Annotated in this window: 51 protein-coding genes and 4 pseudogenes (1 of these 55 only partly in view); 29 read left to right on the top strand and 26 right to left on the bottom strand. The window is 72.2% G+C overall.

The window, feature by feature from the left end:
- A protein-coding gene (locus IT780_RS32500) for a phosphomannomutase/phosphoglucomutase (protein ID WP_199515660.1) crosses the window boundary here: on the bottom strand, positions 1 to 956 show its 5' portion. It extends 424 nt beyond the left edge of the window; the window shows 956 of its 1,380 coding nt (coding positions 1–956); its start codon is at positions 954 to 956; the stop codon falls past the left edge of the window.
- Between the two features lie 78 nt (positions 957 to 1,034).
- Positions 1,035 to 1,484 carry an endonuclease V gene (locus IT780_RS32495; RefSeq protein ID WP_199515659.1) on the bottom strand — a complete coding sequence of 150 codons (450 nt, stop codon included), beginning with the start codon at positions 1,482 to 1,484 and terminating at the stop codon, positions 1,035 to 1,037.
- A 62-nt stretch (positions 1,485 to 1,546) separates the two neighbouring features.
- Between IT780_RS32495 and IT780_RS32490 the strand changes: the two genes are divergently transcribed.
- Genes IT780_RS32490 through IT780_RS32480 form a run of 3 tightly spaced genes read left to right on the top strand, consistent with a single transcriptional unit; the run spans position 1,547 to position 4,764 of the window.
- Positions 1,547 to 2,830, top strand: a complete 1,284-nt coding sequence (locus tag IT780_RS32490) for a GAF domain-containing protein (RefSeq protein ID WP_199515658.1) — start codon at positions 1,547 to 1,549, stop codon at positions 2,828 to 2,830.
- Positions 2,831 to 2,866: 36 nt separating this feature from the next.
- A complete protein-coding gene (gene adh / locus IT780_RS32485; RefSeq protein ID WP_199515657.1) occupies positions 2,867 to 4,390 on the top strand; it encodes an aldehyde dehydrogenase in 1,524 nt (507 codons plus the stop codon).
- A complete protein-coding gene (locus IT780_RS32480; protein WP_199515656.1) occupies positions 4,390 to 4,764 on the top strand; it encodes a DUF779 domain-containing protein in 375 nt (124 codons plus the stop codon). The genes adh and IT780_RS32480 overlap by 1 nt, the downstream gene beginning before the upstream one ends.
- Positions 4,765 to 4,788: 24 nt before the next feature.
- Here the strand turns inward: IT780_RS32480 and IT780_RS32475 are convergent, their stop codons facing one another.
- Entirely contained in the window at positions 4,789 to 5,478 is a 690-nt protein-coding gene (locus IT780_RS32475; RefSeq protein ID WP_199515655.1) for a class I SAM-dependent methyltransferase, read from the bottom strand.
- Between the two features lie 15 nt (positions 5,479 to 5,493).
- Positions 5,494 to 5,997: a GNAT family N-acetyltransferase gene (locus IT780_RS32470; protein ID WP_267910206.1), complete on the bottom strand. Its 504-nt coding sequence runs from the start codon at positions 5,995 to 5,997 to the stop codon at positions 5,494 to 5,496.
- Between the two features lie 136 nt (positions 5,998 to 6,133).
- Between IT780_RS32470 and IT780_RS32465 the strand changes: the two genes are divergently transcribed.
- A complete protein-coding gene (locus IT780_RS32465; RefSeq protein ID WP_199515653.1) occupies positions 6,134 to 6,676 on the top strand; it encodes a DUF3455 domain-containing protein in 543 nt (180 codons plus the stop codon).
- 143 nt (positions 6,677 to 6,819) lie between these two features.
- Positions 6,820 to 7,710: a polysaccharide deacetylase family protein gene (locus tag IT780_RS32460; protein WP_233413879.1), complete on the top strand. Its 891-nt coding sequence runs from the start codon at positions 6,820 to 6,822 to the stop codon at positions 7,708 to 7,710.
- Between the two features lie 83 nt (positions 7,711 to 7,793).
- On the opposite strand, the gene IT780_RS32455 is transcribed toward IT780_RS32460, so the two are convergent.
- Entirely contained in the window at positions 7,794 to 8,159 is a 366-nt protein-coding gene (locus IT780_RS32455; protein WP_199515652.1) for a DUF3499 domain-containing protein, read from the bottom strand.
- 187 nt (positions 8,160 to 8,346) lie between these two features.
- Between IT780_RS32455 and IT780_RS32450 the strand changes: the two genes are divergently transcribed.
- Positions 8,347 to 8,832 carry a metallopeptidase family protein gene (locus tag IT780_RS32450; protein WP_372443852.1) on the top strand — a complete coding sequence of 162 codons (486 nt, stop codon included), beginning with the start codon at positions 8,347 to 8,349 and terminating at the stop codon, positions 8,830 to 8,832.
- Between the two features lie 115 nt (positions 8,833 to 8,947).
- Here the strand turns inward: IT780_RS32450 and IT780_RS32445 are convergent, their stop codons facing one another.
- The 3 genes from IT780_RS32445 to IT780_RS32435 form a co-directional block, all read right to left on the bottom strand.
- The gene (locus tag IT780_RS32445) at positions 8,948 to 9,205 is read right to left on the bottom strand and encodes a WhiB family transcriptional regulator (protein ID WP_014688021.1); all 258 of its coding nucleotides are present in this window, start codon (positions 9,203 to 9,205) and stop codon (positions 8,948 to 8,950) included.
- A 656-nt stretch (positions 9,206 to 9,861) separates the two neighbouring features.
- Positions 9,862 to 12,351 carry a bifunctional FO biosynthesis protein CofGH gene (locus IT780_RS32440; RefSeq protein ID WP_199515747.1) on the bottom strand — a complete coding sequence of 830 codons (2,490 nt, stop codon included), beginning with the start codon at positions 12,349 to 12,351 and terminating at the stop codon, positions 9,862 to 9,864.
- Positions 12,352 to 12,474: 123 nt separating this feature from the next.
- Positions 12,475 to 13,497: a hypothetical protein gene (locus IT780_RS32435; RefSeq protein ID WP_199515651.1), complete on the bottom strand. Its 1,023-nt coding sequence runs from the start codon at positions 13,495 to 13,497 to the stop codon at positions 12,475 to 12,477.
- Between the two features lie 123 nt (positions 13,498 to 13,620).
- Here IT780_RS32435 and cofD point away from each other — a divergent pair, with 123 nt between their 5' ends.
- The 3 genes from cofD to IT780_RS32420 are packed head-to-tail and all read left to right on the top strand — an operon-like array spanning position 13,621 to position 16,135.
- Positions 13,621 to 14,574, top strand: coding sequence for a 2-phospho-L-lactate transferase (gene cofD, locus IT780_RS32430; protein ID WP_199515650.1), 954 nt, complete (start codon positions 13,621 to 13,623; stop codon positions 14,572 to 14,574).
- Entirely contained in the window at positions 14,571 to 15,584 is a 1,014-nt protein-coding gene (locus tag IT780_RS32425) for a coenzyme F420-0:L-glutamate ligase (protein ID WP_199515649.1), read from the top strand. Before cofD ends, IT780_RS32425 begins: the two co-directional genes overlap by 4 nt.
- A complete protein-coding gene (locus IT780_RS32420) occupies positions 15,581 to 16,135 on the top strand; it encodes an NUDIX hydrolase (protein ID WP_199515648.1) in 555 nt (184 codons plus the stop codon). Before IT780_RS32425 ends, IT780_RS32420 begins: the two co-directional genes overlap by 4 nt.
- Positions 16,136 to 16,137: 2 nt before the next feature.
- On the opposite strand, the gene IT780_RS32415 is transcribed toward IT780_RS32420, so the two are convergent.
- Entirely contained in the window at positions 16,138 to 17,253 is a 1,116-nt protein-coding gene (locus tag IT780_RS32415; RefSeq protein WP_199515647.1) for a mannose-1-phosphate guanylyltransferase, read from the bottom strand.
- A 22-nt stretch (positions 17,254 to 17,275) separates the two neighbouring features.
- Entirely contained in the window at positions 17,276 to 18,421 is a 1,146-nt protein-coding gene (locus IT780_RS32410) for a glycosyltransferase family 4 protein (RefSeq protein WP_199515646.1), read from the bottom strand.
- 171 nt (positions 18,422 to 18,592) lie between these two features.
- On the opposite strand from IT780_RS32410, the gene IT780_RS32405 reads away from it, so the two are divergent.
- Positions 18,593 to 19,312: a TIGR03089 family protein gene (locus IT780_RS32405; protein WP_199515645.1), complete on the top strand. Its 720-nt coding sequence runs from the start codon at positions 18,593 to 18,595 to the stop codon at positions 19,310 to 19,312.
- Here the strand turns inward: IT780_RS32405 and IT780_RS32400 are convergent.
- Positions 19,309 to 21,228: an acetoacetate--CoA ligase gene (locus IT780_RS32400; RefSeq protein ID WP_199515644.1), complete on the bottom strand. Its 1,920-nt coding sequence runs from the start codon at positions 21,226 to 21,228 to the stop codon at positions 19,309 to 19,311. The genes IT780_RS32405 and IT780_RS32400 overlap by 4 nt on opposite strands.
- A 16-nt stretch (positions 21,229 to 21,244) precedes the next feature.
- On the bottom strand, positions 21,245 to 21,760 hold the full coding sequence (locus IT780_RS32395) for an acyl-CoA thioesterase (RefSeq protein ID WP_199515643.1): 516 nt from the start codon (positions 21,758 to 21,760) through the stop codon (positions 21,245 to 21,247).
- 50 nt (positions 21,761 to 21,810) lie between these two features.
- On the opposite strand from IT780_RS32395, the gene IT780_RS32390 reads away from it, so the two are divergent.
- A complete protein-coding gene (locus IT780_RS32390; RefSeq protein ID WP_199515642.1) occupies positions 21,811 to 22,863 on the top strand; it encodes a hypothetical protein in 1,053 nt (350 codons plus the stop codon).
- Between the two features lie 10 nt (positions 22,864 to 22,873).
- Positions 22,874 to 23,635: a sulfite exporter TauE/SafE family protein gene (locus tag IT780_RS32385; protein WP_307831503.1), complete on the top strand. Its 762-nt coding sequence runs from the start codon at positions 22,874 to 22,876 to the stop codon at positions 23,633 to 23,635.
- Between the two features lie 4 nt (positions 23,636 to 23,639).
- Here IT780_RS32385 and IT780_RS32380 read toward each other — a convergent pair whose 3' ends face one another.
- Entirely contained in the window at positions 23,640 to 24,200 is a 561-nt protein-coding gene (locus tag IT780_RS32380) for a Uma2 family endonuclease (protein WP_199515641.1), read from the bottom strand.
- 143 nt (positions 24,201 to 24,343) lie between these two features.
- Between IT780_RS32380 and IT780_RS32375 the strand changes: the two genes are divergently transcribed.
- From IT780_RS32375 to IT780_RS32350, 6 genes and pseudogenes are all read left to right on the top strand, one after another.
- Complete coding sequence (locus tag IT780_RS32375) at positions 24,344 to 24,742, top strand: YbaB/EbfC family nucleoid-associated protein (protein ID WP_199515640.1); 399 nt, start codon at positions 24,344 to 24,346, stop codon at positions 24,740 to 24,742.
- A gap of 3 nt (positions 24,743 to 24,745) precedes the next feature.
- Positions 24,746 to 25,060, top strand: a complete 315-nt coding sequence (locus IT780_RS32370) for a type VII secretion target (protein ID WP_199515639.1) — start codon at positions 24,746 to 24,748, stop codon at positions 25,058 to 25,060.
- Positions 25,057 to 25,758 carry a WXG100 family type VII secretion target gene (locus IT780_RS32365; protein WP_199515638.1) on the top strand — a complete coding sequence of 234 codons (702 nt, stop codon included), beginning with the start codon at positions 25,057 to 25,059 and terminating at the stop codon, positions 25,756 to 25,758. Before IT780_RS32370 ends, IT780_RS32365 begins: the two co-directional genes overlap by 4 nt.
- Before the next feature lie 173 nt (positions 25,759 to 25,931).
- Positions 25,932 to 26,406: pseudogene (locus IT780_RS42275) on the top strand (CdiA C-terminal domain-containing protein).
- 8 nt (positions 26,407 to 26,414) lie between these two features.
- On the top strand, positions 26,415 to 26,858 hold the full coding sequence (locus IT780_RS32355; protein WP_199515637.1) for a SitI3 family protein: 444 nt from the start codon (positions 26,415 to 26,417) through the stop codon (positions 26,856 to 26,858).
- An 11-nt stretch (positions 26,859 to 26,869) separates the two neighbouring features.
- A complete protein-coding gene (locus IT780_RS32350; protein ID WP_199515636.1) occupies positions 26,870 to 27,256 on the top strand; it encodes a hypothetical protein in 387 nt (128 codons plus the stop codon).
- 5 nt (positions 27,257 to 27,261) lie between these two features.
- Here IT780_RS32350 and IT780_RS32345 read toward each other — a convergent pair whose 3' ends face one another.
- A complete protein-coding gene (locus tag IT780_RS32345) occupies positions 27,262 to 28,416 on the bottom strand; it encodes an acyl-CoA dehydrogenase family protein (RefSeq protein WP_199515635.1) in 1,155 nt (384 codons plus the stop codon).
- A gap of 150 nt (positions 28,417 to 28,566) precedes the next feature.
- On the opposite strand from IT780_RS32345, the gene IT780_RS32340 reads away from it, so the two are divergent.
- On the top strand, positions 28,567 to 30,006 hold the full coding sequence (locus IT780_RS32340; RefSeq protein WP_199515634.1) for a UDP-glucose dehydrogenase family protein: 1,440 nt from the start codon (positions 28,567 to 28,569) through the stop codon (positions 30,004 to 30,006).
- 134 nt (positions 30,007 to 30,140) lie between these two features.
- Positions 30,141 to 35,432, top strand: a complete 5,292-nt coding sequence (locus IT780_RS32335) for an SCO7613 C-terminal domain-containing membrane protein (RefSeq protein WP_199515633.1) — start codon at positions 30,141 to 30,143, stop codon at positions 35,430 to 35,432.
- Between the two features lie 8 nt (positions 35,433 to 35,440).
- On the opposite strand, the gene purE is transcribed toward IT780_RS32335, so the two are convergent.
- From purE to mca, 7 genes and pseudogenes are all read right to left on the bottom strand, one after another.
- Positions 35,441 to 35,938: a 5-(carboxyamino)imidazole ribonucleotide mutase gene (purE, locus tag IT780_RS32330; RefSeq protein ID WP_199515632.1), complete on the bottom strand. Its 498-nt coding sequence runs from the start codon at positions 35,936 to 35,938 to the stop codon at positions 35,441 to 35,443.
- Positions 35,938 to 36,675: pseudogene (locus IT780_RS43535) on the bottom strand (5-(carboxyamino)imidazole ribonucleotide synthase); the annotation flags it as partial. The gene purE and the pseudogene IT780_RS43535, both read right to left, overlap by 1 nt.
- A 102-nt stretch (positions 36,676 to 36,777) precedes the next feature.
- Positions 36,778 to 37,185 (bottom strand): annotated as a pseudogene (locus IT780_RS43530) (5-(carboxyamino)imidazole ribonucleotide synthase); the annotation flags it as partial.
- Positions 37,186 to 37,339: 154 nt separating this feature from the next.
- A complete protein-coding gene (locus tag IT780_RS32320; RefSeq protein ID WP_199515630.1) occupies positions 37,340 to 39,352 on the bottom strand; it encodes a thioredoxin domain-containing protein in 2,013 nt (670 codons plus the stop codon).
- A gap of 41 nt (positions 39,353 to 39,393) precedes the next feature.
- Complete coding sequence (locus IT780_RS32315; RefSeq protein ID WP_233413877.1) at positions 39,394 to 42,024, bottom strand: putative bifunctional diguanylate cyclase/phosphodiesterase; 2,631 nt, start codon at positions 42,022 to 42,024, stop codon at positions 39,394 to 39,396.
- 697 nt (positions 42,025 to 42,721) lie between these two features.
- A pseudogene (locus IT780_RS43525) lies at positions 42,722 to 42,943 on the bottom strand (hypothetical protein); the annotation flags it as partial.
- Between the two features lie 408 nt (positions 42,944 to 43,351).
- A complete protein-coding gene (mca, locus tag IT780_RS32305) occupies positions 43,352 to 44,233 on the bottom strand; it encodes a mycothiol conjugate amidase Mca (RefSeq protein WP_199515629.1) in 882 nt (293 codons plus the stop codon).
- A 111-nt stretch (positions 44,234 to 44,344) separates the two neighbouring features.
- Here mca and IT780_RS32300 point away from each other — a divergent pair, with 111 nt between their 5' ends.
- Together IT780_RS32300 and greA are read left to right on the top strand one after the other, a co-directional pair.
- Complete coding sequence (locus IT780_RS32300; protein ID WP_199515628.1) at positions 44,345 to 44,773, top strand: DUF4307 domain-containing protein; 429 nt, start codon at positions 44,345 to 44,347, stop codon at positions 44,771 to 44,773.
- Positions 44,774 to 44,930: 157 nt separating this feature from the next.
- Complete coding sequence (gene greA, locus IT780_RS32295; RefSeq protein WP_199515627.1) at positions 44,931 to 45,425, top strand: transcription elongation factor GreA; 495 nt, start codon at positions 44,931 to 44,933, stop codon at positions 45,423 to 45,425.
- A 485-nt stretch (positions 45,426 to 45,910) separates the two neighbouring features.
- Here the strand turns inward: greA and ilvA are convergent, their stop codons facing one another.
- Genes ilvA through IT780_RS32280 form a run of 3 tightly spaced genes read right to left on the bottom strand, consistent with a single transcriptional unit; the run spans position 45,911 to position 49,738 of the window.
- Positions 45,911 to 47,134 carry a threonine ammonia-lyase gene (ilvA, locus tag IT780_RS32290; protein WP_199515626.1) on the bottom strand — a complete coding sequence of 408 codons (1,224 nt, stop codon included), beginning with the start codon at positions 47,132 to 47,134 and terminating at the stop codon, positions 45,911 to 45,913.
- Between the two features lie 57 nt (positions 47,135 to 47,191).
- Complete coding sequence (locus tag IT780_RS32285) at positions 47,192 to 48,559, bottom strand: amidase (protein ID WP_199515625.1); 1,368 nt, start codon at positions 48,557 to 48,559, stop codon at positions 47,192 to 47,194.
- 27 nt (positions 48,560 to 48,586) lie between these two features.
- Complete coding sequence (locus IT780_RS32280) at positions 48,587 to 49,738, bottom strand: cystathionine gamma-synthase (protein WP_199515624.1); 1,152 nt, start codon at positions 49,736 to 49,738, stop codon at positions 48,587 to 48,589.
- A 24-nt stretch (positions 49,739 to 49,762) separates the two neighbouring features.
- Between IT780_RS32280 and IT780_RS32275 the strand changes: the two genes are divergently transcribed.
- The 4 genes from IT780_RS32275 (at position 49,763) to IT780_RS32260 (ending at position 51,944) form a co-directional block, all read left to right on the top strand.
- On the top strand, positions 49,763 to 50,176 hold the full coding sequence (locus IT780_RS32275) for an HIT family protein (protein ID WP_199515623.1): 414 nt from the start codon (positions 49,763 to 49,765) through the stop codon (positions 50,174 to 50,176).
- A gap of 48 nt (positions 50,177 to 50,224) precedes the next feature.
- Positions 50,225 to 50,884, top strand: coding sequence for a peptide-methionine (S)-S-oxide reductase MsrA (msrA, locus tag IT780_RS32270; RefSeq protein WP_199515622.1), 660 nt, complete (start codon positions 50,225 to 50,227; stop codon positions 50,882 to 50,884).
- 71 nt (positions 50,885 to 50,955) lie between these two features.
- Positions 50,956 to 51,279 (top strand): hypothetical protein, encoded by a 324-nt coding sequence (locus tag IT780_RS32265; protein WP_199515621.1) that lies wholly within the window; start codon positions 50,956 to 50,958, stop codon positions 51,277 to 51,279.
- A gap of 11 nt (positions 51,280 to 51,290) precedes the next feature.
- Entirely contained in the window at positions 51,291 to 51,944 is a 654-nt protein-coding gene (locus IT780_RS32260) for a nucleotidyl transferase AbiEii/AbiGii toxin family protein (RefSeq protein WP_199515620.1), read from the top strand.
- A 39-nt stretch (positions 51,945 to 51,983) separates the two neighbouring features.
- On the opposite strand, the gene IT780_RS32255 is transcribed toward IT780_RS32260, so the two are convergent.
- Entirely contained in the window at positions 51,984 to 52,634 is a 651-nt protein-coding gene (locus IT780_RS32255; protein WP_199515619.1) for a VOC family protein, read from the bottom strand.
- Positions 52,635 to 52,767: 133 nt separating this feature from the next.
- On the opposite strand from IT780_RS32255, the gene IT780_RS32250 reads away from it, so the two are divergent.
- Entirely contained in the window at positions 52,768 to 53,091 is a 324-nt protein-coding gene (locus IT780_RS32250; RefSeq protein ID WP_199515618.1) for a hypothetical protein, read from the top strand.
- A gap of 196 nt (positions 53,092 to 53,287) precedes the next feature.
- Here the strand turns inward: IT780_RS32250 and IT780_RS32245 are convergent, their stop codons facing one another.
- Complete coding sequence (locus IT780_RS32245) at positions 53,288 to 53,467, bottom strand: hypothetical protein (RefSeq protein ID WP_199515617.1); 180 nt, start codon at positions 53,465 to 53,467, stop codon at positions 53,288 to 53,290.
- A gap of 88 nt (positions 53,468 to 53,555) precedes the next feature.
- Between IT780_RS32245 and IT780_RS32240 the strand changes: the two genes are divergently transcribed.
- On the top strand, positions 53,556 to 54,977 hold the full coding sequence (locus IT780_RS32240; RefSeq protein WP_199515616.1) for a CYTH and CHAD domain-containing protein: 1,422 nt from the start codon (positions 53,556 to 53,558) through the stop codon (positions 54,975 to 54,977).
- Between the two features lie 37 nt (positions 54,978 to 55,014).
- The gene (ppk2, locus tag IT780_RS32235; protein WP_199515615.1) at positions 55,015 to 56,004 is read left to right on the top strand and encodes a polyphosphate kinase 2; all 990 of its coding nucleotides are present in this window, start codon (positions 55,015 to 55,017) and stop codon (positions 56,002 to 56,004) included.
- Positions 56,005 to 56,127 lie beyond the last annotated feature (123 nt).

Here is a 56,127-nt window from a genome sequence, read left to right as displayed (position 1 = left end):
AACGAGTGGCCGACCCGGCTGCGCACCGGCCGGCCGCCGCTCTCCTCGATGATCTCGGGCACGGCGGCCGACGTGATGAGGTTGTGGATGACCGTGGCGCCCGGGTACTTCGCGAGCTCCCGCTTCGCGACCAGCGCGGTGATCGCCGAGGGTGAGACCGGGTCGCCGTTCTCGTCCACGACGAAGCAGCGGTCGGCGTCGCCGTCGAAGGCGAGACCGATGTCGGCGCCGTGCTCGCGGACCGCCGCCTGCAGGTCGACCAGGTTGGCCGGGTCCAGCGGGTTGGCCTCGTGGTTGGGGAAGGAGCCGTCGAGCTCGAAGTACATCGGCACGATCTCCAGCGGCAGCGGCTCGAGCAGCTGATCGCCCAGCACGGCCGGCACGGTGTGGCCGCCCATGCCGTTCCCGGCGTCCACGACCACCTTCAGCGGGCGGATGCCGCTCAGGTCGACGAGTGAGCGCAGGTGCTCGGCGTACCCCTGGAGCAGGCCGATGTGCTCGACCCGCGGCGGCATCGCGCCGACCGCGTCGAGGTCGTCGAGCAGCTCCTCGGCGCGCATCCGGACGATCGCGAGCCCGCTGTCCTGGCCGACCGGCCGGGCGCCGGCCCGGCACAGCTTGATGCCGTTGTACTGCGCCGGGTTGTGGCTGGCGGTGAACATGGCGCCGGGCAGGGCGAGCGACCCGGAGGCGTAGTACAGCTGGTCGGTGGAGGCGAGCCCGATGTGCACGACCGCCGCGCCCGCGGAGTTGGCGCCCTTGGCGAAGGCGGCCGCCAGCGCCGGGCCGGTCTCGCGCATGTCGTGCCCGATGACGATCTTCTCCGCGCCGTCGCCGGCCTCGCGCAGCATCTCCACGAAGGCGGTGCCCAGGGCGCGGGCCACGGTCTCGTCGAGCTGGTCGGGCACGACGCCGCGGACGTCGTAGGCCTTCACGAGCTGGGACAGATCAGTCAACGCGTACTCCTCGGCCGGATTTCCGTCCCGCCGAGACTAACGGAGCGCGGCTGCCCGCAAGGTCGCAACCGAGCGGCGTCACCGTCTCGGTGCTGTTACGGCAAGCGCGTCCCGGCAGGCGCGGTCAGCGAGCCGGGTGGTTTCCGGCAACCGGAAGCGGGAGGCCAGCCCCAGGGTCAACGCGCACGCGGCGTCGAGGTCGCTCCGGTGACCGACAGACACGAAGACCGGCTTCACACCCGTACGGGTACGCAGCGCGGGGATCTCACGGAAGGCGAACAGCCCCGGCACGTACGGGAACGCGGCCGTGCCACGTACGACGGCGGTGTCGAGCACCCGGTGGTCCCCCGCGTCAAGCACGACCACCGCCGCGGCCAGCCGCTCGCCATCCTCGTGGTACGCGACGTCCAGCCCGGCGACCGCCCTCGGGTGCTCGGGACCGGGGCCGGGCAGCAGCCGCGATCGGAGGGCGTCCTGCGCGGCGAGCGCCTCCGCCTCCGTCCGCGGCCAGGCTGCTGGGGCGTTCACGGGGAGAGCCTATGTTGTCGTCCGAGGTGATGCGGGTCACGATGGGGGCTGGAGGTGCGCGTATGTCCAACCCCTGGCTCGCGCTCGACCTCGGCACCGATCCCGCCGAGCGGATCAGCCAGGTCGGCCGCGCCCACGAGCTGTTCGTGACCGGGGAACGACCCGTCGACCAGGTGCGGTCCGTGGTGGCCGACTCGTGGCGGCGCTCCGTGGGGGCCCTGGTCAGCCCGGACAGCACCGCGCCCATCGACCTCAGCGACGGCGACCTGGAGGCGTACCGGGCCGGGCATCCGCTGTCCCGGGTGCTGCCGATCTTCCGGGACCTGCTCGGCGGGCTGGCCGACGACGGCGCGCACATCATGGCGGTGTGCGACGCCCACGGCCGGCTGCTGTGGGTCGAGGGGCACACCTCGATGCTGCGCGGCGCGGAGTCGATGAACTTCGTGCCCGGCGCCCGCTGGGACGAGGCCCACGCCGGCACCAACGCCCCCGGTACGGCGCTCGCCGTCGACCACCCGCTGCAGATCTTCGCCACCGAGCACTTCACCCGCGGCGTGCAGCGCTATACGTGCGCGGCGGCGCCGATCCACGACCCGGCGACCGGCCGGCTGCTCGGCGCGATCGACGTGACCGGCGGTGATCACCTCGCCAACCCGCACAGCCTCGCGCTGGTCCGGGCCACCGCGCTCGCGGCCGAGGCGTATCTCGGCAGTCAGGGGCCGCAGCCGGCCCCGGACACCGCCACGGTGTCCGTATTAGGGCGCGAAGACGCCGTGCTGGCGGTCGGCGGGAAACGGGTCAGGCTCGGCCGCCGCCATTCCGAGCTCCTCTGCCTGCTTCTGGTCCACCCCGAGGGCCGTACGGGAGATCAGTTAGGTTTTGATCTCTACGCCGACGACCTCAATCCGGTGACCGTCCGCGCGGAGCTCTCGCGGCTGCGCCGCACCCTGGGTCCCGAGTTGCTGGACTCGCGTCCCTACCGGCTGCGCGGCGAGATCGCGGCCGACTTCCTGGCGGTGAACCGCCTGCTGGACCACGGCCGGGCCGGCGAGGCGCTCGCCGCCTACGCCGGGCCGCTGCTGCCGTCCTCGGACGCGCCCGGGATCGTCCGCCTGCGGCGGCTGATCGACGGCCGGCTGCGGACGGCGATCCTGACCGGCGCCGACACGCGCCTGATCCAGACCTGGGTCACCGCGCCCTGGGGCGCGGACGACCTGGAGATGTGGGAGGCCTACGCGGCCGCCCTGCCGATCGGCTCGCCGGCCCGGATGCTGGCGACCAGGCGGATAGCCCACCTCGCCGCCGAGTACGGACTTGCAACGTCTGTGCAACGTCGCCGACATTAATGTGCGCCGCATCACCTTGATACGGAGGTCGTGCGCATGACTGTCTACTCCCCTCCCGGTAGCGACGGCGCCGTCGTCAGCTACGAGTCCCGGTACGACCACTGGATCGGCGGCGAGTACGTACCACCCGCCAAGGGCCAGTACTTCTCGAACCCGTCGCCAGTCACGGGACAGACCTTCTGCGAGATCGCGCGCGGTACCGCCGAGGACGTCGAGCGGGCGCTCGACGCGGCACACGGCGCGGCGGACGCCTGGGGCCGTACGTCGGCCGCCGAGCGGGCGAACATCCTCAACAAGATCGCCGACCGGATGGAGGCGAACCTCGAGCAGCTCGCGGTCGCCGAGGCCTGGGAGAACGGCAAGGCGGTCCGCGAGACCCTCGCCGCCGACATCCCGCTGGCGATCGACCACTTCCGCTACTTCGCCGGTGTGCTGCGCGCGCAGGAGGGCACCCTCGGCGAGATCGACGAGGACACCGTCGCGTACCACTTCCACGAGCCGCTGGGCGTGGTCGCGCAGATCATCCCGTGGAACTTCCCGATCCTGATGGCGGTCTGGAAGCTCGCGCCCGCGCTCGCCGCCGGCAACGCCGTGGTGCTCAAGCCGGCCGAGCAGACGCCGGCCTCGATCCACTACTGGATGTCGCTGGTCCAGGACCTGCTGCCGCCGGGCGTGGTGAACATCGTCAACGGCTTCGGCGTGGAGGCGGGCAAGCCGCTCGCGTCGTCCAACCGGGTCGCCAAGGTCGCATTCACCGGCGAGACCACCACCGGGCGCCTGATCATGCAGTACGCCTCGGAGAACATCATCCCGGTCACGCTGGAGCTCGGCGGCAAGAGCCCCAACATCTTCTTCGACGACGTCAGCAGCGCCGACGACGACTTCTTCGACAAGGCGCTCGAGGGCTTCGCGATGTTCGCGCTCAACCAGGGCGAGGTCTGCACCTGCCCGTCCCGGGCGCTGATCCAGCAGGGCCACTACGCGGACTTCCTGGCCGCCGGCGTGAAGCGCGTCGAGAACCTGAAGCAGGGCAACCCGCTGGACACCGACACCCAGGTCGGTGCCCAGGCGTCGAACGACCAGCTCGAGAAGATCCTGTCCTACCTGGACATCGGACGTCAGGAGGGCGCGAAGGTGCTCGTCGGTGGCGCCCGGGCAGACCTCGGCGGGGATCTGGCCGGTGGCTACTACGTGCAGCCCACGATCTTCGAGGGCTCGAACTCGATGCGGATCTTCCAGGAGGAGATCTTCGGGCCGGTGGTGTCGGTGACCTCGTTCACCGATTACGCGGACGCCATCAAGCTCGCCAACGACACGCTGTACGGCCTGGGCGCCGGCGTGTGGACCCGGGACGCGACCCTCGCGTACCGGTCCGGGCGGGCGATCAAGGCGGGTCGGGTGTGGACGAACTGCTACCACCAGTATCCGGCGCACGCCGCGTTCGGCGGTTACAAGCAGTCCGGCATCGGCCGCGAGAACCACAAGATGATGCTGGACCACTACCAGCAGACGAAGAACCTGCTGGTCAGCTACTCCCCCAAGGCGCTGGGCTTCTTCTGATGGGTGCCCGGGTGGACGTGACCCCCGCGGCGGCCGAGCTCATCCGGTCGCTGCGGGGACAGCACGGTCCGTTGATGTTCCACCAGTCCGGCGGCTGTTGCGACGGCAGCGCCCCGATGTGCTACCCGGACGGCGAGTTCCGTACCGGCTCCAGCGACGTCCTGCTGGAGCAGCTGCACATCGACGGCGTCGACGAGCCGGTGTCGTTCTGGATGAGCACGTCGCAGTTCGAGGCCTGGAAGCACACCCACCTGACCGTGGACGTCGTCCCGGGCCGCGGCAGCGGCTTCAGCCTGGAGGCACCGGAGGGGGTGCGCTTCCTGATCCGAAGCCGCGTGCTCACGCCGGAGGAGTTGGCGGCTCTTTCGTCGTGAGCCCGGGAACCGGCCGTGGGGTGGTCACCGCCCCACGGCCGGGCTGCGCCGGCCGACCGCGTACCGGAAACGGTTGATCAATCGGTAACCCCCCGCTTTTTGACGGTACGGGCGCACTGCAGCGAGAACCTCCACGGCGTCTTCCGGCGCCCCGTCCCCGACGATCCACGTCACCAGCGATTCGTCGTCGGCGAACTCCCACGGCACGTCGACGAGCCCTTCGTGGACCTCGGTCAGCCCGCCGTCCTCCAGCAACCCGCGCAGCCCGCCCGGCAGCCGCAGGTCACCCTCCGGTCCCGGCGGCCCGTCGGCGAGCGCCCGTTCGATCGCGTCGACGTCGTTGAGCGCGCGCTCGGCCCAGTTCGCGACGGCGAGATGGCCACCCGGCCGCGTCACCCGGACCATCTCGGCGAGCGCCTCATCGGTGTCCTCCGCGAACTGCAGCGCGTTGAACGCCGTCGTGAGGTCGAACGTGGCGTCGTCCCACAGCAGCTTCTCCACACCACCGCTGCGGACGTCTCGCTCGCGGTCGACCGCGAGCCGCACCATGTCGGGATCGGGGTCGATGCCCGATGCAACCATCCCCCGCCGCCCGCAGTACGCCACGAACCCGCCGGCACCGCAGCCCACGTCGAGAACCCGCGCGCCGCTTCTCGCCTCGATCTGCTCGAGGACTGCCCGCCACGCGGGTTCGGCCCAGTCGTCTCCGGTCACCGGCTCACCACCCGTTCACCATGCCACGGCGGGATCCGTCCGCAGCCGGCTGAACAGCAGGCCGTCGCGCCACTGCCCGGCCCGGAACTCCGACGCGCGGATCACGCCCTCGAGCTGGAAGCCGGCCTTGACGAGCGACTTCTGCTCGGCGATGTTCTCCGGCTGGGTGCCGGCCTGGATCCGCTGCACCGGCGTGTGCTCGAACAGGTAATCGCACAGCATGGCCTGAGCCCGCCAGCCGATTCCGCGCCCGCGAAATTCCGGCAGCAGCAGAATGCCGATCTCCCAATGCCGCCCGTTCGGGTTGAATTCCTTCGCGCCCCACGCCACCAGACCGGCCGTCTCCTGGTCGACGTCCACCATCAGGCGGCCGCCGTCGGCGCCGAGGTAGCCATCTGCGGCGAACCGGCGCTCCGCGGCCCGGGCATCGGTGAATCCGTGCCAGTCGTGGCCCACCAGCTCGTGATCCACGGCCACCCGCCGGAACAGGGGCAAATCACCTTCTTCGACCGGGCGCATTTTGATGTCCATTTATTCAGCTTGTCCGAACGGGTCAACCGCATGGGCCATTAGGGGCAATCGATGAACCGCACACGCGTGATCCTCCGTAGCCCTCGCCGACACCCGAGTCGATCCCAGTCCAAGGAGCACCATCATGCGTTCCCCGTTGCGAACCGCGATCCTCGCCGGCACAGCCGTGGCCGTCGCCGGCGCGATCACCACCGTCACCCTCAACGCCTCCGCGGCCGAGCAGACCCGGCCGTTCCCGCACCCGAGCGCCAGCACCACGCCCTCGCCGATCGACCCGCCGCCCGGGCTGCACAAGATCGGCAGCTACCGCGTGGTGACCGGCACCCAGACGTACACCTGCACGAACGGCGTCTTCCCGACCGCGTCGGTGCCCGAGGCCAAGCTGGCCGGCCCGCGCGGCTGGATCCACCACTTCAAGGGCCCGAGCTGGCAGTCCGAGAAGGACGGTTCGCTCGTCACGGCCGCCAAGGTCGCCGACAAGCCGCGTACGGGGACGATCCCCGAGCTGCTGCTGCAGGTCAACAGCCACAGCGGTAACGGAATCCTGTCGAAGGCCGCGTACATCCAGCGGCTGTACACCTCGGGCGGCGTCGCGCCGGCCGGGAGCTGCACCGACGGCGAGACCGCGACCGTGCCGTACAGCGCCCTGTACGTCTTCTGGGGCTGACCGGTCACCCGGGGGCGGCGAACGGGGCGCCGCCCTTCTCCCCCATTGATGCCAGGCCTCCGCCGGGACGATCAACACCGGTGGCGCGCCCGGCCATAGTGCATCCGTCCTCAGTACCCTTACCTCGGACGGAGCTTGCTGCGATGCGTACCCCCAAGGTTCTCGTGATCGGCCTGGCACTGGCGGGCGTGGCCGGCCTGGCCGGCTGCGGCTCCGCGATGGCCGCCGAACGCTCACCGGCCTGGGTCGCCGCCTCCCCGTCCGCTTCCACCTCGCGATCCGCGTCGCCGTCGCCCTCGTCGCCGTCGTCGCCGACTCGTCCCGCGAAGCACGCCCCGGCGCATTCCTCATCGCCGGAGCACTCGGCATCGTCGACGCCGTCGCACTCCACCCCGGCTTCCCGGCCTGCGCACCGGGCGCACCACGACGGACCCGCGGACAGCCTCATGAAGACCGGGCAGAAGGGCGTCGCGCTCACCTTCGACGACGGGCCCGACCCGGCGCAGACGCCGAAGCTGCTCGACCTGCTGAAGAAGCGGCACGTCAAGGCCACGTTCTGCCTGGTCGGCCAGAACGTCGCCGCCCACCCGGCCCTGGTACGCCGGATCGCCGCCGAGGGCCACACCCTCTGCAATCACACGTGGCGGCACAGCCTGACGCTGGGCAAGAAGAAGCCGTCGGTCATCCGGGCCGACCTGCAGCGCACCAACGACGCCATCCGGGCGGCTGCACCCGGGGCTGAGATCAAGTACATGCGCGCGCCGGGTGGCAACTTCACCCCGGCCTTCGTGCACGCGGCCACCGACCTCGGCATGACGTCCATCTACTGGCAGGTCGACCCCCGCGACTGGGACCACCCGGCCGGCGAGTCCGACGGCGCCCACCAGGCCAAGGTCATCAAGGCGGTCAAGAAGCACGTCAGCCGCGGCGCGATCGTGCTCTCCCACGACTACGCCCAGCCGGACACCATCGCGGCGTACGAGACGCTGATTCCGTGGCTGCAGCGGCGGTACAAGCTCATCGCCCTGCCGTGACCGGGGCGGGTCCGCTCATCCGCTCGGCTTTCGTCCCGCTCGGCTTTCGTCCCGCTCGGCTTTCGTCCCGCTCGGGGCGGGCTTCAGTGGGAGGGCGGGATGACGCGGAGGTGGCCGCGGCGGCCGGTCTGGTGGCCCGGGAGCGTGTCGTGCTCCTCGGGGCGCGGCGGCGGGGCCGGGCGGGCCGCCTCGCGGACGGCGTCGGCGAGGGCCACCAGGTCGTCCGTGGTCGGCGGCGGGGGCGCGAAGTCGCCGTCGTGGCGGACCAGTTCCCAGCCGCGCGGGGCGGTGAGGCTGCGGGCGTGGGGTTCGCAGAGGTCGTACGTGTGCGGCTCGGCGAAGGCGGCCAGCGGGCCGACGACGGCCGTGGAGTCGCTGTAGACGTAGGTCAGGGTGGCGACCGCCTGTCGGGGACAGCCGTTGCGGGAGCAGCGCCGTGGGGACCTCACGGCGGCACGTTATCTCTAAGCGCGCACGCGCGGGCGACGATGGACCCGCGACACGCCGACCCACAATGCATCACGATTTCGACATGGCGCTCCGACACGCCGCCCCAATGGGGCGAATTCCTCGGGACGAAACGCGGCCGACACAGCCTGACCACGGCGGACGCCGTTTGCGGGCTAGGCTGGCGGCGTGACCACCAGCCCCGACCGCCGCCGCACCGGCTCAGAACCGGGCCGGTCCCCGCGCACCGCCGGACCGGGCCGCCCCGCCCGCCGCGATCGGCACGGGCGCGGGCTGCGCGGCCGGCTCGTCCCGGCCACCGTGCCGCTCGCCCGCACGAAGGCCGAGATCTTCGACGATCTCGTCCTCGACACCGTCGAGACCCTCGAGCGGCGGTATGCGAAGGAACTGGCCGGCGTGGAGTTCGCGGTCGAGGACGTACCGCCGGACCTGAACGTCTACGACTCGGACGTGCTCGAGGACGGCGAGGTGCCGCTCGCCCGGCTCCTCCCGGGCCGGCCCGGACGCCAGGAGCTCCCGCCGCGGATCGTGCTCTACCGGCGGCCGCTGGAATTCCGGGCGATGGACCGCGAGGACCTCGCCGACCTCGTCCACGACGTGATCATCGAACAGGTCGCCAACCTGCTCGGTGTCGACCCTGACGAGCTCTCGTAGGACGCCCCCCGGCGTCCGGCCTTACTCGTTCGTCCCCCTGCTGGACGCCTTCCGGCGTCCCGGCCCCACCTCACATGTCGCTTGGACGCCCCCCAGCGTCCGTACGAGCGGAAGGTCAGGCCACGCGGCGCTTGAGCTTGCGGCGTTCCCGCTCGGAAAGGCCGCCCCAGATTCCGAAGCGCTCGTCGTGTCCGAGGGCGTACTCGAGGCACTCGGCCTTCACCTCGCACCGGCCACAGATGCGTTTCGCCTCGCGGGTGGAACCGCCCTTCTCCGGGAAGAAAGCCTCCGGATCGGTCTGCGAGCAGAGCGCCCGCTCCTGCCACTCGGGCGCGTCCCCGAGCAGGTCTACCCCTTCTACCTGCGCTTCCATCGGCGTGCCTCCTTCTTGGCGCCGGCAGCGATGCCGACGCTGACCCCCCACGCACGCGGCGTGTTTCTTGCGGGAAATACGCGCTTCGCGACGCCCGTTTCCCGCAACCCCACCGAAATTACACGCGTGTAAGACGTGCGTCGTCAAGCCGAACCTGATAAATAGGCCCGTTTCCTCGAGGCGCCGTCATCGCCTCGCGGTCCCGTTCCTGCCCTATCTCTCAGAGCTGCCGCCAGGTAACGCACAGTCGGCGCGTCGGGTCCAAATTACCCCAATTTGTAACCTCATGACCAGGCGGGTCGGCGACGCTCAGGGTATCGGCAGGGGGACGTGACCGCGCCCACCGTCCCACCCAGGGGACGGGGGAAGGGGCCCGGGAGACGACGGCCGGTCCACGGGCAGAGGCGGCAGACATGGGCCAGGCGGAACGACACGCCGAGCCGACACGCCGAAGACGGACGACCCGGGTGCGGGGTGGAACGCCCGCGTGCCGGGTCGCCGGCGCGGATCCAGGCGAGGGCCCCGCAGCCCGAGCGCGGCCTACGTGAGCGTGCCGGGCCGCCGACGTGGGCAGGCGCCGGGCCGCCGGCGCGGGCGGCGGGCACCGGCGCGCACCCAGGCCCACCGGCTGGCCACCGGCGATCCGGCCCGCTCGATCAGCGGCGGCCGTAGACGGTGGTGCGTTCGGCGGCCGGGCGGCCCGCCGCCGCGGCCAGTTCCTTCAGCTGGGCCACCGTCCGCGCCGAGCCGTGCTCCGAGCCCGCCATCCGGGAGATCGTCTCCTCCATCAGCGTGCCGCCCAGGTCGTTGCAGCCGCCGTTGAGCATCGCGATCGTGCCCTCGTCGCCGAGTTTCACCCACGAGCACTGGATGTTGGAGATCCGGCCGTGCAGCAGGACGCGGGCCATCGCGTGGACGACCCGGTTCTCGCGCCAGGTCGGGCCCGGGCGGGCGATGCCGGCCAGGTAGATGGGCGCGTTGGTGTGGATGAACGGCAGCCCGACGAACTCCGTGAAGCCGCCGGTCACGTCCTGGATGCCGGCCAGGACGCGGAAGTGCCCGAGCCATTGGCGGGGGTGGTCGACGTGGCCGTACATCATCGTGGAGCTGGAGCGGATGCCGACCTGGTGGGCCGTGGTGACCACGTCGATCCAGGTGGACGCCGGGAGTTTGCCCTTGGTGAGGACCCACCGTACGTCGTCGTCGAGGATCTCGGCTGCGGTGCCGGGGATGGTGCCGAGGCCGGCGTCGCGGAGGTCCTCGAGCCATTCGCGGACGGACACGCCCGCCTTGGCCGCGGCCGTGACGATCTCCATGGGCGAGAAGGCGTGGACGTGCATGCCGGGTACGCGGTCCTTCACCGCCCGCACGAGGTCGGCGTACGCGGTGACCGGCATCTTGGGGTCGATGCCGCCCTGCATGCACACCTCGGTGGCACCGTCGCGCCACGCTTCCTCCGCGCGGTCGGCTACCTGGTCGACGGAGAGCCTGTACGCGTCCGCGTCCCGTTCCCGCTGGGCGAAGGCGCAGAAGCGGCACCCGACGTAGCAGACGTTGGAGAAGTTGATGTTGCGGTTGACCACGTACGTGACATCGTCGCCGTTGACGTCCTTGCGCAGGTCATCGGCGATCCGGGCGAGCTCGTCGAGCGCGGAGCCGTCGGCCTGGAACAGGGCCATCGCCTTGTCCTCGTGCTCGGGCAGCAGCAGCTTCGCGGGGTCCTCGGCGGCGAGGCGGAGCCCGGCCAGGACGTCCGTCTCGACGCGCTCGGTGGAACCGGTCGTGATGTGCGCCGCGACCTCGTCCCAGTCGCCGTACACGGAGTCGAAGTCGCCGCGGCGGTCGCCCGTGCGGCCCTCGGTGTCGATGGTCGCGAAGAGGTCGGTGCGGCCGCCCGCGTACGCGTCGTCCGGCTCCTGCCACGGCAGACCCGCCGGCATCGCGTCCTCGCGCGCCAGGCCGGAGGGGTCCGCCAGCGCCGCCACGTGCGCCGCGAGGCGGGGGTCGAGCCAGCCCTCACCGCGGCGGACGTACTCGGGGTAGATCGTGAGGCGTTCGCGCAGCTCGAAGCCCGACCTGGCGGACATCTCGCGGAGCGAGTCGATCTGCGGCCAGGGGCGTTCCGGGTTGACGTGGTCCGGGGTGACCGGCGAGACGCCGCCCCAGTCGTCGATGCCGGCGCGCAGCAGGAGGTCGTACTCGCCAGCGATGAGGTTGGGCGGGGCCTGCAGGCGCGCCCGGGGGCCCATGATGACCCGGGCCACGGCGACCGTCGCCGCCAGCTCGCGCAGCTCCGCGTCGGGCATGCCGCGCATCGCCGTGTCGGGCTTGGCGCGGAAATTCTGGATGATGACTTCCTGGATGTGCCCGTACTCGCGGGCGGTGCGACGCATCGCGAAGATGGCGTCGGCGCGTTCCGCCCGGGTCTCGCCGATGCCGATGAGGATGCCGGTGGTGAACGGCACGCCGACGCGGCCGGCGTCGTCGAGGACCCGCAGGCGCACGGCGGGCTCCTTGTCCGGGGAGCCGTAGTGCGGGCCGCCCGGCTCCGACCAGAGCCGCGTCGCGGTGGTCTCGAGCATCATGCCCATGCTGGGCGCGACCGGCTTGAGCCGCTGGAGCTCGGCCCAGCTCAGCACGCCGGGGTTGAGGTGCGGCAGCAGGCCGGTCTCCTCCAGCACCGCGATCGCGCAGGCGCGCACGTAGTCGAGGGTCGAGTCGTACCCGCGCTCGTCGAGCCACTGCCGCGCCGCCGGCCACCGCTCCTCCGGCCGGTCGCCGAGCGTGAACAGCGCCTCCTTGCAGCCCTGCGCCGCGCCTTCCCGGGCGATCGCCAGCACCTCGTCGCGCTCGAGGAACGCGGCGGGCAGCCGGTGCGGGACCGTGGCGAACGTGCAGTAGTGGCACCGGTCCCGGCACAGCCGGGTGAGCGGGATGAAGACCTTCTTCGAGTACGTGACCACGCCCGGCCGACCGGCCTCGCGCAGGCCGGCGTCCCGGATCGCCCCGGCGGTCGCGAGCAGGTCGTCGAGCAGCGGCCCCTCGGCGGCGAGCAGGGCGGCCGCCTCGTCGGCGTCGATCGCCCGGCCCTCGGCGGCCCGCTTCAGGGCACGGCGGATGCTGGCTTCGGTCGGCGGGGTGTCCACGGCTGCCACCTGTGCAGCCTAGGCCGGAACCCGGCCCCGCCGCCCCCGTGGCGGGGCCGGACGGCAGTGGTCTGGAACACCCTCGCCGATCGCCCCCAGGCGGCCGACGCGGGCCGCGCCGAGCTACCGGGGCGGTTCCTCGCCGAGGTTGCGGGTGCGGTCGTCGTCCTCACGGGCCGGGAACACCTGCGTCGGCTCGGAGAAGGGGGCAGGCGAGCCGGGGTGCGCGACGGCGTGGGGGTTGCCGGGCGCCGGAGCGAACGGGCCGGGCGGGGTGGCGGGGGCGCCGCCCGAGGCAGGCTGGGCCGACACCGGCGGGGCGGGCGGCGCGGACGCGGGAGGGGTGGCCGGCGAGGCGGGAGGGCCGAAAGCCGGCGGGGCGGAAGCGGGAGGAGCAGAGGCCGGAGGAGCCGGCGGCGGCGCGCCCCAGGCCGGCGGTTGCCCCCAGGCCGGCGCCTGGCCCGGCTGGGCGGGCTGACCCGGCTGACCGGCGTAACCGCCCTGACCCGAGTACGGCTGGCCGGCCTGTCCGGCGTGACCCGGGTGACCGGGCTGGCCCGGCTGGGCGTAACCGGGAGCGGGCGGCGGGAAGCCCGGCTGGCCCCACTGCGGCTGCTGGCCCCACGGCTGCTGCGGCTGGCCGTACATGCCCGGCTGCGGCTTGGGCGTGGCGAACAGCGAGCGCCAGATGGCGAAGACCGCGTACGCCGCGATCGCGAAGACCGCGAGCCACGCCGCGCGGACCAGGAACTCCTCGAAGGCCACCCGTACGCTGAAACCGGCCAGCTTGACCACCGCGATGAGGAAGCCGAAGACGACCGCGAAGAAGCCGGCCACCGCGTACTCCACGAGCGCCACGACCGTGATCAGCCGCGCGTGCCGGTGCCGGGGCTCGACCATCGTGGCGAGCAGCACCGCCGCGAGCGGCATCGCGATGGTCTCGAGGTTCACGTACCCGTAGAAGCTGTTCTGCACCCGGGTGAGGAAATCCTGCCCCACCTCGGACGGGACCAGCCGGACGATCGCCACGAAGAGCCAGATGGCGGGGGCGGCGACGAGGGCGTACGCGGCGAGGTCACGCAGCGGCCGGATCACCGGGGCGACCGGGTGGCCGGGCTGGGGCTGCGGCGGCGGTGTGCTGGTCACAGCGCTCTCTCTCCTGATCGGCGACGGACAAGACGGCTGAGTCGGCTCACTCTAGTCCGATAGGCGCATCACACCAGCGCCCCGCACGCCGCGGATCGGCGGCGGGTGCGCAAGGATGGTCGGATGCGGATCGTGGTCCTGACCGGGGGGATCGGTGGCGCCCGGTTCCTGGTGGGCGTGCGCGCTTATGCGCGGCGGGTCGGCGCCGACGTCACGGCGGTGGTCAACGTCGGTGACGACGTACGCCTGCACGGCCTCCAGATCTGTCCCGACCTGGACAGCGTCATGTACACGCTGGGCGGCGCGGCCGACCCGGAGCGCGGGTGGGGCCGGGTCGGCGAGACCTGGGTCGTCAAGGAGGAGCTCGCCAAGTACGGCGCCGAGCCCAGCTGGTTCGGCCTCGGCGACAAGGACACCGCCACCCATCTCGTCCGCACCACGATGCTCAACGCGGGCTACCCGTTGTCGCAGGTGACCGCCGCGCTGTGCGAGCGCTGGCAGCCGGGCGTCACCATGCTGCCGGCCACCGACGACCGGCTGGAGACCCACGTGGTGGTCGAGCTGGACGGGCAGCGGGCCATCCACTTCCAGGAGTGGTGGGTGCGCTACCGCGGTGACGTGCCGACGCACCGGTTCGTCTTCGTGGGTGCGGACAAGGCGAAGCCCGCCGCCGGGGTGCTGGAGGCGATCGCGGCCGCGGACGTGGTGCTCGTGGCTCCCAGCAACCCCGTCGTCAGCATCGCGCCGATTCTGGCCGTACCCGGGCTCAAGGAGGCCGTGGTGGACGGCCCGGCGCCGGTCGTCGGGGTGTCGCCGATCATCGGCGGGGCGCCCGTGCGCGGCATGGCCGACCGCTGCCTCGCCACGCTGGACGTCGAGGTGAGCGCGGCCGCGGTGGGTGCCCTGTACGGCGCCCGCTCGGCCGGCGGGCTGCTCGACGGCTGGCTGGTCGACGAGACCGATGCGCAGGCCACGGTCCCCGGCGTACGCGTCAAGGCCGTGCCGCTGTGGATGCGCGACGAGGAAGCGACGTCCGCGATGGTCGCCGCAGCTCTGGAGCTGGCGGGAGTGGCATGAGCGAAGGCTTGGAGATTCTGCCGGTGCACGGCATCGGCGATGTGACGGCCGGCGACGACCTGGCCGAGCTGATCACCCGGAACGCCCCGTGGCTGCGCGACGGCGACGTGCTCGTGGTGACCAGCAAGATCGTGTCGAAGGCGGAGGGGCGCCTGGTCGAGGTGCCCGCCGACGGCCCGGAACGCGAGGCCGCCCGCGCGGACGTCCTCGCCGCGGAGACCCGGCGGGTGGTGGCCCGGCGCGGCGCGACCGCGATCGTGCAGACCCACCACGGTTTCGTGATGGCCGCCGCCGGCATCGACGCGTCCAATGTCGACAAGACCCATCTCGTGCTGCTGCCCGCGTCCCCGGACGACTCCGCCCGGCGGCTGCGTGCCGATCTCGCGGCCCGTGGCCTGCGCGTCGGCGTGATCGTCTCGGACACGATGGGCCGCACGTGGCGCAACGGGCTCACCGACGTCGCGCTGGGCGCGGCCGGGATCGAGCCGTTCCGCGACCACCGGGGCGAGATCGACCCGTACGGCAACGAGCTGCAGCTCACCCAGATGGCCGTGATCGACGAGCTGGCCGCCGCGGGCGAGCTGGTGAAGGGCAAATGCGACCAGGTGCCGGTCGCGGTGGTGCGCGGCTACCCGGGCGCGGGCGCCGCGGAGACCCCCGGCGCCGACGTTCTGCTGCGGGATGCTGCCAGCGACATGTTCTCCTTGGGTACGGCGGAAGCACACGCGGAAGGCCTGCGCACGGCGGCCACCCTGGCGGAGTCTGCGACGGACGAGCCGGCGAGCGCCGAGGCGGTGCAGCGGGCGATCGCCACGGCCGCCCTCGCCGCCACGGTGGCTGTGCCGTCTCCGCAGACGCTGCGGTGCACGGCCACGGACACCACGCCCGCCGGGCTGATGCGCTTCGGCGCGGACGTGCAGCGGCTCCGGTCGGCGCTGGCCGCCGAGGGGCTCGTGTCCGCGGTCGCGTACGACCCGACGGGCGCCACCATCGCGGTGTCCGCCGCATGAGCCTCTTCGACGACGCGGTCGGTGTCCTCAGCGGATGGTCGGCCACCTCGGAGGCGGCCGGCCTGGCCCGCAAGCGCACGCTGGAGCTGCTCGGCGCGGGCCCGGTGGCGATGACCCGCGCGCACCGGGCGGGCCATGTCACGGCCAGCACGCTGATCATGGATGAGAGCCGCCGCGTCCTGCTCTGCCTGCACGGCCGCCTCGGCATGTGGATGCAGGTGGGCGGCCACTGCGAGCCGGGCGACGCCACGCTGGCGGCGGCCGCGCTGCGCGAGGCGACGGAGGAGTCCGGGATCGAGGGCCTGCGCCTCGACCCGGTTCCGATCGACGTGGACGTGCACGCGGTCCGCTGCGCCCCGGCCGGCGGGGAGCCGGCCGGGCCGTCCTGGCACTACGACGTCCGCTTCCTCGCCGTCGCGCCCGCCGGTGCGACGGAGCAGATCAGCGAAGAATCGGCGGACCTGGGATGGTTTTCCGCGGACAACCTGCCCACGCCGCTCGCGAGCGGCGTGGAGCAGCAGCTGGCACCGGCATTCGCCCGGCCGCGGTAACCTCAGATGTAGCTGATCTCGCCCTTGTCGCGGAGCTCGTCCACGATGGACTTGACCTCCTGGGCGCGGTCGCGCGGGCAGACCAGCACCGCGTCGGGCGTGTCGACCACGATCAGGTCGCGGACGCCGAGCGCCGCGACGAGCCGGCCCGAGTTCGGGACCACGACGAGGTTCTCGGTCTCGCGCAGGATCACGCCCGGCTTCTCGGCGCCCTGGTGGCCGACGATCACGTTGCCGGCCTGGTCGGCCGCGAGGACCTCGCCGAGGGTGTGGAAGTCGCCGACGTCGTTCCAGCCGAAGTCGCCCGGGACCGTGCCGACCCGGCCGACCGCCGCCGCGCCCTCCATCACCGCGTAGTCCACAGAGATGCGCGGGAGGGTCTGCCAGACCTCGCCGAGCACCTCCTCGCGGGACGCCGTCTCCCAGGCCTGCGCGATGCGGGAGATGCCGGCGTGCAGTTGCGGCTGCTGGCGGGCGAGCTCGGAGAGGAACACGTCGACCCGCCACACGAACATGCCGGCGTTCCACAGGTAGTTGCCGGACTTCACGTAGCTCTCGGCCACCTCGTACGAGGGCTTCTCCTTGAACTCCTCGACCGCGAGCACCGCACCCTCGCCGACCGGGCCGCCGCACTGCACGTAGCCGTACCCGGTCTCCGGGCGTGTCGGGGTGATGCCCAGCGTCATGAGCAGTCCCTGCCTGGCCCCCGCCATGGCCTGCTCGATGACCCCGACGAACCGCTCGCCGTCGGCGATGAGGTGGTCGGCCGCGAACGACCCCATGACCGCCTCCGGGTCGCGGCGGGCGATCACGGCCGCGGCCAGGGCGATGGCCGCGCACGAGTCGCGCGGCGAGGGCTCGACGAGGATGTTCTCCTCCGGTACGGCGGCGAGCTGGCGCGACACGGCAGCCGCATGCGCCACTCCGGTCACCACGTACACCTGGGACGGGTCGGCCAGCGGCAGCAGCCGGTGGACGGTCGCCTGGAGCAGCGAGTCGTCCGTGCCGGTCAGCGGGTGCAGGAACTTCGGGTGACCGGCGCGAGACAGCGGCCAGAGACGAGTACCACTGCCACCTGCGGGGATGACGGCGTAGAGCCCACCCGGATTCTCACTCATGCGCACGGAGTGTAACGAACCGTCAGGCCACCACGCGGTTCCAGGTCGCGACGTGCACCTCGGCGCTGGACGCCCAGGTGAACTCCTTGGCCCGGTCGAAGCCCGCCTTGGCCAGCGTGAGCCGGCGCGGCTCGTCGTGCAGCAGGTCGGCGAGGTCCTGGGCGATGCGGTCCGGCTCCTCGGTCGTGTACGCGACCGCGTCCCCGCCCACCTCGGGCAGGGACAGCCGCGGCGTGGTGAGCACCGGCGTGGCGCAGGCCATCGCCTCGAGGATCGGCAGCCCGAAGCCCTCGCCGAACGACGGGTAGCAGGCCACCAGCGCGCCGCCGAGGAAGCCGGGCAGGTCCGCGTACCGCAGGTAGCCGGGGCGCAGCAGGCGCAGGTGCGAGGGCACCTCGGCGACGGCCCGGTCGATGTCGTCGTCGTGGCCCTGGCCGCCCGCGATGACCAGCGCCGGCGGGTGCGGCCAGTCGGCGACCGCCCGGGCCCAGCCGCGGATCAGGTTGGGCACGTTCTTGCGGGGCTCCTTGGCACCCAGGAACGCGACGTAGCCGGTGTCGCCGAGGCCGAGCCGGGCCCGGACGCGAGCCTTCTCCTCGTCGCTGGGCGCGTGGAAGGCGGTGTGGTCGACCCCGTGGTACGCGACGTCGATGTGCGTCGGGTCGGCGTCCAGCAGCCGGATCAGCTCGTCGCGCGTGGCCTTGCTGGGCACGATGACCCGGGCGGCCCGGCGCAGCGACGTCTTGATGGCACTGCGGAAGAAGGTGCGCTTGGTGTTGTCGTAGTGCTCCGGCTCGGTGAAGAACGTCGCGTCGTGCACGGTGACCGTGACCGGACATCCCGCCCGCAGCGGGCACGTGTAGAACGGCGAGTGCAGCACCTGCGCGCCGACCTGCTGGGCGAGCAGCGGCAGGCCGGTCTGCTCCCAGGCCAGGCGGGCGGGGCGGTGCGCGACGGCGGCCGGGCCGGCGATGACCTCGGCACCGGCGAGCATGCGGGAGTAACGCTCCGCATCGGAACGCTGGGCCACGACGGCCAGGTCGATGCGGTCGGCACCGATGGCGGCGAGGGCGCCGAGCAGCCCGTCGACGTATCTCCCGACACCGCCTCGGTCGGCGGGGACGCTCGTGGCGTCGACGAGGACTCGGGGCGGACGACCGGCGGTCACGTGGCAACTCCTCACATCTGTGGGCCAGACCACTGGCAAGGGTACGCCGCTCGATGCCTCCTGTGTCGACCGCGACGCCCGGCGACACCGCTTAGTTACCCCCGCTTTCCCCGGTCGTCCCGGCCCGGCAGCATCCGCTCACTGTCAGTCATCCGACTATCGTCGGTTCCGATGACTGAGACGATTCCGGCGGCCCTGGCGGCCGCCGTCCGCCGCGACCCGACGACGCCGCTGCTGACCTGGTACGACGACGCCACGGGCGACCGTACCGAGCTGTCCGGCGCCACCATGGACAACTGGGTCGCGAAGACGGCCAACCTGCTGGTGGACGGCGCCGGCCTGGGCCCCGGCGACACGGCGGCGGTGCTGCTGCCCCCGCACTGGCAGACGGCGGCGATCCTGCTCGGCGGCTGGGCGGCCGGCCTGGAGCTGCTCACGGGTCCCGGCCCGCAGCCGGTGGACGCCCTCTTCGCCTGGCCCGCGACGGTCGAGGCGGCCACGGCCTGGCCGGCGGGAGACCGCTACGCGACGGGCCTGCTGCCGCTCGCCATGCCCCTGCGGCCACTCCCGCCGGGCTTCGTGGACTACACCGTGGAGGTACGCGGCCACGGCGACCGGTTCGTCGCGAGTCAGCCGGTCACCGCGGAGGACGCCGCCCTCGACGGCACCGACCACGGCACGATCTCGGCCGCGGCCGACGCACGCGCGCAGGAACTCGGCATCACGCCGGGCGCCCGCGTCCTCATCGACGCCGGCACCCACCCGGACCCGGCCGACTGGCTGCTCGCCCCCCTGTACGCGGGAGCGAGCATCGTGCTCTGCGCCAACCTGGACCGTGCGGCCCTGGACAAGCGCGTGGCGTCGGAGAACGTGACGCTCACGCTGGGCTAGGCACGCTCCTTCGCGTACTCCTCGAAGGCCGTCAGCGATTCCGGGTTGGCCAGCGCGCCCTTCGCCGCGGCCTGGTCGGCCGGTGTGCCGGTGAGGATGCGCTTCACCGGGACCTCGAGCTTCTTCGCCGACAGGGTGCGGGGCACCGCCCGTACCTGATGGATCTCGTCGGGGACGTGCCGCGGCGAGAGCGCGGCACGCAGCTCGGCCCGGATGCGGCCGCGCAGCGCGTCGTCGAGCTCGAGGCCCTCGGCGAGCACCACGAACAGCAGCAGCTCGTCCTGCTGGTCCAGGTGGACGACGACCGAGTCGGCGATCTCCGGGATCGCCTCGACCACCGAGTAGAACTCCGCGGTGCCGAGCCGCACACCGCCGCGGTTCAGCGTGGCGTCGGACCGGCCGGTGATGACGCAGGTGCCGTCCTCGCCGATCGTGATCCAGTCGCCGTGGCGCCACACGCCGGGGAAGACGTCGAAGTACGCCTCGAAGTACCGGCGGCCGTCCGCGTCGTTCCAGAAGCCCACCGGCATGCTCGGCATCGGCGCGGTGATGACGAGCTCGCCCAGCTGCCCGATGAGCGGCTTGCCCTGCGGGTCGTACGCCTCCACCCGCGCGCCCAGCGCCCGGCACGAGATGACGCCCTCGACCACCGGCAGCAGCGGCGCCCCGCCGACGAAGCCGGTGCACACGTCGGTGCCGCCGGACAGCGACTGCAGTTGCGGCTTCTCCCCCAGCGCCTCGTAGACCCAGCGGAAGCCCTCGGGAGGCAGCGGCGCGCCCGTCGAGCCGACGCCGCGGATCACGTTCGGTGGCGGCTGCACCCCGGCCTTGCGGCACGCCAGGATGAACGGTGCGGACGTACCGAAAAAAGTGACCCCGGCGTCGGCGGCGAGCCGCCAGAGCGCGCCCAGGCCGGGGTGGCCGGGGTTGCCGTCGAACAGCACGATCGCCGCGCCGGCCGCCGGGCCCGAGGCCAGGAAGTTCCACATCATCCAGCCGGTCGTGGTGAACCAGAAGAACCGGTCGCCGGGGCCGAGGTCGTGGTGCAGCGCGAGCATCTTGAGGTGCTCGAGCAGGATGCCGCCGTGGCCGTGCACGATCGGCTTCGGCAGGCCCGTCGTGCCGGAGGAGTAGAGCACGTAGAGCGGGTGGGCGAACGGCACCGCGGCGAACGTCAGCGGATCGTCGCCGTCGAGGGTGTCCCAGTCGCCCTCGCCGCCCAGGTACGGGATCGTGATGACACGTTCGACGCTGGGCAGGGCCTCGCGGATCGCCGCCACCTCGGCACTGCGGTCGATCGCCTTGTCGCCGTAGCGGTAACCGTCGACCGCGACCAGCACCTTCGGCTCGATCTGCGTCCAGCGGTCGATGACGCTGCGCACCCCGAACTCCGGCGCGCACGACGAGAAGACGGCACCGAGGCTCGCCGTCGCCAGCATGAGGACGTACGTCTCCGGGATGTTCGGCGCGTACGCCGCGACCCGGTCCCCGCTCGCGACGCCGAGCCGGCGCAGCCCGGCAGCGACCCTCCGGACCTCCTCGCGCAGCTGCCGGGCGGTGAGCGTGACCGGCTCCCGGGTCTGCGAGTACGCGATGACGACCGGGTCCTCGTCGCCGAGGCCGGGCATCCGCAGCACATGCTCGGCGTAGTTGAGCGTCGCCCCGGGGAACCACGTGGCCCCCGGCATCGCCGGGTCGCCGAGGACCGCGGTCGGCGCGGTGTGCGCGATCACCTCGAAGTAGTCCCAGACCGCCTGCCAGAACCCGGTCAGGTCGGTGACGGACCACTCCCACAACCCCGCGTAGTCGCCGACGTCGACGCCGCGCTCGGCGCGCAGCCAGGTCAGGAACCGGCCCATCCGGGAGGTCTCCAGGACGTCCGCCGGCGGCGTCCACAGCACTGTGCCCGTCGTCATGCCGACACCTTAACGGTTACTCAGCATGGCTGGCCCGGGCCGCCTGGATCGCTTTTCTCCGGGCCAGGCGGTGCTCGCGACGGATGATCGCCTCGCGGAACCGGCGCTCGTCCTCGGGCGTCTCCGGCACCACCGGCGGGACCGTGCGCGGATGCCCCGACACGTCCACCCCGACGAACACCAGGTAGGCGGTGGCCACGGTGATCGGATCGCCGCCGGCGGTGTCCCACCGCTCCGCGGTCAGCCGTACGCCCACCTCCATCGAGGTGCTGCCGGTCCAGTTCACCTGCGCGTACGCGTGCACGAGGTCGCCCACCCGCACCGGCTCCACGAACACGATCTCGTCGATCGCGGCGGTCACCGCGGTCCCGCCGCTGTGCCGGGCGGCCGCCGCGCCGGCCACGTCGTCGACGAACTTCATCAACACGCCGCCGTGCACCGTGCCGTACAGGTTGACGTCGACCGCACTCATGATCCGGCTCAACGTGACCCGCGAGTGCGAGGTCGGCCGTCCCGACGGGTGTTGACTCATGGCCGATACGTTAATTCCTCCTGGTTGCCGTTCCCCGGTACGGTCCGGACGTGCGACATCTCCGGTCGATCCTGTACGCCCTCGTGCTGGCGCCCGCGACGTGGATCCTGTGCGGGGTCGGGTTCGACCAGGACCTCACCGGCCGGGCCCGCGACAACGGCGGCCCCGAGTCGCTGGGCGGGCTGCTGCTGCTCCTGCTGGCCGGGGCGGCGTACGCGATCCTGCTCTTCGCCCCGATCTCCCCCGCCGGACCGCTCGCCGCCGGCCTGGCCTTCCTCGGGATCGGCGCCTGGGCGCGCATCGCACCCGACTCGTACGCCGGCGTCTGGCCGGCGGAGATCACCAAGGACGGCTTCAACGTCAGCACCCCCGGGTACGGCCTCGTGCTCCTGCTCGCCGTTCCCCTGCTCTGCACGGCTCTGAGCGCCCGCCGCTGGGCCGCGTACGAGCCACCGCAGGTGGTCTTCATCGGCACGCTCGGCCGGGCCCGGGGATCCGCCACGGCACCGGGCACCCCGATGGCGTCGGAACGGACGACGGCCTTCGCGGTGGACGACAGCGACGAGAAGACGACGCTGCTGTCGCTGTTCCCGCCGCCTTCGCCCGCCCCGCAGTCGCTGCCGCCGAAGCCTTCGCCCGCGCCGCAGGAGCGGGACGCGCATGCCGAGGCGCCGACGCAGGACGTCGCCAAGTCGGAGGAGCCGACCCGGGACGTCGCGAAGTCGGAAGAGGTCACGACGGTCATCTCAGCTGGTCCGGGCCCTGGTTCGGACGGTGACAGGACCCAGGTGCTGGGCCCGGCCGAGGTGCCGGGCGACCGCACCCAGGTCCTCACCCCGGTCCCCGCCACGCCCGAACCGGGTGAGGCCACGACGAAGTCGATGTCCATCCTCGGCGAGGAACGGCCCGACCCGGCCCAGGACCCGACCACGCGGCTGACCCCCGTACCCCCGGTTCAAGCCCCTTCTCCCGCTCCCGTCCGGGAGAAGACGACGGTGGCCAACCTGGAACGCCCGGCCGACGAGGCCGCCGACGACACGCGGCCGATCTCGCTGCCGGCGCAGCGCCGTCCGGAAGAGGACGAGGCCACCCGCCGGCTGTAGCGTCGGAGGCGTGCTCGAGCCGCTCGCGATCTTCGCCGCCGGCTTCTGGGCCGGCATGATCAACGTGGTGGTCGGCTCGGGCACCCTGGTCACGTTCCCGACGCTCGTGCTGTTCGGCTACCCGCCGCTGGTCGCCAACGTCTCCAACAACATCGGCCTGGTCGGCGGCGGCATCACCGGCACCTGGGGCTACCGCCGCGAACTCACCGGCCAGGCCGGCCGCCTGAGACAGCTCCTGCCCGCGTCGTGCCTCGGTGGCCTCACCGGGGCGCTCCTCCTGCTCGCGTTGCCGGCGTCAGCGTTCCGGGCCATCGTGCCCGTGCTCATCGCGCTCGGCCTGCTCATGGTGGTGACCGGCCCGGCCCTGCAACGCCGCGCGGCCCGCCGCCGGGCCCCCGGACCGTCGCGCACCCGGGACATCACCCTCATCGCCGGGACGTTCCTGCTCGGCATCTACGGCGGCTACTTCGGCGCGGCCCAGGGCGTCCTGGTCATCGGCCTGATGAGCGTCCTGACCGCGGAGTCCCTGCAAGCCATCACAGGTCTGAAGAACGTGCTGACCACGGCCGTGAACGCGCTGGCCGCCGTCACGTTCATGGTGGTCGCGTGGCACTCGGTCGACTGGACCGTGGTCGCGCTGATCGCGGCCGGGGCGACGCTGGGCGGGGTGGCGGGGGCCCGCTTCGGCCGCCGGTTGTCACCGGCCCTGATGCGGACGCTGATCGTCGTGATCGGGCTGGTCGCGATCGCCCGCCTGCTCTTCTCCGCCTGAGCGGTCAGAGCTCGGGCAGGTGGTCGGCGGGCGACGTCTGCAACAGCCAGGCAAGGGGCATCTTGGCCGCCACGTCGTAGGTTCCGCTCGGACCAAGCGTATGCAGGGTCACGGTCTGCGCAACGTCACGCTCGACCATCCAGTACCGGGGAATCCCCGCTCGCGCATACTCCCGTGCCTTGATGACCTCGTCCATCGCCGCGGATCCCGGAGACACGATCTCCACCACCAGCAGCAGATCCGTCACGGCGAGCCAGACCGTGCGCGGCTGCGCCTTGGCCCAGACGGTGAGGTCGGGGATCTGTCCCCCGATGCCATCCGGCCCGGCGATCCTGACACCGACCGCCTGAAGGACCTGGTCGGCCGGCCACCCGGCAAGCGCCAGCCACACGAGCAGACGACTGGCGATGGCAGCGTGCTCGGAATCCGGCGGCGGCATGACAGAAAGCGCCCCTTCCGGACTCAGTTCGTAACGATGGCCGTATTGATCGGCAGCATTCATCGCCGCCAGGTCGTCCAGCGTGACCACGGCAGGGAGATGCTTGCCGAAGGCCTCCGCGCTCATGTCGTCATCCTACGTCTCGGGAGCCTCTCCGCAGCGAATCATCGGTTGCCTGTGGATAACCGATGCAGGCACCTCCGGACATCGCCCGGCGTTGATAGGCTGCCGACGATGAACGGCACCCTGCTCGGCTGTAAGGACCCGCGATGACCAGCAGCTTCCCCGACAGCGAGGGGCTGCTCGACCCCGACGGCGCGCGGGCGTACCTGGCGGATTGGAAAGCCCGGATCGACCGTAAGGCCGCCGACACCCGGGCCATGAGCGACCGCCTCGGCGAGCTGCGGGTCACCGCCGAGGACGGCAACGGCATCGCCGAGGTGACGATCGACTCCGGCGGGGTTCTCGTCGACCTGCGGCTCACCGACCGCACCCAGCGCGTCGCGCCGGAGGTCGTGTCCCGCGCCGTGCTCGGCGCGCTGCGGGAGGCTCGGAGGAAGGCCGCCGAGCAGTCGCGGCAGATCATCACGGAAACGCTGGGCGCCGACTCGCCGGCCGCCCATGCGATCGCCGACCGGCTGGACGACCAGTTGCGCGACGGGGAGTGACGCATGGCCGACGGGTTCTCCGTGGACGTCGCGCAGCTGCGGGCCCACGCCGCGAAGATCGACGCGGTGCAGCGGCGGTTCGGCGCGGTCAAGGCCGCGAGCGCGGCCATCGCCCAGGACGATGCGGCGTACGGGATGCTGTGCGCCTGGATGTCCACGATCCTCGAGCGCCGGCACGTGCGGCAGGACGAGCTCCTGGCGTACATGGAGGAGAACCTCGCCCTGGCCGCGGAGGCGCTGATCCGCACCGGGGACGACTACGACGCCGTCGACGGGACGTCAGCGGACCGCGTACGGCGCGCGGGACGCCTGACATGACCGGCGAGTCGCTGGTCGCCCCGGTCACCTCGACGCGTACGGCGTGGACCGGCCTCTCCCTGGCGGACAGCTTCCAGGGCCTGCACCAGGCGGTCGACGGCGGCACCTGGGTCGACCAGGCGCTGGCCGGCGGCGCGTTCGCCACCGAGGCCGCGGCGACCGTCCTGGACCCGTTCAGCGCCCTGCTGTCCAACGGCCTCGGCTGGGCGATGGAGTATTTCGACCCGCTCCGCGAGATGCTCGACAAACTGGCCGGCATCCCGGACCATGTCGCCTCCCACGCCGCCACCTGGACGAACATGGCGGCCGAACTCCAGTCGATGGCCACCGACCTCGAGTCGGCCCTCGCCGCGGACGTACCCGACTGGCAGGGACCGGCGGCGGAGACGTACCAGAACCTGATGGCCAACAACGTCGACGCGCTGGACGGCCTCGGCGTGCTGGCCGCGACGATGGCCGCGGCCACCCAGGCGGCCGGCAACCTGGTCACCTTCACCCGCGACATCGTCCGTGACCTGATCGCCGACCTGGTCGCCCGGGTGATCGTCTGGGCGGCGGAGTCGCTCCTGGTGGTGACGATCCCGGTGGTGGCCGCCCAGATCGCCTCGGCAGTGGTGAAATGGGCGGGCCGCATCATGAGCTACACGAGCGCGCTGATCACCAGCCTCCAGAACCTGACGACCCTCCTCAAAGGCTGAGCCCGGTGCCGCGAAGGCCGCACGGCAGCGACGAGCCAGGCCCTCGCCAAGCCCGAAGCCACAGCGCCGCGCACAGCGTCCGAGGTGGCCACGATGCAATCGAAGAGGTGGCCCGGACGGGTCGGGCCGGCGCGGGAGGCGGCGGCGGGCAGCCAGACCACTTCGTCACGCACATCACCGGCGACCCGGGCGGCTCCCCGACCGGCCATCCGACGGACGTCAGCCAGAGCCAGGATACGGACGTCCAGCGATCGCTCCATCGCGAGAACACGGGCCGCCGAGATCCTCGCCGACCGCGGCTACCGGATCCAACAAAACCCCACACGCGAGGAGGTCGCTGCGGCCCGGGCGGCAACCGGCGACACCGGTAGGGAACGTTCCAAGCCGGACTATCTCCTCGAAGGCAGAGTGTTCGACTGCTACTCCCCGGGAGCCGACAAGCCGGTGCGCGGAGTCTGGTACGAGGTCGGGAAGAAGATCAAGAAGAATCAGACGCAGCGAGTCGTGGTGAACCTCGAGGATTGGGAGGGCGATGTTGCTGCACTCCGAAAGCAGTTCGACGACTGGCCAATCGATCGGCTTAGAGAGGTCAAGGCCATCACGCCGGACGGGCGGATCATCCAGCTTGTTCCCCGACAAGACGATTGAGAACCAGCATGGCGCTTGAATATGAACTGACGCTGGAGGGCAGCATCCCGGTCGAGCAGCTGGCGACGCGCGCGGTGCCGGAGGAGCACCCGACCGGGACACCGGAACTGCTCTCAGCGGACCTCTACGACCGATACGGCTTCGAGCTCACCATTCTGGCGGGCGAGAACGGGTACGTCTCCGCCAGCTCTGACACCGGCATGTGGGAATGGGAACCGACGGCCTTCACGTCGATCGGATTCCGGATGGACAAGTTCGCCGACTTCACCTGGGAGGTCACGAACATGCTGACGGTGGTGCGACGGGTGTTGCAGACGGGCGAGGAGAACGCCGTCCTCGTACTGAACAGCGACGTTCTGTTGTTCACACGGTTCGGCGGGGAGCTGGTAAAGCATCGCCGGGAGCCGTGGTGGGATCACTATGCCGGCGCGAACGAGATTCTTCCTGGGTGAAGGGATCCGCCGTGAGTTCGGAACAGTGGGCGCTCGACAGTCCGGAGTTCCTGGCGGCTCAGCACCGCGCTGCCCTGCGCGACCGCGTGCTGTCCGGCACGTACCTGCTGGTCGACGGGGAACTGTGGAGGCGGACGTACGAGTCGGCGCCCGAGCCCGTGGCGTTGGTCGTCCGCTTCACCACCACCGCCCGCCACCGGGACGGCGCCGTCCTCGAGCTCACCGCGCCGGACGGTGAGAATATTCGTGCGATCTGGTGGCGTGGCCTCAACGACGACGCGGGCGAGACCATCCCGGCCGGGTTCCGGTGGGAGAAGAACGACGACTACTACTACGGGACGGTCGGATGGGCGGAGCTTGACGACATGGCGGTGTCGGCCGAGCTCCGCCCCCGGTGACGGCGTCAGCCCTTGAGGAGCTGGCGCGCCATCACGATGCGCTGGACCTGGTTGGTGCCCTCGTAGATCTGGGTGATCTTCGCGTCGCGCATCATGCGTTCCACGGGGTAGTCGCGGGTGTAGCCGTACCCGCCCAGGATCTGCACCGCGTCCGTCGTGATCTCCATGGCCGCGTCCGAGGCGAAGCATTTGGCCGCCGCACCGAAGTACGTGAGGTCCGCGTCGCCCCGTTCGCTCTTGCCGGCTGCCACGTACGTCATCTGGCGGGCCGCCTCGAGTTTCATGCCCATGTCGGCGAGCATGAACTGCAGGCCCTGGAAGTCGGCGATGGGCTTGCCGAACTGCTTGCGTTCCTTCGCGTACCCGAGGGCGAAGTCGAGCGCGCCCTGGGCGATGCCGACGGCCTGGGCCGCGATGGTGACGCGGGTGTGGTCGAGGGTCTTCATCGCGGTCGCGAAGCCGGTGCCCTCGTCGCCGATGATGCGGTCCGCCGGGATGCGGACGTTGTCGAAGTAGACCTCGCGGGTGGGGCTGCCCTTGATGCCGAGCTTCTTCTCCGGCGCGCCGAAGCTGACGCCCTCGTCGGACTTCTCCACGACGAAGGCGGAGATGCCGCGGGAGCGGGCGGCGGGGTCGGTCACCGCGAAGACCGTGTAGTACTCCGAGACGCCCGCGTTGGTGATCCAGCGCTTGACGCCGTTGAGGATCCAGTAGTCACCGTCGCGAACCGCGCGGGTGGTCATGGAGGCCGCGTCGCTGCCCGCTTCGGGCTCCGACAGACAGTACGAGAACATCGCCTCGCCGCGGGCCACCGGCGGCAGGTAGCGCTCCTTCACCGACTCGGAACCGGCGAGGAGCAGGGGCATCGTGCCGAGCTTGTTCACCGCCGGGATCAGTGAGGAGCTGGCGCAGGCGCGCGCGACCTCTTCGATGACGATCGCCGTGGCCAGGGCGTCCGCGCCGGCGCCGCCGTACTCGACGGGGATGTGCGGGGCGTGGAAGTCCGAGGAGCGCAGGGCCTCGTACGACGCCTTGGGGAACTCGCCGCTCTCGTCGGCCTCCGCCGCGTTCGGCGCCACGCGGGCGTCGCAGACCTCGCGTACGGCCGCCCGGATGGTCTCGTGGTCCTCCGGCAGCTGATAGACGTCGAACTCAGGCATGGCTGTGGCCCCTTCTCTGCGACTCCGCCGCCCTATGTTACCGACGCGTAGGGTACGCGCACTATCCTCGCCCCGGACGGCGGTCGGACGGTTTGTGCGACCCCGTGAGAAGGTGTTTGCCACGTACCCCTGGTGACTGGAGTTCACAGCGTGACCATCCCGTACCCGACCACGCAGACCGTACCCGCGTTCCCGGAGGTCGAGGTGCCGTCCGGCGCTCCCCGGCCGCGGCTGGCGTTCCTCGGCACGGGCTACCTGGGCGCCACGTACGCCATCTGCTTCGCCGAGCTGGGCTACGACGTGCTGGGCTTCGACGTGGACGAGCCGAAGATCGCGAAGCTGGCCGCGGGGCAGGTGCCGTTCCACGAGCCGGGGCTGGACGAGCTGCTGCGGGCCAACCTGAACTCCGGGCGGCTGCGGTTCACGACCTCGTACGAGGAGGTCGCCGAGTTCGCCGACGTGCACTTCATCTGCGTGGGCACCCCGCAGCGCGCCGACGGGATGGGCGCGGACCTGGCGTACGTCGAGGCGTCGGTGACCAATCTCGCCCGGCACCTGAACCGCCGGGCGTTGATCGTGGGCAAGTCCACGGTGCCGGTGGGTACGGCCGAGTGGGTGGAGCAGCTGGTCGCCAAGCACACCGACCCGGAGCTGGGCATCGAGGTGGCGTGGTCGCCGGAGTTCCTGCAGGAGGGCTTCGCGGTCGAGGACGTGCTGCGCCCGAACCGGATCGTGGTCGGCGTGAAGACCGAGTGGGCCAACGGCATGCTGTACGCCGCGCACAAGGGTGTGTTCGACCTGGCCGCGACCGAGGACCGGGAGGTGCCGCTGGTGGTGACCGACTTCGCCACCGCGGAACTCGTCAAGGTCGCCGCGAACGCGTTCCTCGCCACGAAGATCAGCTTCATCAACGCGATGGCCGAGGTGTGTGAGGTCGCCGGCGGCGACGTGACCCAGCTGGCCAAGGCGATCGGGTACGACCCGCGCATCGGCAACCGGTTCCTGCAGGCCGGGGTCGGTTTCGGTGGCGGCTGCCTGCCCAAGGACATCCGGGCGTTCCAGGCCCGGGCGCAGGAGCTCGGCGCGGGTGAGGCGCTGCGGTTCCTGCACGAGGTCGACCTGATCAACCAGCGGCGGCGCACCAAGGTGCTGCAGTTCGCCGCCGAGATGCTGGGCCGCCGGCCGGGCCCGGCGGGCCCCGACCTGTCCGGCACCCGGATCGCCGTGCTCGGCGCCGCGTTCAAGCCCAACTCCGATGACGTACGCGACGCGCCCGCGCTCGCCGTCGCCGCGGCCCTGGCCAAGGCCGGCGCCGACGTGCACGTGTACGACCCGCAGGGCATGGACAACGCGCGGACAGTGCAGCCGCAGCTCACGTACGAGACCTCCATGGCGGAAGCGGTCGCCGGCGCCGAACTGGTGTGCGTGCTCACCGAGTGGGCGGAGTTCCGCAACGCCGACCCGCAGGCGCTGGGCGAGGCGGTCGCCGGCAAGCGCGTCATCGACGGCAAGAACTGCCTGGACCCGGTCCTGTGGGTGCGGGCCGGCTGGCAGTACCGCGGCATGGGACGGCCCGCCCCGGCGCTCTGAGACTGACCGAATGATGGTCACGGCCGCGAACCTGCCGGGTTCGCGGCCGTTTCCATTGATCTCGACCCGCTTGGGACTGTTCTAATGAGGTGTCGGGAAGGCATGCTCGGGGTGGGTCGGGTCAAGGAGGTGCCGTGGCGCAGGCGCAGGAGCCGGACAGCTACGACGAGGAGTTGGCCCGTATCGAGGCGTCGATCGCGGAACTGAAGATCCGTGATCTCGCGGCGGCCAAGGAACGCACGAACATCGCGAGCAAGATCCAGGCCGCGCAGTTCCAGCGGGACATCCTCGCGCACGCCAACCAGCAGCGGAAACGCGCCGCGGCGAAGGCGGCCGCGGGCCGGCGACTGCGTCGGCGGACGGCCGAGAGCGCGGCCGCCGCCGGGGCTGCTGACGTCGCGGCCGGGCCCGTCGGTGCTTCCGGGCGGCTCGCGGCGACGCCGGAACAACCGGTCGGGGCCGGGGCCGCCCGAACCGCCGGTGCACCCTCGGCAGCCGCGCCCGCCGAGGGACGTCCGTCCTGGTCACCGCCGGGCACGCCGTACACCGGGCCGCCCGGGCACGCCACCGACGGGGTGACCGTGCTGGTCGACGACCCGCCGCCCACCGAGGAGCCGCCGCCCGCCGCGCCGCCGCGGCGCCCACGGGTGGCGCCGTTGCCGCCCCAGCCTCCGGTGCACGAGCCGGAGACCTCGTCGCAGTCGGTGCAGAACATCCTGCTCGGCCTCAGCGCGCTCGTCCTCGGCGTCGCCGCCGTCGTCTTCGCCGGGGCGACCAGCAACGGCGTGGGCCGCGCCTTCATCCTGGCGATCTTCACCGGGATCGCCCTGGCCGCCGCGCCCGCGATCGCCCGCCGGGGCCTCACCTCGACCGGGGAGACGCTCGCGGCGGTGGGGCTCATCCTGCTGCCGATGAGCCTGTACGCCCTGCACGGCAGTCCCGCGTTCGGCGGTTCCCGCGTGCCCGCCCCGGTGTTCCTCGGCGTCACGCTGCTCATCACCGCGGCGGCGTCGTTCGTCTACGCCGGTGTCACGCGGCTCGCCGCCCCGCGGTACGCCACGGTCGTCGCCGTGCAGCCGGTGCCGCCGCTGCTCGCGTACCCGTTGATCGAGAGCCCGGCCGGATGGGCGCTGGCGCTCACCGCGGTGGCCGTCGTCGACCTGCTCCTGCTCACCACGGTGATCCGGCGGGGCCGGCTGGTGCCGCGCTGGCCCGTGGGACGACCCGTCGCCGGCGACCGGGAGTCGCTGGCCGAGGCCGACGCCCGGGACCTCGGCGCCCGCGACTTCGAGTCGCGCAACGACCCGGCGGACCCGGGGTCCTACAGCGCCGACGCGCAGGCCACCGAGACCGATCCCGCCGCTGCCGACGCGGGCTTCGGCACGCCGGACCGTCCCGAGTCCCGGCCCGAGGAACCCGACCTGATCATCGACGGGCTCACCGGGCGCCGCCGCCGGCGCTGGCTGCCCACGCGGATCTTCCCCGGGCCGCGGCCGGCCGGCGCGCCCGCCGCCGGCTCGGTGCCGCTCGCGCCGCCCGCCACGCCGCCGTCGGCCGGCTGGCTGCGGCAGCTGACCTTCAGCCTGCTGTGCGTCGCTGCCGCCGGCGCGCTGCTGTACGCCACCGCCGCGCTGCTGAGCGCGGACGCCGTGGTGGACGCCGTACGCTCCGGATTGATCTTGATTCTCGCCGCTGTGATCGTGTCCGCGGCCGCGCGCATGGTCGACCAGATCCTCGCGCGCAACATCGCCGGGGCCGTGCTGACCCTGGCGATCATCGGCACCTGCGCCCGCATCGCGGCGGTCGGCTCACCGGCCTGGACCCTCGCCGCCGCGTCCGCCGCCGTCGCCGTCACCGGGGCTGCCGTGCGCATGCTCGCGGACGAGGTGCGGCGCGGACCGCAGTACGCGTCGGCCGCCGCCCTCACGCTCATCGGCCTGTTCGTGGCCGTCGACGCCCTCCGCGCGGCGCTCGCGCCGGTGCAGGCCGCGCGGCCGGTGTGGAACGCGGACACCGCCGCGTACGCGGGCCGGCTCGCCGCGGCGGCGGGCGAGTCGGGCTGGCTGCTGGCCCTCAGCGCACTGCTGCTGACCGTGGCGGCCGCGCTCGCCCTCCCCACCGAGTACAGGTGGGAAGGCGCGGTGACCGGCGTCGCACTGACCGCCCTCTCCGTACCGTCGTCGCTGGGTCTGCCCTGGTCGGAGGCGCCCTGGCCGCTCGTCGTGGCGGCCATCGGCATCGGCGCCGCCGGCCTGCTCGCGCCGACCCGCCGGGTCGCGGTCGCGCACATCGCGGCCGCGGGCGTCGTCGGCCTCTTCGGCGCCGGCGCCGCGCTGAGCGCGTCGTGGCTGACGGCCGCGGTGCTCACCGCGCTCGCGGGCGCGGGCGTGATGGTCGCGGTCGCGGCCCGCCAGATCCCGGTACGCCTGTACGCCTGGCTGATCGGCGACTGGGCGTCCGGGGCGGCGGCCCTGGCCATCCCCGGTGCCGTGGTCACCGCGGTCCTCGCCGTCCACGACCGCGGCGACGGGCCACCGCCCACCGAGGCCGTCACGGTGCCCGCGCTGGCCCTCGGCTTCCTCGCCGTGGCCGGCACGCTCACGTACGCGGCGGTGTTCCAGGTGGCCCGGCGTGAGATCAGCATCCCGCTGACCGCCGGGACCGGGCTGGGCGCGGTCGCCCTCGCCCTGGCCGCCCTGCTGGCACCGGGCTCCACCGCGCCGGACATCTGGGTGGGCGCGCTCCTGCTCGCCGCCGCCCTCCTGCTGTTCTTCGCCAAGTCGCTGGACAACGGCCGGCGCGCGGACCGGATGCTCGACGGCCCCGACATCGCCGCGGCGGCCGCCACCGTGGCGGTCTGCGGCGCGCTCGCCCGGGTCGCCGCCCTGGCCTTCCCCGAGGCGCCGCTGGCCGTCGCGGCGATCGTGGTGCTGATCGTCGCCTTCGGGGTCCGCGCGCTGCCGGACGACTGGCGGCGCGGCCCGGTCCGCGGCCTGGCGGTGGCCGGCCTGGTGATCGGCGCCATCGCCGGCTGGCAGGCGCTCATCTACGGGGTGCGGCTGATCGCCGCGCCTGGGAACATCTGGGCCTCGGACATCGGCGCCCTGCCCACCACGGCACCCCCGGGCGCCTGGCAAGCGCCGTTCGCGCTGCTGCTCATAGCGATCGCGTCGGCGTTCGCCCTGCCCCGCCCGTGGAAGTACGACGTCAGCGCGGTCTGCGTCGCACTCGCGACCATCGGCGCGCCCGCCGCCCTCGGACTGCCCTGGTGGTCCCCGCTGTTCATCGGTGGCGCCGTCGCCATGGGATACGGCATCGCGTCCGCGGCGGCCACCGATCCCCGCGACGCCCTCGACCGGGCCGGGGTGGCCGCCGTGGTGGCCCTGCACGCCGCCGGCGCCGGCCTGATCCGGCCGTGGGCCACCGCGGTCGCGCTGACCTTCATCATCGCGGCGTGCGTGCTCACCGCCTGGCTCTCCCGGACCCGCCTCAACCCGCAGGAACGCCGGGAATGGGCGCAGCGGGCCGTCGCCGAGGACGGCGTGGCCATCAGCGACGAGACCGGCATGCCTCGGCACCGCGCCCAGATCGGCGGGGCCGCCACGCTGGGCGCCCTGCTGGCCGCCCCCGGCGTGCTCGCCGCGATCGCCGCCGAGCAGAACCGTACGGTCCCGGTCGTGCTGACCGCCGGGCTGGCCGGGTCGAGCCTCGCCCTGGCCCTGCTCGCGGTCGCCGGCACCCGGATCGCGCAGTATCTGCCGTGGGCCACGATCGGGCTGGTCGGCGGGGCCACGATCACGGCGCTGGCCTCCGTACCGAGCGACTACCCGACGGCCCTGTACGCGGCGGCCGCCGCCCTGCTGGGCGTCGTCGCGGAGCTGTTGCGGGGCGCCGTACCGGCACCGAGCCTGCGGGTCGCGGCGCGGCCGTCCTGGCGGCCCGTCCGGCGCCCGAAATACACCGCGCCCAGCTACGCCGACGTGCGCTGGGGTGCGATGCGCCCCAGCCGCCTGCGCGGGCGGTGGCTCGTCGACCCGGCGACCGGCGCGGTCATCGTGGCGGCATTGCCCACCGTCCTGGCGTTGCTGTCACTCGCCCCGGCGCTGCGGGCGGCGCTGTTCGACCCGATGCAGCAGCTCCGCGCGATCTGGGACGGCCCGGTCGAGGCGCTGACCAACCCGGCATCCGGCAGCGTCGACGGTACGTCCGTGCTGGCGGCGGTGCTGCTGACCGTGGCCGCCGCGCTCGCAGCCCTCGGCTTCGGTGGCAAGCCCGCCGAGGCCGTACCCGTGATCCTGCCCGGCCTGGCGATCACCCTGCTGATCGCGCCCATCGCCCTGGACGCGCGCTGGCCGACGTCGACGTCGGCGGCCCTGGTGGTCTTCACGATCGTCATGCTCGGCCTGGCGCTGACGCCGCCACCCGTCTCCGACCGGGCGGCACTGCTGCGCGCCACCCGCACCGTCGTGTTCGTCATCGGCCTGCTCGCCGGTGGCGCCGGCCTCTCCGGCAGCCTCGCCACCCACGAGCTGACGCTGTTCACGCTGGGCTCGGCGATCGGCGTCGGGCTGGTGGCGGCGGTCGCGGGCCGCAGCCGGCACGCCCGCGTCCTCGGCTGGCTGTTCACCGCGACGATGGGCCAGGCGTTCGTGCTGGCCGTCGCGCTGATCGCGGGGCTCACCGCCGAATGGGCGTCCTTCGGCGTGCTGGCCGTCGGCGCGGCGCTGCTGGTCCTCGAGGCCGCGCTCCCCCGCCTCGGCCTGCCCGAATACCGCCTCGAAGCCACCACGGTCGAGTGGAGCGGGTACGCCTCGGCGCTGGTCGCGGGCGCCCTCGCGTACGACTCGCCGTCCCACCTCGCCGCCCTGCTCGCCGCCTGGGGTGCGATCCTCGGCCTCACGGCGACCCGCCCCGGCCGTACGCCCAACCAGCGCCGCAACCTGTTCTGGCTGGCGGTCGGGTTCGAGATCATCGGCATCTGGCTCTTCGTGGCCCTCGCGGACGTGGCGCTGCCGGAGGCGTACACCCTCCCGTTCGCGGCGCTGGCCCTGCTTGTCGGCGCCCTCGAGGCCCGCCAGCGCCAGGACCTGAGCAGCTGGGCGGCGTACGGCCCGTCCCTGCTCGCCGCGTTCGTCCCGACAACCGGCCTGGTCATCGCCACGAACGCGGGCGACCTGCGCGAACTCCTCCTGCTGCTCGGCGCGGTGACGACGCTGATCATCGGCTCCCGCCTGCAGCAGCAGGCCCCGGTCGTGATCGGAGCGGCGGCCACGGCGGTGGCAACGATCCACTTCGCGACGACGCTGGTCGGGCCGTGGCTGGTGCTCGTACCGGTCGGAGTGGTCCTGCTCTTCCTGGGCGCGACCAACGAGAACCGCAGGCGGACCCAGGAGCGTTTGCGGGGGGCGCTGGTGCGGCTGCGCTGACGGGCGCGTCAGCTCATCAGGCGTGCGCGCAGCGCGGCGTCCTTCTCCGCGACGACCTGCTCCAGGTTCGATTGGAAGGCCTGCATCTTCTTCAGCAGCACCGGATCCGACGCCCCGAGGATCCGCACCGCGAGCAGCCCGGCGTTGCGCGCCCCGCCGATCGACACGGTCGCCACCGGCACGCCGGCCGGCATCTGGACGATCGAGAGCAGCGAGTCCATGCCGTCGAGGTACTTCAGCGGCACCGGTACGCCGATGACCGGCAGCGGGGTGAGGGCCGCGACCATCCCGGGCAGGTGCGCCGCCCCGCCCGCGCCGGTGATGATGACCTTGAGCCCCCGGTCGGCGGCCGAGCTCGCGTAGTCGACCATCTTCTGCACCGTACGGTGGGCGGAGACCACCCCCACCTCGAACGGCACCTCGAACTCGGCGAGGGCCAGCGCCGCCGCCTCCATCGTGGACCAGTCGGAGTCGCTACCCATGATGAGGCCGACGGAGGGTGCCATCATTCGCCTTCCTGGAGCCGGCGGGCGGCGCGTGCCGCGCGGGCGCGTACGGACGTCATGTCGTCGCCGAGCACCGTGACGTGCCCGATCTTGCGGCCGGGGCGGACCTGCTTGCCGTACAGGTGGACGCGCACGCCGGGGTCGTCGGCGAAGAGGTGGTGCAGGCGCTCGTCGAGCGACATGCCGCCGGGCTGCCCGCCGAGCACGTTCGCCATGACGACGGCCGGGGCGGCCAGCGAGGTCTCGCCCATCGGATAGTCCAGCACGGCGCGCAGGTGCTGCTCGAACTGAGAGGTACGAGCACCCTCGATGGTCCAGTGCCCGGAGTTGTGCGGCCGCATCGCCAGCTCGTTGACGACGATGCCGGCGTCGGTCTCGAACAGCTCGACGGCAAGCAGCCCGACGACGCCGAGCGCGTGGGCGAGGTCGATGGCGAGCTGCTGCGCCTCGAGGGCCCGTGCCTCGGAGAGCCCGGGCGCGGGCGCGAGCACCTGCACGCAGATGCCGTCCCGCTGCACGGTCTCGACCACGGGATACGCGGCGACCTGCCCGAACGGCGATCGGGCGACCAGGGCGGCCAGCTCACGCCGCAGCGGCACCCGCTCCTCGACGATCAGCGGCGTCCCGGTGGCGACCAGCTCCTCGGCGGCGGCAGCGTCGGCGAGCATCCACACGCCACGGCCGTCATATCCACCGCGCACGGCCTTCGCGACGACCGGCCAGCCGCCGGCATCCCCGCCGGTCCCGCCGGCATCCCCGCCATTTCCGCCGGCATTCCCGCCGGTCCCGCCGGCGGAGGTGGCCGCTCCCTGCCCGCCGGCCCCGGAAAGCGAGGCGGCGAACTCGGCGATCTCCGCGGCGCTGCTCACCGGACGCCAGCGTGGCACCGGCGCGCCCAGCTCGTTCAGCCGTTCGCGCATCCGCTGCTTGTCCTGCGCGAACACGATCGCGTCGGCGGCCGGGTAGATCTTCACGCCCTCGGCGGCCAGCGCGGCGATGTGCCCGGTCGGCACATGCTCGTGGTCGAAGGTGACGGCGTCGCACCCCTTCGCGAACTCCCGCAGCGCGGCAAGATCGGTGTGCGTGCCGATGCGCACGTCGGCGGCGACCAGCGCCGCGCTGTCGTGGGGTGACACGGAGAGCACCCGCAGCGACTGACCGAGGGCGATCGCGGCCTGGTGGGTCATCCGGGCCAGCTGCCCACCGCCCACCATGCCGACAACGGGAAGGCCGGTTCGAGTATCCATCGCGGCCCAAGCCTAACGACCGGCATCCCGCCGCTGGTACAGGGCCCGTCCCCGCCCACCAGGCGGGCAACCACCCAGCCCCGGCCCACCCCACCTCGGCCCGCCCGGCACAACCGCGTCCCGCTCCGTCGTCCGCTCACGGACCCGCCCGGCCTCACCCGGATGTCGCCCTTTCACCCCCTGCCAAGCGCGCCACCAGCTCGTCGACGGTCGTCACCGGCCGGTCGCACACGAACCCGCGGCACACGTACGCCGCGGGCCGCCCGTCGATCAACGCCCGATCCGCCAGCAACGGCACCCCCGGCCGATCCGGCTCCCCGACCACGACCACCGTCCCCGGCGGCGCGTGCCGGTGCGCTGCCGCGACCAGCGGGTCCGTCGGGTCGTGGGTCGCGACGGCGATTTCGTACGGCCCCGCCAGCACCGCCTCCGCCACGGCGGCCGAATACCCCGCGAAGCGCGGGTGCTCGCGGATCAGCGGCCCGACCGTCGCCAGCGCCCTGTCCGCCGCCTCGCGGTACCGGAGCTCCCCGGTCAGCGCCGCGTACGCCACCAGCCCGGCACACACCGCCGACAGCCCGGACGGCGTGGCGTTGTCGGTGGGGTCCGCAGGCCGGGTGACCAGCCGCTCCGCGTCGTCGGCCGTGTCGTAGAAGCCGCCGTCCCCGGTCCCGAAGTGCGCGAGCGCCACGTCGAGCAGCGACCCGGCGAGCGTGAGCCAGCGCCCGTCCCCGGTCAGCTGGTGGACCGCGCAGAAGGCCTCCGCCACCGCGCCGTAGTCCTCCAGCACGCCGGCCGGCTGCCCAGCCACGCCGTCGCGGGAGACGCGGCGCAGCCGCCCGTCCACGAGGTGACGGTCGGCGAGGACACCGGCGAGCTGCGCGGCCGCTTCGCGCGAGGCGGGCGAGTCGAGCACCAGGGCGTGCTCGGCCAGCGCCGTGACGGCCAGGCCGTTCCAGGAGGCCACGACCTTGTCGTCGCGGGCGGGCTGGGTGCGCCGGGCGCGGGCGGTCAGGAGGCGGTCGCGGACGTCGCGCCACCGCTGGACGATCTCGTCGGCGGCCTCGTCGATGTCGCGGGCGAGGACCAGCACGCTGCTGCCGTGCTCGAAGGTGCCGCCGGGCGTGACGTGAAACAGGTCGGCGGCCCAGGCCCCGTCCTCCTCGCCGAGCGCCGAAGCCAGCTCGGCGGGCGTCCAGGCGTACGTCAGCCCCTCGACCCCGCCGGTGTCCGCATCGAGCGCCGAGGCGAGGCCGCCCGCAGGCGTGGCCAGGTCGCGGAGCAGGAAGGCGGCCGTCTCGTCGGCGATGCGGCGCGCGAGCGGGTCGCCGGTCAGCCGCCACAGCTGGGTGTACACGCGCAGGAGCAGGGCGTTGTCGTACAGCATCTTCTCGAAATGCGGCACCGTCCACGTGGCGTCGACCGCATACCTCGCGAAGCCGCCGGCGAGCTGGTCGTAGATGCCGCCGCGGGCCATCTGCTCCGCGGTGTGCCGGACGATCTCCAGGGCCTGCGCGGAGCCGGTGCGCTGCTGGTGGCGCAGCAGGAACAGCAGGTTCAGGTGCGGCGGGAACTTCGGGGCGCCGCCGAATCCGCCGTACCCCTGGTCGTGTTCCTTCGCGAGCAGCGTCGCCGCGTTGTCGAGCAGCTCCGCCGAGATCGGCGCGGTCGGGCCGCCGACCAGCTGGGCGCCGCCGATCGCCTGGACCACCGCGGAGCCCTGCTTGACGACGGCGTCGCGCTGGTCGCGCCACGCGGTCGTCACCGAATCCAGCAGGCGGGAGAAGGTGGCCTTCGGGTAATACGTCCCGCAGAAGAACGGCTGGCCGTCGGGGGTGGCGAACACGGTCATCGGCCAGCCGCCCTGGCCGGTCATCGCCTGCGTCGCGGTCATGTAGACGGCGTCGACGTCGGGCCGCTCCTCACGGTCCACCTTGATCGCCACGAAGCCGCCGTTGACCTGGCGCGCGATGCCTTCGTCCTCGAACGACTCGTGCGCCATGACGTGACACCAGTGGCAGGCCGCGTAGCCGACGGAGATCAGCACGGGCACGTCCCGCTCGCGCGCCTCGGCGAAGGCCTCGTCGCACCACGGCCACCAGTCGACGGGGTTGTCGGCGTGCTGCAGCAGGTACGGCGAGGTGGCCGAAGCGAGACGGTTTGCCATGACCCCAACCTAGCCCGGGGTACGTCAAAAACGCGGAGGTCTCAGCCGACCTCGTCCGCCCGCAACGGCACGATCTTCGGCGGCGCGGCGTCGGCGAGCTGCCGCAACGCACCGACGATCCGCTCGGCGGGCAACGGCCGGCTGAAGTGGTAGCCCTGGGCCGCCGTACACCCGAGGGCGAGCAGGGCCGCCCGCTGGTCAGCGGTCTCGACGCCCTCCGCGACCACCCGGGCGCCCAGCCGCGCGCCCAGCTCGACCGCGCCGCGCACGACGGCGGCCGCGGCCGCGGAGTCGATCATCTCGGTCACGAACGAGCGGTCCACCTTGAGCTCGTCGACCTGGACGCGGGTGACGAACGCGAGCGAGGAGAAGCCGGTGCCGAAGTCGTCGACCGAGATCTGCACCTGCAGCTCGCGCAGCGCGGCCAGCACCTCGTCGACCACGCCCTGGTCGCTGACCGCCAACGACTCGGTGATCTCCAGGACCAGCTGGGCGGGCACCATCCGGTGCCGCCGCAGCGCGTCGGCGACCTGCGCCGGGAAGGTCGCGTCGAGCAGGCTGCGGGCCGAGATGTTCACGGAGACGGGTACGTCGAATCCGGCCGCCGCCCAGCCCGAGGCGGCGGACAGCGCCAGGTCCAGCACGTGCCGGGTGAACGGCGCGAGCAGTTCGCCGTGCTCGACCGTGCCGACGAACAGGTCGGGCGTCAGCAGCCCGCGCCGCGGATGGTTCCAGCGGATCAGCGCCTCCACGCCCGTGGGTGCGCCCGACTCCAGGTCGACCTCCGGCTGGAGCATCAGCACGAGCTGGTCGTCCGCGGTCAGCGCATCCACCAGCTCGGCGGGCAGTGCCAGATGGTCGGTGCTGGAGGCGTCGCTGGCGCTGTCGTACGCGGCGACGCCGACGTGCAGCTCCTTCGCCTGGTCCAGCGCGATGCTCGCCCGGCGGATCAGCTCGCCGAGATCCGCGTACCCGGCCTTCTCGACGACGACGCCGACCGCGACGTCCACGACGAGCCGGACCCCTCCGATGTCGACCGGGCGACCGATCTCGTCGACGATCTCGCGGGCCCGGCGTACGGCCTGCGGCAGCGGGCTGGGCACCTCGTGCAGCGGGGTCGCGGAGTCCGACAGCGTGGCGACCGAGGGCAGCAGCACGGCGAACTCGTCGTCGCCGAGGCGGGCCACGAGCTCCCGGTCGCGGGTGAGGTCGGTGAGCCGCTCGGCGACCGTACGCAGCACCTCGTCGCCGGCCCGGTGCCCCAGCGTGCCGTTGACCTCCCGGAAGTCGTTGAGGTCGAGCAGCAGCACGGCGACGGGCCGGTCGCGGTGCAGCGACTGCAGCAGCGCCTCGCCGTCGGTCAGCAGCGACCGGCGGTTCGCCAGGCCGGTGAGCTGGTCGTGCACGCCGTCGTGGGCCACCTTCGCGTCCAGCAGCACGAGCCGCTCGTGCGCAGCGGCATCATGCAGCGCGCCGGCCAGAGCATCCGCGTACGCCGAGACGGCCAGCTCGTCACGCGCGGCGGGCAGCGTCGGCTCAGCCAGCCAGACGGTGAGCTCCCCCACCCGCGCGCGGCCGACGGTCATCTCCCGCGTGATCACAGGCCCGGGCGCCGCGCCGGGCATCGGGTCGTACGCCGCCTCGTCCACGTACCGCCGGCTGCCGTCGCTTTCCTCGATGACGACCTGGCACCGTCCCGCCCAGCCTGCGGTCCCGTCCTCGGCGCCGGGCTCGTCATCACGCTGGTGCGGTGGCAGCGACACCTCGATCTCGACGCGCCGCGCGCCGAAGACGTCCAGCGCCCCGCGCAGCCCGGCCCCGGCGACCTCGGCCTCACTCGAGCCGCCGAGCGTCCGCGTGGCCCGGGCGAACGCCTCCCAGACCCGGCGCTCCTCCTCGGCCCGCAGGTGGTAGCGGTACGTGCGCTGCAGCAGCCACACCACCGGCGGCGCCATCAGCAGCCACCACGGGCCGCTGACCAGGGCGTACACGACGGAGATGCCGACCAGCACGTTGCCGACGAACATCGGCAGCTTGGCGTGCAGCACCCGGGCCGCTATGTGGCGCGGCGTGGCGTCGCTGCGCAGCGACAGTGTGGCCACCGCCAGCCCGAGCGTGATGAGGAGGTACACGACGGAACCGGCGATCAGCCCCGCGTACATGCGGGTGCTGCCGACGGGGGCGCCGGGCCCGGTGATCGCGTACGCGACGGCGGCGCCGCCGGTCGTCCCCAGGCTGAGGGACGCGGCGAGATGGACGATGTCCGGCACGGCCCGTTGGTCGTTGAGCCAGGTGATGAGGAACCACGCGCCGGCGGCACCGACCAGCGTGGCGGCCGGCAGCCAGCCCGGAGGGGCCAGCACGAAGCCCAGGATGAGGGCGGTCTCGCCCCACGAGACGCTGACCGTGCCCCGCCCGAGCCGGAACCGCAGCCTCGCGAACTGCGCGAACGCGGCGAACACGACGGCGGCACCGATCCCGGCGAAGGCCGGTTGCACAAGGACGTCCGGGCGTTCCAGCGGCAGCACCGCCGCGACCGTCGACAACACCACGGCGGCAAGAACAACGACACCCATCAGCATCCGTACGCCGAGAGCGCGCCGGACAGGCGCAACAACGGCGCCGGCGGCGTCAGAGCGCATCTCGGCGGAGACGGCGGTTGGTGAAGTCATGCCACCTCCCCACCGAACAACCAAAGCTCTACCGGCGTCCCCATACGACACATCGGAAGCGCCGAGTCCGAATTTCCGTCATGTGCACACCCGACCGTCCGATCGAGGTTTCGGGCCGCATCAGCGCCGGTGGATCTCCGCCCACGGAAGCCGGTGAACGCCGCCCGCGAAGCGCCCGGACAGCTCATCTGAGCCCTTCGCCGGGCTCCCGGACGGCCCTCCGGGGAGACGCACCGGACCCCGCCCCAGCGATCTTGTCCGAGGTCACGCCGCAATGCGTTGACCAGCGGCACAGGACGATGCACGTGCATCTGCAGTGGAGGAAGTGGGGGGCGGATGATGGTCATCGACGGCCCCCTTTCCGCGCAGGGTGGGGGGACGTCAAGGCCCCCCGGCGGAAGGCTAAGCCAATCCGGCGGACAGCAACAGGGGTTGACGCAGGAGCACTGTCGATGTTCGTACGGTGACGATCCGCCCGTCAGCCGGACTCGAACGCGCTTGACACTGTGGAGCGACCCCTGACGCGGTTAAGCCTGGGAGCGGGGCGCTACGCCCGCGAGCCTCGCTCGCGCCCCTCGTCGGACTGCTCGCCGGCGGACGCCCCGGCCTCGCCGGATGCGCGCTCCACATCAGAACTACCGCTGCCACCGGACGAGGACCCGGCGCCACCGGACGAGGAACCCGTCTCAGCGGACGAGGACCCGGTGCTGCTGGGCGAAGAGTCGGTCCCACTCGCGGAAGCCGGCCGCGAGCTTGCCGTACCGGCGGCGAGATCGGCCTCCAACCGGGCGACCTCGGCCTCACGGGCACTGCCGGCGGGATCCGGGAAACTGTCAGGAAGCCGACGCAGCCGCTTGTTCATGTTGCGGATCAACAGCACGGTCGCCACGGACATCAGCACGATGATGAACAGCCCCATCGGCCCGGCGAGCCCACCGGACCGGGTGTCCCCGAAGTTGTTGACAGCCACGACGAATTCCACCCGTCCACGGTACGCCCACCGGCACCACGCCCGGCCCCGGGATCCCGCATCATCCGCAATCCCCCCGAGGCCAGCCGACCAGCCCGCACCTGGGCCGCGGGCTCAGGCACGCGGGCGCCGGACACGCGGGCGCCGGACACGCGGGCACGCGCCGGACACGCGGGCACGCGGGCGCCGGACACGCGGGCACGCGGGCGCCGGGCACGCGGGCGCTGGGCACGCGGGCCGGCGCGCACGCGAGCCGGCGCGCACGCGAGCACCGGGCACTGCCCCAGCCCGATGCGGCCGGCACAGCACCAGCCCACCCGCGGAACAGCCCGACGCGCCCCCGGCCGCCCGGCAAGGTCAGCGAGCGTCCGCCGTCTCCCGGATGCCGGCGAACAGGTCCGACTCCGGCACCGGGCTGTCGACCAGCGACCGGGCCAGCTCGAAGTCCTCCGTCGGCCACACCTTCTGCTGCAGCTCCATCGGCACGCGGAACCAGAAGCCGTCCGGGTCCACCTGCGTGGCGTGCGCGCGGAGGGCGTTGTCGCGGACCTCGAAGTATTCGCCGCACTCGACGCGGGTGGTGATGCGGTCGCCGCGGTCCTCGCGGTCCTCCCACTTGTCGAGCCACTCCTTGTACGGCGACTCGAGTCCCGCCGCGAGCATGCCCTCGTGAAGCGCGAGCATCCGGGCGCGCGTCCAGCCCGAGTTGTAGTACAGCTTCAGCGGCTGCCACGGCTCGCCGAGCTCCGGGTGCTGCTCGGGGTCGCCGGCCGCGTCGAAGGCCGCCACGGTCACCTTGTGGCACATGATGTGGTCGGGGTGCGGGTAGCCGCCGTTCTCGTCATACGTGGTGATGACGTGCGGCTTGAACTCGCGGATGAGCTTGATCAGCGGGATCGCGCCCTCCGCGGGGTCGACCAGCCCGAAGCAGCCCTCGGGGAGCGGCGGCAGCGGGTCGCCCTCGGGCAGGCCGGAGTCGACGAAGCCCAGCCAGGCCTGCTTGACGCCGAGGATCTCGCGCGCCCTGTCCATCTCCCTGCGGCGGATGTTCGCGATGTCGGCGAGCACCTCGGGACGGTCCATCTTCGGGTTGAGCACGCTGCCGCGCTCGCCGCCCGTACACGTGGCGACCAGGACGTCGACGCCTTCCGCGACATACCGGGCCATGGTGGCCGCACCCTTGCTGGATTCGTCGTCGGGGTGCGCGTGCACCGCCATGAGACGCAACTGCTCAGCCACTGATTTTCTCCCTCGACCGGACCTCGATGAGCGGGCCCGGCTCCGGCTGCGAAGATGGACAGGGCCATTCTGGCCGATGACACCGACACTTTTCCCCGGAGAGGTCCCCTGGTGAGCGAGACGCGCGCCACAACCCCGGTATTCCCGCCGGGTCGTTACGGCCGGCGCCGCGACGGGCGCCGCCGGCTGGCCGCCCCGATCACCTTCGGCGTCATCCTCACGGCGATCGCGGTGCTGCTGTCCGTACGTCTCTACCAACAGTACGGCGACCCCACCTACGACGCGCAGATCGTCCGATGGACCGGCGCTTCAGAAACGCAGATCACCATCGATTTCACCGTACGGGTGCCCCGAGGCGAAGCCGCCACATGCACTCTCCGCGCGCGCGACTACGCCGGAACGGAAGTGGGAACCCGCACGGTCACCGTACGAGCCGCCGCCGGCGAGTCGACGATCAAGGCGTCGGAGGTCGTGCCCACCACAGCCAAGGCGTTCGTCGGCGAGGTCCTGCGCTGCCGCGCCGCCGACGGCCCCAGCTGACCCGGACCCGACTGTCGGAGAAAACTGTCGTACCCCCGCGGTACAACAGAAGGCGATGGCGGATGGGCCCGGATCGGGCGAAACGGCCGCTGTGCCCACCGCTGGTAAGCTTGGTGATTCGCTCCGTACGCCTGTCCCGCCCCAAGGAGAAGAGTCTGTGACCAGTTCAGAAGCGTCGAAGACCTGGCTCTCCCAGGACGCTTACGACCGGCTGCAGGCCGAGCTCGACGAGTTGATCGCAGCCCGGCCGGTCATCGCCGCCGAGATCAACGCCCGCCGCGAGGAGGGCGACCTGCGGGAGAACGGCGGCTACCACGCCGCCCGCGAGGAGCAGGGCAAGCAGGAGGGCCGGATCCTCTACTTGAAGGAATTCCTGCGCAACGCCGAGGTCGGCGAGGCCCCGACGGCCGACAAGGTCGCCCCGGGCATGGTCGTGACGATCTACTTCGACGACGACAAGACCGACACCGAGAAGTTCCTGCTCGGCTCGCGCGAGATCGCGTCGACGACCGACCTGACGGTCTACAGCCCCGAATCGGCGCTCGGCAAGGCCATCCTCGGCGCCGGCCAGGGCCAGACCGTGACCTACACGGCCCCGAGCGGCGCCGACATCAAGGTCACCGTCGTCGAGTTCAAGCCCTTCGGCGTCTGACCGCACCCCGGCACTGCCGCCCCGGAACTAACCCGTCGCACACCGAAGTCCGACCTTGCGCAGGGATGGGACCTGCACGCCCAGGCCTGACCGCATGAAGCAGCTGTCCGCGCACCTCCACCCAGGCCACCCCTGACAGAGGTGCGCGGAACGCCAACCCAAGGCCGCCGGACCGCAGACCGCGGCAGCCCGCGGCCCACCACCGCAGCGCCGCCCGGACCGCAGCGCCACGCGGACCGCAGCGCCGCCCGGACCGCAGCGCCACGCGGACCGCAGCGCCACGCGGACCGCAGCGCCACGCGGACCGCAGCGCCACGCGAGGCTGCCCGCGCACGAAGCGCCGGCCACCCGAGGCCGCCGCACACAACCGCTGCCCACGCGGGCTCGCCAGCTCACGAACCGCCGACCCCGAGGTCCGCCGACCCCGAGGTCCGCCGACCTCGAGGTCCCCCGGTCCGCGAACCCGCTCACTCGCGAAGCGCGGCTCACGGCGTGCCGGGCAGCAGGGTCACCGCGTAGCCGGAGTCGCGGAGGGCGCCGATCAGCGCCGCCGAGTGGTCGGGACCGCGGGTTTCCACCGACAGCTGCACCTCCACCTCGCCGAAGTGCAGCCGGGGGTTGTGCCGGGAGTGCAGCACGTCGACGATGTTCGCCCGGTGCCCGGCGATCTCGGTGAGCAGGCGTGCGAGTTCGCCCGGTTGGTCTCCCGTCTGGACCGCCAGCCGCAGGAACCGCCCCGCCGAGGCCAGGCCGTGTTCGATCACGCGCATGAGCAGCATGGGGTCGATGTTGCCGCCGGACAGGATGGCCACGACCGGCTCGGCCAGCTCCACCTTGCCGGTGAGCAGGGCCGCCACCGCCGCTCCCCCGGCCGGTTCCACCACCATCTTGTGCCGTTCCAGGAGCAGCAGCAGGGCCGCCGACAGGTCCTCGTCGGTGACCGTGACGATGTCGTCGACCAGCTCGCTGACGTGGGCGAACGTGATGTCGCCGGGGCACATCACCGCGATGCCGTCCGCGATGGTCGCCGATTCGGTGAGCGCGATGGGCGTGCCGGCCGCGAGTGACGGCGGGTAGGCGGCGGCGCCGGAGGCCTGGACGCCGATGATGCGGATGTCCGGCCGGAGGGCCTTGGCGGCGACCGCCACGCCCGAGATGAGGCCGCCTCCGCCGACCGCCGTGACGATCGTGCCGGCGTCCGGGCACTGGTCGAGGATTTCCAGGCCGACCGTGCCCTGGCCGGCGATCACGTCGCGGTGGTCGAAGGGGTGGATGAGCACCGCGCCGGTCCGTTCGGCGAACGCGCGGGCCGCGACGAGGGCGTCGTCGACGGTGAGGCCCGCGTACTCGATGGCGGCGCCGTAGCCCTTCGTGGCCGTGACCTTGGGCAGGGGCGCGTTCTCCGGCATGAAGACCGTGGCCTTGGCGCCGAGCATGCCGGCGGCGAGGGCGACGCCCTGAGCGTGGTTGCCCGCGCTCGCGGCGACCACGCCGCGGGCGCGTTCGGCGTCCGAGAGCCGGGAGATGCGGGTGTACGCGCCGCGGACCTTGTACGACCCGGCCCGCTGCTGGTTCTCGCACTTGAGCCACACCGGCATGTCCAGCACGCGGGTCAGCGGCATGGAGTGTTCGAGCGGGGTGGTTTTGACGACCCCGGTGAGCAGCGCCCGCGCGGCTTCGATGTCGGCGAGCGTAAGCAGGTCACTCATGCCTGAGATCGTGCCACCCGGCGAAAGCCCGGCATCGCGCCACCCAGGGAAGGCCCGTCAGACGAAGGAGTGGCGCGTCCAGGGGTTCGCCACCTCGAGCACTCCGGCGATCGACAGCAGCAGCAGTTCCGAGTCCGGCGGCCCGACGAACTGCACGCCGACCGGCAGGCCGTCCGGGCGGATGCCGACCGGCACCACGATCGCGGGCAGCCCGGCGATGTTCCAGGGGGCCGCGTACGGGGCGTAGCGCATGTTCGTCAGCATGTTGCTTCGCCAGGTGCCCGTGGCATGCCCGTCGGCGGGCGGCGGGGTGGTGGCGAGCGCCGGGGTGAGCAGCACGTCGATGTTCCGGTCGCGGAAGAACGCGATGCTCTGCTCCCGCCACGCGTCGCGCTGTTCCTGGCGTACCCAGCCGCGTTTCCAGGCGAGCTTGCCGAGCCGGACGTGGCGGCGGGTGCGGGGCTGCAGCTTCTTGAGGTCGAGCCCGGCCGCGTCCGCCTCCCGGTACGCCGACGCGAACCACGTGAGCAGTCCCATGAGCCCGAGCTTGGCGGAGTACGACGGCTCGGCGGTCAGCGTGTCGTGTCCCGCCTCGATCAGGATCCGTGAGGCGGCGGCCACGGCATCGCGGTTCGGCCCGTCGGGGCGTACCCCCTGCACCGGGGAGCGCAAGGACACGCCGACCCGCAGCTTCTCCGGCGGGGTGAGTTTCGCGGGGGTCCGGCCCGCGAGAACGCTGAAGCCCAGCGCGGCGTCGGCGACCGTCGTGGCGAGGATGCCGTGTTCCGTGAGGCCCATCCAGCCGTCCAGGCCCAGGTCGCAGGGGACGACGCCGCGGCCGGGCTTGAGGCCGACCAGGCCGCAGCACGCCGCCGGGATGCGCACCGAGCCGAGCCCGTCGTTGCCGTGGGCGATCGGCACCAGCCCGGCGGCGACGGCGGCGGCCGAGCCGCCCGACGAGCCGCCGGGGGTGCGGTCGAGCGACCACGGGTTGCGGGCGGGACCGTCCGCGCCGTCGGTGGTGCCCCACAGCCCCATCTCCGGCATCTTGGTGACGCCGACGACCACCGCGCCCGCGCCGCGCAGCCGGCGGACCACCTCGTGGTCCTCCTCGGCGATCTCGGTGCGCGCGGCCTCGGAGCCGTGCCAGGTCGGCAGGCCGGCGACCTGGGTGTTCTCCTTCACCGCGACCGGTACGCCGGCGAGCGGAAGGTTGGCGAGATCCTCCTGCTCGTCGACCTTCTCCGCCTCGGTGATCGCCTCACCGCCGCGCACGACGCGGAACGCGCCCAGCGCCGGCTCGGAGATCGCGATCTGCTCGAGGTGGTCGGCGACCACCTGGGTGGCGGTGGTGTCGCCGCGGCGCACCGCACGGGAGATCTGTTTCGCCGTGGCACCCACCCACGTGGTCGCCAGGTTGTCCATGGCCGGTCCCCGCCTGTCTGTGAACCCTCAGCCGAGCGCCTGCTCGAGATCGGCGAGCAGATCGTCAACGGTTTCGATGCCGACAGACAGTCGCACGAGATCGGCGGGTACTTCAAGCGGCGAGCCCGCAGCGCTGAGGTGTGTCATCTGGCCGGGGTGCTCGATCAGCGACTCGACGCCGCCCAGCGACTCGGCCAGCACGAACAGTTTCGTCCGGTTGCAGATCTCGATGGCCTGGTCACGGCCGCCCTTCGCGCGGAACGAGACCATGCCGCCGAAGCGCGACATCTGCTTCGCAGCTGTCTCATGGCCCGGGTGCGACTCCAGGCCCGGGTAGAGGACCTGGCCGACCTTCGCGTGAGTTTCCAGGTACGCCACGACGCGCTCGGCGTTGTCGCAGTGCCGGTCCATGCGTACGCCGAGAGTCTTGATCCCGCGCAGCGTCAGCCACGCGTCGAACGGGCCGTTGACCGCTCCCATGGCGTTCTGGTGGAACGCGAGCTCCTGGCCCAGCCCCTCGTCGGCGGTGATCAGGGCGCCGCCGACCACGTCGGAGTGCCCGCCCAGGTACTTGGTCGTGGAGTGGATCACCACGTCGGCGCCGAACGAGATCGGCTGCTGCAGGTACGGCGAGGCGAACGTGTTGTCCACGGCGAGCATCGCGTCGTACTCGTGCGCCAGAGCGGCCAGCGCGGCGACGTCGGCGATGTTCAGCAGCGGGTTGGTCGGCGTCTCCGCCCAGATCAGCCGGGTGTGCCCGGGGCGGAACGCCGCCCGGACCGCGTCGAGGTCGCCCAGCGGCACGGCCGTCCAGTCCACGCCCCACTTCTCGGCGACCTTGCTGAAGAGCCGGAAGGTGCCGCCGTACGCGTCGTCCGGGATCACCACGTGGTCGCCGGGGCGGCACACCGTCCGCAGCAGCGTGTCCTCGGCCGCGAGCCCACTGGCGAACGCGAGACCACGCCGGCCGCCCTCGATCGCGGCGAGGCACTCCTGAAGAGCGTCACGGGTCGGGTTCCCCGAGCGGCTGTACTCGTACCCCAGCCGGGGCGCGCCGACTGCGTCCTGGGCGTACGTGCTGGTCTGGTAGATCGGCGGCACGACGGCGCCCGTACGCGGGTCGGGGTCCTGCCCGGCGTGGATGGCCAGAGTGTCGAAGCCGTACTCGTTACCCGTCATGAGGGGCAAGGCTAGTCTGCGCTGATGGCCGACTGCCTCTTCTGCTCGATCGTGGCGGGCGAGGTGCCCGCGTTCAAGGTGGTCGACTCCCCCGACGGCGTGGGCTTCCTCGACATCCGGCCGGTGTTCAAGGGCCACGTCCTGGTCGTGCCGCGCCCGCACGTACCGCAGCTGGTGGACCTCTCCCCCGATCTGCTGCCGGGCTTCTTCGCGCTGGTCCAGCGGGTCGCGGCGGCCGTACCCGCGGCAACCGAGGCAAAAGGGACGTTCGTCGCGATGAACAACATCGTGTCGCAGTCCGTGCCGCACCTGCACGCGCACGTCGTACCCCGGACGAAGGGCGACGGGCTGCGTGGCTTCTTCTGGCCCCGGCACAAGTACGCCTCCGACGAGGAAGCTGCTTCGTACGCCTCATCCATCGCCTCTGCTCTCGGGTAAGGATCGCGGCGGGGCTGTTGTTGCACCGAGCGGACGAAGGGAGACACCGTGTTCCTGCGGTACAAGAAGCTCGAGCTGCCCACCCCCGACCAGGCCCCGCCGGGCCGCCTGATCGCGATGCCGGTGGGCGACACGCACACGGTGCTCGGAACCCCGCTGAAGGGCCCCTGGCCGGCCGGCTACGAGACGGCCGTGTTCGGCATGGGCTGCTTCTGGGGCGCCGAGCGCATCTTCTGGCAGCTTCCCGGGGTCCACTCGACCTCGGTCGGCTACGCGGGCGGCTTCACGAAGAACCCCACCTACGAGGAGACCTGCTCCGGCACGACCGGGCACGCCGAGGTCGTCCAGGTGGTCTACGACCCGTCGAAGATCGCGTACGAGGACCTGCTGAAGGCCTTCTGGGAGAACCACGACCCGACCCAGGGCATGCGCCAGGGCAACGACGTGGGCACCCAGTACCGCTCGGCGATCTACACGACGACCCCGGAGCAGGCCAAGGTGGCGCAGGCGTCGCTGGAGGCCTTCCAGCCGGTGGTGACGGCCGCGGGGCACGGTCAGATCACGACCGAGATCAAGCCGCTGGGTGAGTACTTCTACGCGGAGGACTACCACCAGCAGTACCTGTCGGATTCGAAGAACCCGGGCGGCTACTGCAACCACGGCCCGAACGGGATGACCTGCCCGGTCGGGGTCGCGAAGACCCCCTGATCTCAGCAACGGACGGGCACCCGCGTCGGGTGCCCGTCTCGTGCGACGATGGTCGGGAGGAGGTGGCTTTGATGCGCCGATATGCCAAGCCGATCGTTGTCGCGGACGACCTTGCGCTGTTGCATGGGGCGACCACCGGAATCGTCGCCTTGCCTCATCATCTCGACTGGTCCGGCTCGGCCGACTATGACCTCGACAGCCCCGGCCGGATCGTCGATCTTTACCGCACGGTCCTGATCGAGGCCACCAAACCCGCTGACCTTCACGCATTCCTGGACCGGGCGACCCTCACGCGCCTCTGGCCTTCACTCTGGCTGCCACCCGAGTTGCGCCGCGCTTGGGAAACACGCTTTCCGGAGCTCCCGCAGACCGGACCCAGGACCGCCGCCGCGTAGGGTTCTCCGGCATGGATCCACGCCATCGGAGGCTCGCCGAGATCGCGCTTCGCGCCGCCGGCAGTGACTATGGACTCGCGCTCGCCGGCGGCTACGCGGTCCGAGCGCACGGCATGGGTGACCGCCCGAGCGGCGACGTGGACCTGTTCACCGACTGGCAACGGCGGGCCGATTTCCCAGCCGTCGTTGACCTCGTCATCGGGGCTCTCACCGACAACTGCTTCCTGGTGGAGGTCGATGCCCGCGCTGGCACCTTCGCTCGGCTCCTCATCACACCGAACGACGAGCCCGCCGCAGAGCCGTTGAAGATGGAGCTGGCCGCTGACTGGCGGGCCCACTCCCCGGTCACGCTGAACATTGGCCCCGTCCTGCATCCGGACGACGCCGTCGGCAACAAGATGGCCGCCCTCTACGGCCGGGCACTCGCGCGAGACTTCCTCGACATCGACGCGGTGCTCGCCAGCGGGCGCTACTCCTGCGAACAACTCCTCCAGCTGGCGGAGGCCGCAGATCCTGGATTCGATCGGGCGATATTCGCCGACACCCTGGGAGCGTTGGGCCAGATCAGCGATGCGGCGTTCGCTCCCTACGGTGCGGATGCCCCGGCCATCCAACGCCTACGACAGCGGTTCGCCACTTGGCGCAGCGAGCTGACCCAGCAGTGACGTCCGGAACGACCGCGTAACGCACGCTGGTGCCCTCACTCAGGTTGGGGGCACCGCGCCGTCGGGCCAGGCGGCTACGCACACGCGGTTGCCGGCGCGGTCGGCGAGGATCCAGGTTGCGGGGGCTTCCGAGTCGTCCACGATGCGGCCGCCGGCCGCCAGCGCCGCCGCCACTCGGGCCTCGGCCTGGTCGTGGGCGACGGACACGTCGACGTGCATCGCGTGCCGGAGCTTCTTGTCCGGGTTGAGGTTCTGCATCCAGATCGTCGGTCCGTGACCCAGCGGGTCCGCGGCGTTGTCACCGGCCAGCGGCGCATAGCCGAGAACGGCCCGCCAGAATCCGATGTCGGCCTCATCGGGTCGCGCGGCGATGGCGAGTTGCACCTCTTGCGCGGCTCCCCGATCAGCGACTGCGTCGTGGCTGCGGGCCACCGCCGAGATTGCTCGCGCGAGGTCGATGTGCCGCTCCTCGATCCGGAAGACGCCTCGGGTCAGCCGTACGGTGAGACGGTCGTCGGCGACGGTCAGGAGGGTTTCCGAGAGGCCGGGGATCTGAGCGATCGCCGCGGCGAGCCGGCCTGCTTCGCCGAACGACGGGACGCGGAAGACGGCTGTCGCCCCGCCGTGCAGGACGACCCAGTCCTGGAGGCTCTCCTCCGCGAGAAACCGCCGCCATCCCTGCTCGCTCATGCGGGTCACCGTACGCGTGAGCTGCACAGACGGCCGTACCTCGTAGGGGTGTAAAAGATCGACAAGCACCGAACCCGCCGCCCACACTGAATGGACAGACAGATCAGGAGGCGGCCCCTCGGGAGGTGTCACCATGCCCAGATTCAGCAACGACGAGGAGCGCGCTGCCTGGCTGCTCGCCGAGTCGCTCATCGAGAAGGCCCGGGCCATGATGCGGCAGGCCGAGAGCGCGCTGGACTCGTGGCGGCTCGGGAAGGAGCTGAATCGGCGGCGGTGTGCACGGCGCGGGATCAGTGAGTCGGATGCCGAGATCCGGTGGGCCGAGACGGCGGCCGCGAAGAACGCCATGGCTGACAACACGTTCCACGTGTCGCTGGCGACGATGTACTTCGGTGCCGCGGCGGCGCACTACTCGCGGGCGCACTACCTGCGCAGCCAGGTGGAGGCGGGCGTCTGAGAAGCGGGCGCCGCTCCGTCCGGGGCGGCGGGCGGAGCGGCGCTTCGTAGCGGCCCGCGGGGCCGGCGCCCGCACGGGGGACGAGCGCCGGGTCCCGCGGAACCTGCTCCCAGTGTGCGGACCGCGGCTGAAAGCTCGCTGAACCAGCGCCCCGGATCCCCTGGGAAGTTACTGTGCGGCGGATGAACGACGGACGTTACTCAGCGGGCGGCGGCTCGGCCGGCCCGGTCGGTGCGGCCGGCGCGGTGGTGGCGGGCGGCGCCGCGGCGGGGTCGTCGCCCGCCGTGCCGGGGGCGGTCAGGGCGAGCCCGAGGGCGGCGCCCGCGCTGATCAGGCCCAGCCCGGTGAGGGAGATCTTGCGTCCCGGTTCGTTCACCCGGCCAGCGTCTCTCGCGCTCCTGTGAGGTTGCTGAGCCGCGTCCTGGGCGGTCGCTGAGCTCGGCCGGATCGGGAAGACTGGATGCATGCAGACCGCCACGGAAGACGAGCGCAAGTACGACGTCCCGGACGGCTTCGCCCTGCCGGACCTGGCCGGTGCGGCGGGCGCCGAGGGGCTCGGTGAGGCCGAGACGCACGAGTTGGACGCGACGTACTTCGACACCGCCGATCTGCGGCTGGCCCGCAACAAGCGGACCCTGCGGCGGCGCAGTGGCGGCACCGACGCGGGGTGGCATCTGAAGACGCCCGGTGACGGGTCGGCGCGTACCGAGCATCGGCTACCGCTGACCGAGGGCGACGAGGTGCCGGCCGAGCTGGTCGCCGAGGTGCGCACGATCGTGCGGACGCGGCCGCTGCGGCCGGTGGCGCGGCTGCGCACCCGGCGGGTGGAGACTCCGCTGTGTGATGCCGACGGGCGCACGCTGGCGCTGCTGGCCCAGGATGAGGTCACCGCCGAGACCGACGACGGCGAGCAGCGGTGGCAGGAGCTCGAGGTGGAGCTCGTCGACGGCGGTCCCGAGGTGCTCGAGGCCGTGGAGGGTCTGCTGCGCTCGGCCGGGGCGACGCCCGCCGCCGGTCCGTCGAAGCTGGCGCGGGCGCTCGGCGACCGCCTCGCCGGGCCCAAGAGCAAGAAGAAGATCAACCCCGTTGTCGCGTACGCCCGTGAGCAGCGCGAAGCCATCGAGGCGCAGGATCCGGCGGTACGGGCGGGCGACGCCGAGGGCGTGCACAAGATGCGCGTGGCGACCCGCCGGTTGCGCAGCACGCTGAAGACGTTCCGGGACTCGTTCGACCAGGAACGGGCCGGGGGCGTCAAGGACGAGCTCAAGTGGCTGGCGGGGTGCCTGGGCGAGGTCCGCGACGGTCAGGTCCTCTCGCACAAGCTCGTCGCCGCCGCCGAGAGCTTCCCCGAGGTGGCCGCACAGGTCCGAGAGAAGCTCGAAGCCGACGTCACGCGAGGCCGTCAGGCGCTGACCGAGGCGCTGGACAGCGACCGCTATCTCGCCCTGCTCGACGCGATCGACGACCTGGTCGACGAGCCGGGGCCGGGTGACCGGGATGCCCGGCGCCGCGCCGGGAAGGTGCTGGCCACGGCGGACCGGCTGCTGGACAAGGCCACCGCCGACGGCGTGGACGCCGAGTTGCACGAGGCCCGCAAGAAGTTCAAGCAGGCCCGGTACGCCGTCGAGGTGTTCGCCGCCGGCGCCGGCAAGCCGGGTAAGAGGCTGGTCGACGCCCTGACCGCCTTGCAGGACGTGCTGGGCGCCCACCAGGACTCGGTGGTGGCCCGTGAGGTGCTCCGCGAGGTGGCGCGTACGGCCCCGGACGCTTTCCCGTACGGAATCCTGCACGCCCGTCAGGAGCAGGTGGGTGAGCGGACCCTCGAGGATCTCCCGGCGGCGACCCGGGCGGCCCGGAAGAAGAAGCTGCGCGCCTGGCTGGGTTGAGGTGGGACGCCGGGGTTCGTGGGTATGAAAAGCGCCCATGGAGGCCGAGCAGCACGAGGACCAGCACGAGCAGCAGGAGCAGCCCGACCAGCAGCAGAACGACGACGTCACGACCCCGCCGTACGCGGGACCGGTCAAGGAGCTCGGCGGTTACCGGGTCGCGGACGACGATGACGACGACCCGGTGCTGCTCAACGCCGACGGCAGCCCGGTCGACACCTGGCGGGAGGACTACCCGTACGACTCCCGCATGCCCCGGGCCGAGTACGACCACCACAAGCGGCTGCTGCAGATCGAGCTGCTGAAGCTGCAGAACTGGTGCAAGGACACCGGTGAGCGGCTCGTGATCCTCTTCGAGGGGCGCGACGCCGCGGGCAAGGGCGGCACGATCAAGCGGTTCATGGAGCACCTGAACCCGCGCGGCGCCGGCGTGGTGGCGCTGGAGAAGCCGAACGAGCGCGAGAGCACCCAGTGGTACTTCCAGCGCTACATCAAGCACCTGCCCGCGGCCGGCGAGATCGTGCTCTTCGACCGGTCCTGGTACAACCGGGCCGGCGTGGAGCGGGTCATGGGTTTCTGCACCCGAGCCGAGTATCTGGAGTTCATGCGCCAGGCTCCCGACCTGGAACGGATGCTCGTGCGCTCGGGCATCAACCTGGTCAAGTTCTGGTTCTCGGTGTCCCGGGGCGAGCAGCGAACCCGCTTCGCCATCCGCCAGGTCGACCCGGTACGGCAGTGGAAGCTCTCGAAGATGGACCTCGAGTCGCTGGACAAGTGGGACGACTACACGGAGGCGAAGGAGGCGATGTTCTTCTACACGGACACCGCCGACGCCCCGTGGACCGTGGTGAAGAGCAACGACAAGAAGCGGGCCCGGCTGGAGGCCATGCGGTACGTCCTGAACCGCTTCAAGTACGCGGGCAAGGACCCGGAGGTCGTCGGCACCCCCGACCCGCAGATCGTCGGCCCCGCCTCGCTCGCGGTGGAAGGCACCGAAATGTCCCCCCGGGTATTCCCGCGCCTCTAAGGCGTGTTTCATAAGCCCCGCCGAGATCTGAAGTTGCGGCGTGGCGGTGGTCGATAACTGAAGAGGTCTCCGGTATCTGGTTCTGCGACCAAGCAAGAACTTCATACCGGAGACCTCGTGGCC

The sequence above is a fragment of the Nucisporomicrobium flavum genome (assembly GCF_016464385.1).
Lineage (GTDB): Bacteria > Actinomycetota > Actinomycetes > Mycobacteriales > Micromonosporaceae > Actinoplanes > Actinoplanes flavus_A.
The sequence above is the reverse complement of the archived record's forward strand: the minus strand, read 5'-3'. Positions and strand labels throughout refer to the sequence as shown.

Excerpts from the sequence above, each read along its gene's own strand:
- IT780_RS32490 (WP_199515658.1), top strand. The coding sequence starts at position 1,547 with ATGTCCAACCCCTGGCTCGCGCTCGACCTCGGCACCGATCCCGCCGAG.
- adh (WP_199515657.1), top strand. The coding sequence starts at position 2,867 with ATGACTGTCTACTCCCCTCCCGGTAGCGACGGCGCCGTCGTCAGCTAC.
- IT780_RS32480 (WP_199515656.1), top strand. The coding sequence starts at position 4,390 with ATGGGTGCCCGGGTGGACGTGACCCCCGCGGCGGCCGAGCTCATCCGG.
- IT780_RS32470 (WP_267910206.1), bottom strand. The coding sequence starts at position 5,997 with ATGCGCCCGGTCGAAGAAGGTGATTTGCCCCTGTTCCGGCGGGTGGCC.
- IT780_RS32465 (WP_199515653.1), top strand. The coding sequence starts at position 6,134 with ATGCGTTCCCCGTTGCGAACCGCGATCCTCGCCGGCACAGCCGTGGCC.
- IT780_RS32460 (WP_233413879.1), top strand. The coding sequence starts at position 6,820 with ATGCGTACCCCCAAGGTTCTCGTGATCGGCCTGGCACTGGCGGGCGTG.
- IT780_RS32445 (WP_014688021.1), bottom strand. The coding sequence starts at position 9,205 with ATGGAAGCGCAGGTAGAAGGGGTAGACCTGCTCGGGGACGCGCCCGAG.
- cofD (WP_199515650.1), top strand. The coding sequence starts at position 13,621 with ATGCGGATCGTGGTCCTGACCGGGGGGATCGGTGGCGCCCGGTTCCTG.
- IT780_RS32425 (WP_199515649.1), top strand. The coding sequence starts at position 14,571 with ATGAGCGAAGGCTTGGAGATTCTGCCGGTGCACGGCATCGGCGATGTG.
- IT780_RS32420 (WP_199515648.1), top strand. The coding sequence starts at position 15,581 with ATGAGCCTCTTCGACGACGCGGTCGGTGTCCTCAGCGGATGGTCGGCC.
- IT780_RS32415 (WP_199515647.1), bottom strand. The coding sequence starts at position 17,253 with ATGAGTGAGAATCCGGGTGGGCTCTACGCCGTCATCCCCGCAGGTGGC.
- IT780_RS32405 (WP_199515645.1), top strand. The coding sequence starts at position 18,593 with ATGACTGAGACGATTCCGGCGGCCCTGGCGGCCGCCGTCCGCCGCGAC.
- IT780_RS32400 (WP_199515644.1), bottom strand. The coding sequence starts at position 21,228 with ATGACGACGGGCACAGTGCTGTGGACGCCGCCGGCGGACGTCCTGGAG.
- IT780_RS32395 (WP_199515643.1), bottom strand. The coding sequence starts at position 21,760 with ATGAGTCAACACCCGTCGGGACGGCCGACCTCGCACTCGCGGGTCACG.
- IT780_RS32380 (WP_199515641.1), bottom strand. The coding sequence starts at position 24,200 with ATGAGCGCGGAGGCCTTCGGCAAGCATCTCCCTGCCGTGGTCACGCTG.
- IT780_RS32375 (WP_199515640.1), top strand. The coding sequence starts at position 24,344 with ATGACCAGCAGCTTCCCCGACAGCGAGGGGCTGCTCGACCCCGACGGC.
- IT780_RS32370 (WP_199515639.1), top strand. The coding sequence starts at position 24,746 with ATGGCCGACGGGTTCTCCGTGGACGTCGCGCAGCTGCGGGCCCACGCC.
- IT780_RS32365 (WP_199515638.1), top strand. The coding sequence starts at position 25,057 with ATGACCGGCGAGTCGCTGGTCGCCCCGGTCACCTCGACGCGTACGGCG.
- IT780_RS32355 (WP_199515637.1), top strand. The coding sequence starts at position 26,415 with ATGGCGCTTGAATATGAACTGACGCTGGAGGGCAGCATCCCGGTCGAG.
- IT780_RS32345 (WP_199515635.1), bottom strand. The coding sequence starts at position 28,416 with ATGCCTGAGTTCGACGTCTATCAGCTGCCGGAGGACCACGAGACCATC.
- purE (WP_199515632.1), bottom strand. The coding sequence starts at position 35,938 with ATGGCACCCTCCGTCGGCCTCATCATGGGTAGCGACTCCGACTGGTCC.
- IT780_RS32320 (WP_199515630.1), bottom strand. The coding sequence starts at position 39,352 with ATGGCAAACCGTCTCGCTTCGGCCACCTCGCCGTACCTGCTGCAGCAC.
- IT780_RS32315 (WP_233413877.1), bottom strand. The coding sequence starts at position 42,024 with ATGACTTCACCAACCGCCGTCTCCGCCGAGATGCGCTCTGACGCCGCC.
- ilvA (WP_199515626.1), bottom strand. The coding sequence starts at position 47,134 with ATGAGTGACCTGCTTACGCTCGCCGACATCGAAGCCGCGCGGGCGCTG.
- IT780_RS32285 (WP_199515625.1), bottom strand. The coding sequence starts at position 48,559 with ATGGACAACCTGGCGACCACGTGGGTGGGTGCCACGGCGAAACAGATC.
- IT780_RS32280 (WP_199515624.1), bottom strand. The coding sequence starts at position 49,738 with ATGACGGGTAACGAGTACGGCTTCGACACTCTGGCCATCCACGCCGGG.
- IT780_RS32275 (WP_199515623.1), top strand. The coding sequence starts at position 49,763 with ATGGCCGACTGCCTCTTCTGCTCGATCGTGGCGGGCGAGGTGCCCGCG.
- IT780_RS32265 (WP_199515621.1), top strand. The coding sequence starts at position 50,956 with ATGCGCCGATATGCCAAGCCGATCGTTGTCGCGGACGACCTTGCGCTG.
- IT780_RS32260 (WP_199515620.1), top strand. The coding sequence starts at position 51,291 with ATGGATCCACGCCATCGGAGGCTCGCCGAGATCGCGCTTCGCGCCGCC.
- IT780_RS32255 (WP_199515619.1), bottom strand. The coding sequence starts at position 52,634 with ATGAGCGAGCAGGGATGGCGGCGGTTTCTCGCGGAGGAGAGCCTCCAG.
- IT780_RS32250 (WP_199515618.1), top strand. The coding sequence starts at position 52,768 with ATGCCCAGATTCAGCAACGACGAGGAGCGCGCTGCCTGGCTGCTCGCC.
- IT780_RS32240 (WP_199515616.1), top strand. The coding sequence starts at position 53,556 with ATGCAGACCGCCACGGAAGACGAGCGCAAGTACGACGTCCCGGACGGC.
- ppk2 (WP_199515615.1), top strand. The coding sequence starts at position 55,015 with ATGGAGGCCGAGCAGCACGAGGACCAGCACGAGCAGCAGGAGCAGCCC.